The sequence below is a fragment of the Agarivorans sp. MS3-6 genome (assembly GCF_054112545.1).
In genome coordinates, this window is sequence record NZ_CM134202.1 from 4,114,750 (window position 1) to 4,172,420 (window position 57,671).

The following is a 57,671-nucleotide window of genomic DNA, read 5'->3' on the forward strand; positions in this document are numbered from 1 at the left end:
TTGGGTTATTGAAGGCTGCTATAGCGATTTATTGGAGCTGGTGGCTGCGTATTCCAATGAAATTATATTTATGAATTTACCCATTGAAGACTGCATTGCAAACGCTAAAGCGAGGCCTTGGGAGCCGCATAAATATGAATCTAAAGAGGCGCAAGACAATAATCTGGATATGCTGATTAGCTGGATAGCGCAATATTCAGAAAGAACCGACACCTTCTCTAAATCGTCTCATCAGGCTTTTTATGATCATTACCGAGGCAAAAAAACCGTCATTATAGCAAATCAAACACAGTGCTAATTGCTGCTAGCAATTTTGCTAGCACCATGTTCTGTATAGTACAGATAGTAACGCGCCAGACTGCGTTATTTGTTGCTAAGTGCTGCTTGGCTAAAGGTAATTCCATCCCAGCCTGATAACATAAACTGACGAATGTTTTGGTGATCTTCAGCGTCGGGAGTGGCAACTACATCGCGGTAATACTGACCAAATAAGTGTAAAGTTTGTTGCTGGTTTAAACCCTGTATTTGAGCAAAAGAAAACACTTTGCAAGAGCCTGAGTTTTCACCGGCGGCATTGCTTTGTTGGCCGTTCGTAAAGGCGCTTGGCGTAAACTCGAAGTTTGCGTCGATAATTGCCATGCTATCTTCAAAACGCAGCTGTTGAGCGTTTTGGTTTAATTGGTCGATAAAGCGGGCAATATTGGCCTGTGTCATGATGTTACTTCCTGTAAGGTCTGATAAATAGTTGCTTACCTTAGTGATATGGGTCGATAGGGTCAAGTGAACAGCGAAATTGTACGACTTAGCAAACAGAGCAGTGAATGATTTGGTCAGGTTAATTATTCAATAGCTTGATGCTTGAAGCGAGGAGTTGAGCAAGCTAATCTTTTGTATAAATCCTTGTTGAGTAAAGTCTCCCAATGTGGAAGCCAAATAGAAAGCCCCCGCTCTAGAGCGGGGGCTTTGTTTACAAACAGAAGTGATAACTAGAGCTTATTTCTCAGCGTAACTATCATGAGATGCTTCAAGTTTGTAGAAGGTTGCTTGAGAGTAGTCATCTAAGTCACCAGAGATGTTTTGGTTGTAAACACCCGCTTTGAAGTACATGTACTTACCACCCACATCGTAGCCACTGTCGCTCATGTCAACAACCTGAACTGCGTCTTCTTTGCCTTCTCGAGAAACGGTAACAGTCATGGTGTTGCCAACAACTTCGATACGGTAGCTAAATACTTCGCCTAGCGCGATACCATCTTCACCAACCTCAGCCGTTAAATCACCGACTAGCGGATAGAAATCCTCTTTGGTGGCGTCTTGGCTTTCATGTGCAAAGTAAACAGCACCTGTTGCTTGGTTTGGTAGCTTACGGTAGTACAAACGAATTGGCTCATCGTTTTGGTCGTGGATTTGACCAATAATAAAGCGACCTACTTCGTTAGCCGCACCAGTAGTGGTGGCGTGGTCAATTTTAAGGGTAGCTTCTAGAACGCCATCAATACCGCCGGCAGCGTTTAAGTCTGCTTCTGGAGCGCTTGAGAATACCCAGTTGTTTTTGTTCACACCTTTAGTTTTGTGAGACATGTTACCGCGACGTAGCATTTCACGAAGCTCTGTACGCGCATACTTGGTGTTTTTAGAGGTACGAACCCCTTTCACATAAGACTTAAATACTAGACCACCATCGTCTGCTGTATAGAAAATCTCAGGGTGCTGATAACCGTTTGCAAGGTTCCATTCAGACACGTCATCTGGACGTTCATTTTTGTCGTGGTCGAAAGGTTGCGATAAGTACCAGTAAGACAAGTCAAAGTTTTCGCTTGGCGCGTTACCTGCTAGTGGCGTTTCTGGTAAAGCCGGAGTTGGAGGAAGCTCAGAACGCAAACATGTTACAGTGGTTTCACAAGGGTATACCGCTGGCGCACCGAAATCACCTGAACGAAGGTCTTTACGCGCTTCTTTACGTGCTTTCTCTGCTGCTTTCATTTCTGCAATCATTGAAGCTTCAGCTGCAACTACTGCACTAGTAATGATATGGCTTGATGGACAAGCGTTAATGCTACAGTTAACGGCTGCGAGTTCGGTTACACTGTTCCAACCATTTTTGGTGTTGCCGTGTCCTACGTAGCGTACGTAGCGAGCATTTACCGCAGGCTCAAACTGAAAACGCTCTAAACCAAGGGCTCTACCAGAGCTCTCTTGGCCTTCTAAAACAGTGGTCCAATTTTCACCATCAACACTCATTTGGATATCAAATTTAGACTGACGCTGATTGCCTTTACTAAAGGCGGCTTGAACGGCATCAAACTCTTGAGCTGAACCGTAGTCTAGCATTGCCCATTCGCCATCACCGGCTGCAGACCAACGCGTTGTAATGTCTTGATCGATTAAACGGTCAGGGCCGTTACCATCGTGGCTGCTTGCTGTAATGGCTACTGGAGTTAATAGCGCTTCACCCGTTTCTTTATTATTGGCAAACTTTTCAACAGAATCAGGAGCAGAAGTTGACGTACAGCCTACTGTTAAGAAAACTGAAGTTGCTAACAAGCTTTTAAGATAGATATGTTTCATTTACCCATTCACCTATTGTTGTATAAATTAACCCTATATTTTGTAATATAAAATCAATTTAATGCTGTGTATTGATATGGAAATAACAGCTGTCTCCGTTTCCACATCATCTGAAACGCTATATGATAGTGTTTTCAAATCTAATGAATTCTAAATATACATAATTTAATAATACAAATGTAACTGAGTGTTAATAAATGCGATCAATGTCTAATACCGTTGCTCTAACAGTGATCCATGTTCAAAGAACTGACGCTCGATTTAATGCAGATAAAGCGTTTGGCCACTGTCTTTGTGTTACGTAACGCAAGCCAAGGTTATGTAAAGCCATAGCTTGATTTGGTTTTATACTTAAGATCTCTTGTAACAGTACTTGGGCTTTGCTTAGCAGATTAGTTTCACGGCATATACTGCCCAAATAAATGCCAGGTTTGTTGCTGGTCTAATCCTTGTATTTGAGCAAAGGCAAACAGTTTACAAGAACCCGAGTTTTCTCCAGTTGTATTGCTTTGTTGTCCATTGATTAAGGCGCTTGGCGTAAACTCGAAGTTTGCGTCGATAATTGCCATGCTATCTTCAAAACGCCGCTGTTGAGCATCTTGGCTTAATTGGTTGATAAAGTAATTTTGGCCTGTGTCATTGTATGACGTCCTGTAAGGTCTGATAAATATTTGCTTACCATGGCGATATGCCCTTTCAGGGTAAAGTGAACACCTGAATCGACAGACTTAGAGAGCGGGGTAGGCGCAGCCTAAATGGAAAAAGGCCCTAATCAGCAAAAATAAACCCACCATAAAGAAGTGGGTTTTTTTTCAATCACTCAGCTGTTGTCAACTTAGTGAGTGCTTACATGGCTTGCTTATGCATGAGCGGCGGCTATTTCAGTTTCAAAATACTCTAGTAGCGGAACGGCCGAGAAATCTTCTTCAACTGAGAAAGAAAACGTTTTAAATGTAGTTTCAATCTGCAGTGATTTCAAATAAGGGTAGTGAGGGTGAGGCTGCAAGCTAATAGCGCTTATTTTCGGCCAAGCAATAAACAAATGCTCTACATGATAATCGGTATCTTTTTCACGGATAATATCGGTCCCCCAATTTGAGATTATCAAATCGTAAGCATCGGTCATGAATAGCACATCTTGCATTTTGTATTTTAAGATCCGCGCTAAAAACTGATGAAAACCCTTAATTGGCGCATCATCTAAAGTGCGAGAGGCTTGAAAACCCAATATTGATACCGGCTCCTTAATCGCTTCGCGTTGCAAAAAGTATTCATAGATCTGTTTTTTTGATTGCTTCGGCGGTAACTGTTCTGGCAAAGAAAATGGCTTACCCGTACTTTTCATCGCTTCACGAATGATGTGTACCGCCTTGGCTGCAATGTCTATAGATACGAGGCTGTAGTTAATGCTGATTTGGCTTTGGCCATAAAAAAGCTGAATGTGGCATAACAGCAAATCACCACTATGGGCGATGTAGTCGATGTCACTGTAATCTACTTTTTGTATGCGCAGCTCACCTTTGTCCATGCTTAGTAAGGTGAGTGTTGATTGCTCCAAAATAACCAGTTGGTCATAAAGCAGCATACCGGGTTTTAAATCGCGTCGAGTACCGTGAATTGGCACCTTAAAACAATAGCTAGCGGCAAGTATCTGATCTTGATAGCTTTCAAATTGTGGAGGGATGTCTAAAGGTTCTTTCACCTCCATCATCCACGGACCATATTTGATATATTCGTGACTTAGTTTGTCCATTGCTATTCCCCCAAGCCGTTTACGGCAAGTTAAATGAATCTAGCAAGCTCATTTAAGTTTAGTTCAAGTAGCGCAATATTCATCTGTCTGTTCAATATATAACCATTAATTTTGTTCTAAGATCGGCGATTATGATGGTAACGCTAGGCAGCAGATAATGGCTTTATAGCGTTATAATGGTTTGCTTGAGATTTTTTTATTCAAGGCTATTACCAAAAATAGTTTGGATTAGCCCGCCTGGTTTACTTTAAGCGAGCTCGAATTTCAGATAGAGCTGGGTCGCCAGGGGTCATTAATTCTAGTTTATCAAGTTGTCGTTTGGCTGCGGTTATATCGCCACTCGCTTCTAAGGCAAGCAAGTAAACATAGGCAAAACGGCGATTATCATTTTCAAGCTCTGAAGCCATATTTAGTGCAGATAATGCATTTGGCCATTGCCTTTGTACAACGTAAATTAGGCCAAGGTTATGTAAAGCCATAGCATGCTTGGGCTCTATGGTTAAGATCTCTTGTAACAACACTTGGGCTTTTGTTAGTTGACTAGTTTCACGGTAAATACTGGCCAAATTTAGCTTAGCCGGCAAAAAGCTGGGCTGGATTTTTAGGGCGTTGATGTATTGGATGGTGGCCTGTTCAGTGTCACCGACTTTATAAGCTAAGTCGGCTAGGGCGAGTTGCGCCGATAACAAATCTTGTTGTTGTTGGTAGGTGACTACCGCTTCCATTAAGGCATCTTGCATGGGTTGCTGTGCTTTTTCTGGTAATGATTGCCTAAATGCTGGTGCTAATAAGCGAATCGCTTGTAAGCGAACATTTTTATCTTCGTCATAAAGTAAACCAAAACCGATTTGAAGCTGGAGGTTATAGGGGGCTGACTCTAGCGCATGTAATACACCTAGTTTCACTAAACTTTGGGGGCTATTGGCCGCAGAGTTTAATACCGCCATGTTATTCGGTTGGCTAACATCGAGGTGGCTAAGTAATACCGCGCGGCGCATGGCGGGTAAACTTTCATCAAGCACCAGGGTAGCAATATTTTCTTGCCCCCGCTGAGGGGCTAATTGGCTGAGTAAAAGAGCCGGGCCTATATCGCTATAGTCAGCGAATACTTTGGCTTTTTTGTGTTCCAATTGTTGCTGAGACCACTGAGTATCTTTATCTTGGTGGCAATTAAGGCAAACATCTGGCGAAGCTAAGGCCTCGCTTACCCATGGGTTAGGAACGCGATAAGCATGATCTCGTCTATCATCCACCCCCATATAACGTTGTGAAGGCATATGGCAATCTATACATACCGCACCTTCAGAGCCTGCTTGATGTAAAGTGTGTTCTTGAGTATCAAAATTGCTGGGTGAATGGCATTGAGTACAAAGACTATTGTCTTGGCTTATCACTTTACCACTGTGTGGTTCATGGCAATTTGTGCAAACCACCCCTGCTGCCGCCATTTTACTTTGGCTAAATGAGCCATATACATACACCTCATCCAAAATTTGACCGTCATTATGATACAAATCAGGCACAGCGAGTCTTGGTATGTAATGCTCGGTAAAATTATGGGGGCCTGCACCATCGGTGAGGGCTACCCGCCGACTATGGCATGCAGCGCATTGGTCTGGTTGACCATGATCTAAGGAAATGGGAGAGCGTTCATAACGCTCGGCGCTGGTTTTCCCTTCTTTGAATAACCAGTGGCTGCGCTTATGTAAAGGCTGGTTAAAGCCTGAGTTGGCGATGAGGCTGGTGGAGTCACCCGTGTCTTCGGCCTTCTTGAGTGTGACATGCCTTGATGCTGGGCCATGGCAAGCTTCACAACTAACATTGATTTCACTCCATGTTGTGTTGTAATCATCAGTGGCGGCATTGTAACCGCGTTTTAACTCTGTAGAGTGGCATTCAGCACAGCGTGCATTCCAATTGTTAAACTGGCTTTTCCAGTAAAACGGTGTATCTGGTGTATGGGCCTGCTGATATAGGTTATACCAACGTTGACCCCCTTGTTCTTTGGTTCTGGAGTCCCAAGCAACGGTATAAGCTTGTAGCCTACCAGTGCCAATGTCGACTAAAATTTGTTGAAGTGGTGTGTAGCCGAACACATAAGGCACAGGATAACGAATGCCAGCTTTTCCAGTGGGGCCTGTTTCGATGTAAAAGCCATTTTCGTCGTAATTGAAAACTGTCCAACCATCTTCCGATTCAAAACGGCTATTACTAAAGTTGCCGAGTACGTTTGCTTCGGTGGCGGGCTGCATTGCTTTGGCATGATGGGATGGCTGCCAATTTTCTACTTCTGTTTCATGGCATTCAGCGCAGCTTTCATTGCCGATGTATTCTTGGGCTAAAACAACTGAACTGATAAAGAGTAAGGAAAGCGTAACGAGTTGTTTTAAAAGATACATAAAGAGCTCAATAGGAAACATCACTGATGACGACTAGAAGTGTTTAAGTGTAACGATGTAAACCATTAATAACAAAGGGCGCAGTGCGCCCTTTGTTAATGTTAGTACGACTTAATGCGACCCTGGCTGTTGCAGTTTCTCCATTACTTGAGACAAGTTGAAGCTAGCTGCTTTTTGACGTGGAGGGAATTCTTCGAAGCTTGCTAAATACTTGGCTACATAAGTTTGCGCAGGAACAAGTAAGAACACTCTATCTATTACCCAATCCCAGTAGGTATTTGAGGTGCGATCAGCGGTTTCGTATGGGTCCATTCTTAAGTTAAAGATCTTGGGTACGCGTAACTCAACAAACGGTTCTGCCCAAATTTGCAAGGTACCTTGAGCGCGCTGCTCCATGAATACCATTTTCCAGTTGTTATAGCGTAATCCAGTAAGGTCACCGTCATCTGAAAAATAGAATATTTCCTGACGCGGGCCAGCCTCTTCTGCACCCGTAAGGTAAGGCAGGAAGTTATAGCCATCTAAGTGATTCTTGAATTCTTTGCCGTTGGCTTTGTGGCCTTTAAGCAATTTTTCTTTCACTTTGTCATCACCAGCAATAGCGGCAAATGTTGGCAGCCAATCCATATGGTGCATGATTTCGTTAGAAACTTCGCCTGCCTTAATCTTACCTGGCCAGCGTACCATTGCCGGAACTCGGTATGCGCCTTCCCAGTTGGTATTTTTCTCACCACGGAACGGTGTTAAGCCTGCATCAGGCCAACTGTTCATATGAGGGCCATTATCTGTAGAGTAAAAGACGATGGTATTATCTTTAATTCCTAAGTCATCTACTTTTTTCAGTAGTAAGCCTACATGCCTATCATGTTCAAGCATGCCGTCGGCGTAGTTACTTATACCTGAACTACCTTGTAAATCAGGCTTGATATGGGTACGAAAATGCATCCGGGTGCCGTTCCACCAAACAAAAAAAGGTTTGTCGGCTTTAACGGTTTTTTCCATAAAGGCCATGGCTGCTTCAACGGTTTCATCGTCGATGGTTTCCATGCGCTTCTTGGTTAAGGGCCCGGTATCTTCAATTTTCCCATCGGCGGAAGACTTAATGACGCCACGAGGACCAAATTTTTTGCGGAACTCAGGATCTTTTGGGTAATCTATATTTTCAGGTTCTTCTTCGGCGTTTAGGTGGTATAAATTCCCAAGAAACTCATCAAAACCATGGGCTGAGGGTAAAAATTCATCCTTATCGCCTAAATGGTTTTTGCCAAATTGGCCTGTTGCATACCCCATGGGTTTCAAGGCTTCAGCAATAGTGATATCTTCGGCTCGTAAGCCTAGATCTGCCCCAGGGAAACCCACTTTACTTAGACCTGTGCGTAATACACTTTGACCGGTAATAAAGGTTGAGCGTCCCGCTGTACAAGACTGCTCGGCATAGTAGTCGGTAAACATCATGCCTTCTTTCGCTATGCTGTCGATATTGGCGGTTTTATAACCCATAAGCCCAAAGGTATAAGCACTGATGTTGGATTGGCCGATATCATCGCCCCATATCACCAAAATATTGGGTTTTTCAGCAGCCATTAGGCTGGCAGATGCCAAACCCAAAGCCCCAATAGATAATATGGTAAAGCCACTTCTTAAGGTTTTTAGCATTTGTGACACACTCCCTGTATTAAAAGCACACAAAAAGCGTAGCAGTAAACGGGGGACTTTCTAGTGATAAATAATTAATTTAATAATTAGATTGGTTTTTCGCCACTTTCAAACCCTCCATTATAGTCCGTGATAAGCGCTGCTGTTTTCGCCAATACTGGTTTGTTAATGCGAACGATGTTAAAAAATATGGCGGGGGGAGCAGTATGACAACCAAAAGAAAACAGGCCGCAGTGACTATTTAGCCAAATATGTGGCAGGTTTTCGGTTTAGCTTCCATAGTTGTGAGGGGTAATTTTACTGATATATTTATTTTCATGGAAGGGACACAATGAAAACGATTCAAACAATGACATTGTTGTTTATTTTAGTGTTGGCTTTTATCGGTCAAACGATGGCGGATACGACCGAGCCGCTTAGCTCATGGAACCAAGGGAAAACTAAGCAACAAATTATCGAGTTTGTAAACAAGGTTGTAATGGCCGATTCGCCGGATTTTGTGCCAGCGGCTGAACGGATTGCTGTATTTGATAATGACGGGACGCTATGGGCAGAGCAACCCATGTACTTTCAACTATTTTTCGCCCTTGATCGTATCAAGCAACTTGCTCCAGAACATCCAGAGTGGAATACCACCGAGCCCTTTGCTTCTGTGCTTAAAGGCGACATGAAAGGCATTATAGCGGGGGGCGAGCAGGCGATTCTCGACATCGTCATGGCTAGCCATGCAGGTATGACCACCGAAGAATTCGAAGTGATTGTTAAAGACTGGCTTGCGACCGCCAAGCATCCTGATACTCAACGCTTATTCACAGACATGGTTTATCAGCCCATGCTTGAATTGTTGAGTTACCTTAGAGCTAATGATTTTAAAACTTTTATTGTATCTGGCGGGGGCATCGAATTTATGCGCCCTTGGTCTGAACAGGTTTATGGTATCCCTCCTGAGCAGGTCATCGGTAGCAGTATAAAAGTGGCCTTTGAGATGCGAGAAGGAGCGCCGGTGCTTGTGCGTCAACCAGCGCTGGACTTCTATGATGATAAAGAAGGCAAAGTGGTCGCTATTCACCAGCAAATTGGCAGACGCCCAATTGCCGCGTTTGGTAACTCTGACGGTGATTTACAAATGCTACAATGGACTACCGCTGGACAGGGAGCGCGGTTTGCACTGTATGTTCACCATACTGATGAAAAGCGAGAGTGGGCTTATGACAGAGAATCTAGTATTGGTAAATTTGACAAAGGCCTAGATCAAGCGCTAGCTAAATCGTGGACCATTGTGGATATGAAACAAGATTGGAAGCGCATTTTCTCGGCAGATAAATAGCCGAGCAATCACCGACAGCCGGCACGCAGACAAACTTGGTTATTGTATCCTTAGCATGCAAAAAGGCCTCCTAAATTAGGAGGCTTCATTTTAATTAGTGACGGTCAGTCAGTAACGCTTAGCTAGTTTTATTCGTACTCAGAAGAATAAGTTTCAGAGTATGTATGTGAATAAAGCTCAAAAAGGTTACCAAAGGGGTCTTCTAAATACACCATTTTGTAAGGGCGGCTATCATCTTCAGGGTGATATCTCATAATATCCATTCTCACTTTTCCGCCGTATTGTTCCACTTTCTCAATCACACCTTCAAAATCAGTGGTTTCTAATGAGTAATGGAAGATACCGATTTTAGTGAAATCAACATTGTGCTTTTCTTCACGGTCTTTCATTTCGAACAATTCAAAACCAATACCATCTTGAGTAACAAGGTGGGCGATATTAAAGCCTTTAAAACCGTCGCCAAATACAGCGATACACATTCTGCCAATGGCTGTTTCTTTCTCTTCGATGACTTCAGACTTGCCCATCACAATCTCAAGACCTAATGCGTTGGTATAAAACTCAACCGCTTTGTCCATGTCGCCAACCATAATACCTACATGACTCATTTTCATAATATTCTCGCTTTCGTTAATTCGTTGCTTGTTTGTTTTGATGGGAGAAGTATAGGGAGACCTTTGGATTAAATGAAATTATCAAACATTATACATTTGATAAATAATTGGAATGATTGAGTCGGCAGTGCGGAAGTAGGCAGCTCGTAAGTTTTAAACCCTAAACAATCCTTAAGTAAACCTTGAGTGGTTAACGCTGAACACTCAGCTTAGGGTTTCTCAGAGTATGATCTATTAACGATAGATCGTTACTCGTTTAACTGAAAATGGCATAAAACGGCGCTTAACCTTAATATGCGCCGTTTTATCACAAAATGTTCAGCTTGTGGGGTGCTAGTTCGCCAATAGGGAGCAGGCGAGTGCGCGCGTTTTCTACACCGTGTTTACTGCCGCCTATTCTTGGTTAAAAGTTAGGCCGAGTTTGTCCCTCATCTCGGTAAGGAGCTGTTGTTGGCTTACCTTTGCTCTGGGTAATTGCAAGGGTTCAATACTTTGCCAGTTAGCCAGAGTTTGTTGCTGTTCTGCTTGCTCTGCAATCACAAAGGTAAATGGGTGGTAACCGGCAACACCTAGGCGTAAATCAGTAATTTGAAGTTGCCCGTCACGTTCATCAAAACGTAGCCATCCGTGACTAAACCACTCTAAACGAGGCAAGTAGTCGGGTTGCGAGTCTTTCACTAAATAGCGGTTATTGGCGTAGCGATGCCACTGCAATGGCGCCTTGTCACCAAGGTGGGTGAATGCTTCGTAATAATTATCTTCTTGGTAACTCATCACTCGCCAATAAATAGTGTTAAAGGGGGTTGGCATCACCAGTAGCGGGCTATTTAGTACCAGCGGGTCTTGCTTTACTCTATCAGTAATTATCGTTTGCGATAGCTGACCCCAGGCTAAGTATGCACAGCTCACCACTAAGGCGACCTTATTAATGCTTAACCAGCGTTGTGTATTGGCGCTAAACCATAAAAAAATCACGCTGATTAACAGTGGTAAGGTGTAGAGGGGATCGATGATAAAGATGCTATGCCAAGCTATGGGCGGCGAACTTATAGGCCATAATAACTGGGTGCCGTAGGTGGTAAAGGTATCTAATAGTGGGTGGGTGATTAGCGGTAACAAAATCACTAACAATAGCGCCAGTTTATGCTGACGCAAAGGGGGCTTTAGTTTCAGCATAATAAAATAGAGCAACACCGACAGAGCGGTAAGCACAAACAGCGAATGGCTAAATCCACGATGCTGCGTGTAGTTATCAATGGCATTGCCGTAATCAATAAAAACATCTAGGTCGGGCAGAGTGCCTAACAACGCGCCTACCAGTAATACTTTACGGCCAAAAGGCTTTAATCCCACAGCGGCGGCAATGCTGGCACCAAGGGCAATTTGTGTTACAGAATCCATGTTTTCCCAATATTGTGGTTCTATTCTCTTTGTTTGTTATACGGGGAAACCGCGTAGTTGATCAAATCTTTGTTACAGTCTTTTTTAAATAGTGATGCTAGTTGACAAAAGATCAGCGGGCTTAGGCGAGGGAAATGGCTAAAGCCCTAGGTGATTGTGCCGGCGTTAAAGCTCGAATAGATATAGCCGCTAAATTAGTAGGCGCTGGTTGACTAAACCAGCTCTCCCTTAGCGTATTTTCCTCGGTATTTATTGGTGACCCTCTGATAATAAAGCCTCGTTCACATTGACTCTCCTTCAAAACACAACTGGCCAGTATTCAGGTTTAACCAGCCAATAAGCCTGCGGTTGGCATTGTTCACCGGGTGTTGGTGGAACACCAGTCCGAGGAGTAACACTGCCATTTGATGCAGGCGTTATTTCGCTACAGGCAAATGTTGTGCATGACATAACTATAGTCAGGCTTAGTTTTAGTCATACCTTCATCGATAGCCTCGGGCTGTTTGGCAATATTGGGTGATTTAAAAGTACACATTACCTTGTAACCAAACGACGGTATCAGCTTGTAATCTTAGGTTTTTGTTTTCGGCGGTATACTCAACTTTTGCCCCAACAGAGGCATAGTCTGTCACCATTATTCCACCGCCCATTTCAATCTGATTGATAAATTCGTTATGACGAACATGGTAAGTTGATTTTGGATTGGCATAGAGCCAGTTGCCGTTATCAAAGGCATACATGGCATAAATACCTAACTGACCTAAGGTGGAGCCTTCTTGTTGTTGCTTGTCATTACTCGCTAACTCAATATCAGGTACATTTGATTTGTTTCCAGAGGTATAACCCAGAGACGCCATCGGGAATATGGAGATGTTGTCGTTGAGTTGCATTTTGTAAATGGCTCCAGCTAATGCGGTGGTGCTATCTTTATCACCAAGTACATCTACTGAGTAACCTAAGCCGTCGGTCACATGAAAATAGCGACCACGATAATTTAAATCGCCACTTTTATTGTCACGGGCTAAGTCCAATGAAAAAATGTTTTTGCCAAACCCTGCCATGCCGTTTAACTGAGTGGTATTTTCACTGGCGCTAAGGCCAACAGTTGAAAAGCTTGCTGTAGGGTCACCATAGTTAATCTCTTCTTCTATTTTATCGTTAGCAAACGCTGCGTTGGCGCTTAAGGTTAATAAGGTAACAATCATTGCTTTGTTCATAATTTTCTTCTCTTGATAATTAGTGATTGACGTTGCCATTATCATCAATCTATTCTTATAGGACGAGTTGGCTATTATTCGAAAATCGAATAGTAAAAGCAGGGGCAGCCACTATGCTTAATCTTGAACAACTATCAGCCTTTATTGCCGCAGCAGAAAAAGGATCTTTTTCTGCTGCAGCGCGCCATACTGGTAAAAGCCAAAGTTCGGTGAGCATTGCTGTTAATAATTTGGAGCTTGATTTAGGTATTACTTTGTTTGACCGCAGCAGTAAGTACCCTAGTTTGACCCATCAAGGAGAGCGTTTGTATGAACAAGCCAAAGTGTTAATGCGACAAGCTGAACGCCTACAAAGTTATGCGCAAGCCGCAGTGAACGAAGTTGAAGACATCGTTAAAATTGCAATTGACCCTATCGTTCCATTAACCGTAATTGATATTGCCTTGGAAAAAATGTCCAGAAAATTTCCTCATACTCAAGTGCAACTATTAAAACTGTCGGGGCAACATTTGAACGACGCTGTATTAAATGAAGAGGTGCAACTGGGAGTACATTTGGCTTCTAAAGCGGTGCCCGATAACTTAGATTTCGTGTCTATAGCGCAAATTGAATGGGTCTGCGTGTGCAGCCCTGATTCAGCATTGGCTGATATGCAAGAGGTAGACAACGAAACGCTGATTGCACAGCGTCAAATTGTTTGCTCTAGTATGTTAGAAAACGCCGCCCTGAAAAATTCGGGTAAAGTATCGCAAGATACTTGGCAGGCTTTTGATCAAGACGATTTAGTGCGGTTAGTGGAACAAGGCCTAGGTTGGGCCTTTTTACCTAAACAGATGGCGGTAGAAAAACAAGCGTCGGGCACACTCATTGAGTTTGCCCCCGAGTTCCAGCGTACAGCTATGTATTACCCGGCTGACTTAGTCTGGAAAGCTAACTTGAAGCAAGGCCCCGTTATGCGTTTCTTAATCGAGCTGTTACCGCAATTGTGTTAATCACTACAAACGTTTAGTTGTGTTTTTTGGGCAAGGCTTTAGTCACTCATACAGGTTAGCTTTTACCATGAGCTTCCTAACTGAAAGTATAGGGCCCATTCTTCTGGCCCTTTGGCGACATCGACACCAGCTCTTAAGCCTAACTGGCGAGATAATAGATAACGAACCCCACCTCCTTGCGCACCTTGAAAGTTAGTATTGGTAACAGCTACGTTATGATCAAATGCTTTTCCGGTACCCGCAAAAGCTAACAAGGTCCAACGAGAGTCAATATCATAAGTCACTTCTAACTCGGCTACCGCAGTATTGTCTGCTTGGTAACGCATTGCTGCGATGCCTCGCATATCAATGAACGGTTTGGCATAAAATGGTGCGCCTTTCGAGACACTCTTCATATCGGCGCGAACATTTAGCCCCCATTTTGACGACAAGCGATGATAACCATGGGCGTAAGCCGAGTAGTTATCGTAATTAAAGTCACCGCCAAACTGTTGGTCGAATCGTTTGGCTTTGAAGGCTGTTTTTAGGCCTTGCCGGGGAGCAAAAGGATTGTCGGTACTGTCGTAGGATAGCTTCAAGGCCATTCCTGCATCTTTGCTATTAAAGCCCATCGGTTTAATGTCTGGTATTAGATTAGGCATGCCGATGGTGGCTTCAGAAGCCATATAGGTATATTCAGCGCCGGCAAAAAAGTTGCTGTCGCCAAGACGAAAATCAATCTCTTGGAAAAAATAATGCCCCTTCATTGATAGGTCAGTACCTAGCGCGTTGGAGCTTGCATAATACTTTAGGTTGATATCAGCAGTAAACAACCCACCTAAATAGCGCACATTGTCATTATCCCAGTTACCGGAGTGAAACAGCCCCGCTATTTTTGTTCCATTCGATGTGCCTGCTCCAACCACGCCAGTTACACTGGGGGGAATACTATTGACCAACTCTGGGTTGTTTAATCGTCTGTTCACCCGACTCAGACCTCGCTGATTTAGAATCGATAACATTGGAAGTGTTAATGACTTATCGGCAAATCACCTCTGAGTATTTTGATGAAATGCAACTGTCTGAGTTATTTGGTTATGTTAGTTTTGAAACCTGGCAAGTCTCTGCGCTTCAAGACATAGCCCGTATGGTAGAAGAAGACATGGGATTTGCGTTATTACCCAAAGCGCTGGTGGCAGAACGAGAAAACTTTGGTACATTAAAAGTGTTTGAACCTACTTTTCGCCCTGCTAAAAACCCTATCTACACACCATTAGAAGCCTGTTATTTGCCTCGTAGTGAATTTGGTCCCGCGCAAGCGTATTTTCTTTCATTGCTGGTATTTAGCCAAACATAAAACTAAACGGTTATTAACATCAGCTATACTCATCTGCTGCCTTATTAGTGCTGTTCTGCTTGCTCACATTGTTTTATTTACTCGGATTACTTTCAAAGGTTTTCAAGTTCATCACCTCTTGCATAAAAACATCACCGGCAAGGCTGGGCTCTTTTGCGCTAAGGTGAACAATTTCCGCAAACCAATATACCGGTGTGCCACCTTCAATAGAAAACTCAACTATTTTACCCGCATCTATCCAGGGCTGAGCAATAGTTCGAGGTAAAAATGCCCAGCCGACCCCTTCAGATACCATATTCAGCATCTCTTGCAGGTTATTTACATAACAAATGCGGTGGCCAATTTGATAGCGTTTATCTAAATTGAATTGGGCTAGATGTTTAAATTGAAGCTGCAGTAATTCCCGCATTGTAGTATTAGACACGACCTCCCCACGAGTAAACTGTTGAGAAGATGCCACCTCAACTAATTCGAAATTGAAAGCGGTAAATTGGGTGATATTTTCAAACTCAGATAGGGCTGAGGCGACAAGTCCAATCTCAGCCTTATTCGTGGTTATCCAGTCAACTACCTGCAAGGTATCACCCACCAAAACTTCTAGCTCAATATTAGGAAACTGCTGCAAAATAACTTGATAGCTTCGGCTAATCGCGGGATGACTCAACATGCTATCAATAGCCACTGAAAATGTGGTGGGCACCGCTTGGTGTAGGTTGTCTACCACCGCGGAGAAACACGAAGCCTCCCTTACGGTGGCCTTTGCTACCGGCAATAAATGCTTACCAGATTCTGTTAACACGAGCTTTCTAGTTTGGCGCTCAAACAACTGAGTATTACTTTCATCTTCTAGGGTACTGACTAACTCTGCAACGGTAGACGCGCGCTTATTTAACGCAATAGCCGCCAGCTTAAAGCTGCCTTGTTCGCAAGTAGCCACAAAGGCTTGTAGTTGCCGTAACGAATACATAGAACGGGAATCCCTTTCTCATGAAACTAAAATAAACCAGTATTTCCTACATAATACATCACATAAAGCAGCAAGCAACCAAGCTAACCACTAAAACCTAAGGTGATGAACATGAAAAAAACAATTTTAAACTTAGCAACCGCCGCCGTATTAGCGGGATCTTTAGCAAGCGTTGCTTACGGTAATCCAGCCAACTATGTTGATGCGATTGCAAACTAGTTAACTCATTTATCCCTAAGTCGCTTTTATTACACCTCGGTACCTCCATTACATGGGTACCTAGGTGACACGCATTACACAAACACGAAGTATAAAATTTAACTCATTGAGGCCATTATTATGAAAAAATCAATCATTACGTTAGCAATTATTGCCAGTACATCACTAGGTTTAGTGGGTACATCTAACGCATGCTCTCGTTTAATCGCCGACACACCTTCGCACGGTATCACGGTTGCTCGTTCTTACGACTGGGGCGGTTCTGAGTTGCAATCTATCGCTGAAGTACAACCAGTGGGCACAAGCCGTACGACTAAAGCTGTACCTGAATATAAGAATCCCGCTAGCTGGACAGTAAAGTATCAAACCATGTCATTTACTGAAGTTGAAACCTTCCATAATACAACGGGCGAAGCGATAAACACTGAAGGCCTCTCTGCTTCACTATTATACCAAAACCCGTCTAAGGCGTTTATTAAAGATGTAAAAGACGATGGTAGCGCGGCGGTACATATGTCAGATATCGTTCCTTTCTTAGTTGAGCAGTTTGCAACAGTAGAAGAAGTGGTTGAGTTTTTTGAAGCAGGCAACTTTCAAACAGCTTGGACCACTGGTATTGGCGGACACCAACATGGTTTTCACTTTTCAGTACAAGATAAATCAGGTGACATTGCATTATTCCAATTAAACGCAGGCGGGAAAATGGTGATGCATCGTGGCGATGTAAACAGCGACTTACGGGTAATGGCCAATGCACCGTTGCAGCAAGATCACCGAACTTATATGAAAGATTTCGATATGAATGACTCAACCACACTCCCTAGTTCTATTAGCTCTGCAGACCGAAATGTACGAGGTATGTACGCTACGGCAAACACTAAGTTTGTAGATGCGAATGCCGAATGGGTAGATGTACGCGGTAAAATGAAAGCTATGTTCGATTTTGGAAACAAAGTACCGCAAGATTTAGTCGACCCTACCAATGACGAGTCATATACAACCTGGGAAACTTACGTTTATAACTTAAATAGCGGTGACGTAACTTATTACAACGAAGGGAACGCAAGCCAAGTATCATTAAGCATGAGCGATGTTGCTGAGTTTACCCAGCCAATGTGTGCAGATATCTACACCCAAGCTAAAACAAACGGCGAAGTGGTATTTACCCCGTGTTCATAGGGTAATATTGACCAATAACGTAGCGATAAAAACGTGTTTAATTAGCCTCCGTAAGGAGGCTTTGTTGTATCTGGAATCCATTAAAATCATACAATGTATCGACAGAAGATCATGTTAGGTGATTCTGCTTAGAGATGATTTAAAGGCCTACTCCGAGTATTTCCCTATCAATAAATAACTGGAATTCTCAGAATCTAGGCACAACATGGGTCTATTTAAATGGGTTCATGGTGAAGGGGCCAATACAGAATGTTTTATTCCAATTTGGGGGGGAAGGAATGTAGCTATCATTGCGAAGCGCATCGTCTGCATCGGGGCCTGGTTTTAATATGTAATATTGCGCCTCAATCCCCCAACGTACAGGCATAGCGCCAATCTTAAGCAACCCAAAGTCACCAAGGCCAATGGGTACGGTGAATCGCTCTTTACCTTCAGGTTCCCCTTCAATACTTACCATTAGTATCGAACTGTATCTGGCTGGGGAAACCATGGTTGGGCAGTTAAGTGGCTTTACTGATGTAGCTGTACAGGGTTGGTTTTGGGGGGCAGTCCTCAATATCTGCAACACTGTGTTACTTTTTGAGGTTTGCATTACCAATGTAAATATTGGCATGGCTTGTCAACAGTTTGAGCCTATCACTCTCGCTTGCAATTGCAAAAGTACATATGGCCTTGCTTAGACTGTTTTAGTTTGATTTTATATTAACAACTATTTGAATATTGGCGTGTTTAGTTTGTGGTGGGTCGTTTGTGGTGGGTCGTTTGAAGCGTCAGTGGGAATAAATCTATCATTGAAGATAAAGCTCCCGTTACGACAGGAGGTTTATCTTTGGCTGAAACGTTTATCTGTTATTTACGTTGATACATTGGACTTGGATGAATACCTAATGCTTGTCGCTCTGCTTTGTTGGTATCAAACATAGTAAAGTCATATTTCTCAGCGCCCCAAGTATCATAACGGTCTAATACCCATTCACCGTTGTTACGGTCGGTATACATGGTCCACAATGTTGGGAAAACATCACCTACGGTATTATCTACTTGGTCGTAACCTGCAAAGGCCGTTGCCGCTGCTGCTTTTATGGAGTTCTTGGCCGCCGTTAAATCAATAACATTACGTTTGTACATGTCTTCTACTACAATTTTGGCGCGCATCCGGCGATCGGCGGGACGAATAGTTGCATCTGGTTGTATTTGCTCAGCATCTTGTACTAAGTGATAGCTGAACTCAGGATCATTAGACATAAACGCCGATCCTTCTGATTGATATATTTTCAGTTCGCCAGCGACAAACTCAATGACAGCGGTATTGCCTTGTTTATCGGCAAATTGAAAGTGGCCTGGTGTTACTGGAGCGCAATGTTCCATATCGTTCGCAGGAGGCATACCACACAAACCACTATCAATAATATTAATTGCTTTAATGGCTGTGACTAATTCAGGCACGGTTTCATAATTATCGACAGCCCAATCTAGCACCGACAATACATTCACATTTTCCTTGCCTGCGGCAGGCTTAGGGTAGGATGTGTAGGTAGCACCTAAATACAATAAGCGACCTTCAAGTCCCGCTTCGTTCATGGCTTCAGAGGTGATTTTAGGTAAGAAGCTTTCAACTTTTAATGCTGCGTATTGGCTCGTCGCTGTTACGGCATTTTTATCCTGAGCGTAACGACGTTCAATGCCGGCACCGTCACCGACTACTTTAGCGTCATCGTGGCCAAACCAATCCATGGTACGCATGGAAATGGCGACTTCTTGATTGTTATAAACAGCGGTTGTACAAGCATTCGCCACACTGGATACTGCGCCAGACATCAATGCCGATGCCGCTAGTGCTAATATTGTTTTTTTCATAATAACCTCGATATTGGTAATTTAAGATGACCAGGCTGAGTTTGTGATTACTGCTTGCTGGTTGACGCTGGTAATATTAATGGGGATATGGCATAAACAATAATTGCTGAGAGAGGGGGTTCCCCTTTATAGTGACGCTAAGTTTCAAATTTAACAGCAAATAGCATCAATCAGAGGTAACCATGGCTTTTACACTAGACCAGTTAAGCGCTTTTGTTGAGACGGTCGAACAGGGGAGTTTTCGTGGTGCAGCCATCAATATTGGCAAACATTCTTCTACGATTAGTGAGTTAGTGGCGAATCTAGAGATTGATTTGGGTTTTCAACTATTTGAGCGCAGTAAACGCAGTATTATTCTCACTGGTCGCGGTAAAGATATGTATGACTTTGCCAAGCCGGTGCTCGTTGAGGCAGGGCAGTTTCAGAATAAAGCAGATAGCGTTTTAGCCGAGCACCCTAGCCACTTTACAGTGGCCATAGATGACACTTTACGCTGCCCCGAAGTAGTCGCCTGCTATCAGGCAGTGCTTGAGCGGTTTCCTAGTATTAATCTAAAAGTGCTTAATGGCGATGTTATGCAAATACGCTCTTGGTTGCGTTCAGGGGTGGCAGATGTCGGCATGGTCGCAACTAGCATGAATACTTCAGCCGACTTTACTTTGAGCCGCAGTTTTGCCTTCGAACTGATTAATATCATCTCGGCAAAGATAAAGATAATGAACCGTTCGCTCGACATCACAACCGTCAGAGCAACACCACAAATTTTGCATAACTTTATGTTAGAAGCTGGTTTAGAAGGTACTCATAAAATCAGCAATCGCGTATTGGTTGCCAATAATGCCAATGAAATTGTTGAGATGGTGGCTGCCGGTTTGGGCTGGTCCATGATGCCTAGTTACCTAGCGCAGCGCTATATCGAATCAGGTCAAGTGCAAGAGTTTAATATTGATGATGCCAGAACAGAGCTTTGGTTTAGCGAAATAATACATTTGAGCAGTAAAACCATAAACCCAGCCATGCAATGTTTCATTGATGCTGCCAAACAAGTCACTGATAAGCTTTAATGAACGACGGTTTTCTTTGGATATAAAAAAGCATCGCCATAATACGATGCTTTTTTTATTGTGGTGATTACTTAGCTTTTAGCGTCTATTTCCTTATCTAACATCGCTAAGGGTTCACTCTTAACGTGTCTGATTTCGCGTAAACGTTGTAAGGCAATATAAAAAACCGGTACAAATATACAACCAATCAGGGTTGCTGCTAACATGCCACCAAAGCTGGTTAAGCCCAGCGCATTGCGACTGGCTGCGCCGGCGCCAGAGGCTACCACCAGCGGTAATACCCCTAAGATAAATGAAAAGGCGGTCATCAATACCGCTCGAATACGCAGAGCAATGGCTTTTTTGGCAGACTCAATAATCGATAAACCCTGTTCTTCTCTTAGGCTTTTAGCGAATTCTACAATTAAAATTGCATTTCGACTTGCCATACCTATAAGTAAAATTAGGCCAACTTGGGTATACAGGTTAATGGTTCCACCGCTGGCATAAACTAAAGAAAATGCACCAATCAAGCCTGTGGGTACACACAAAATGATAGCGACAGGAATTAACCAGCTTTCATATTGGGCAACCAAAAAGAGGTAAGTAAACAGCAGCGCTAAACCAAATAAAAACAGAGTCGCATCACCAGCGGCAAGCTCTTGGTAAGTCATGCCTGTCCATTCGTAGGCATAGCCTGAAGGCAGTATTTCGCCAGCGATCTTCTCCATTTCTGTAATGGCGTCACCAGAACTATAACCATGAGCGGGTATCGCGAGAATTTGCGCTGTGTTGTACAAGTTATAACGCGCGGTGTTGTCTGAGCCAACCAGTGGTTGGTAGCTGGCGAAGGTGGCCAGCTTAACCATACTGCCACTTTCAGACTTTACATACAGGCGACTCAGATCGCTTTCTTCATTACGGAACTCTTGCTCTGACAGTAAATTCACTTGATAATTTTTACCAAACTTTGTGAAATCATTGACATATAAGTTACCCATCATTGCCGATAAGGTCGTATTGACCTCATTTAGATCTACACCCAATGCCATGGCTTTTTGTCTATCGATATCAAGGTAAAGCTGCGGCACATTGGCGCTATAGGTTGAAAAGGCCATTGCTATCGTATCGGATTGATTCAGCGCTGCTAAATAGCTATCGAGTGCTGGTGCCATCTTTTCTACAGGTTGACCATTAAGATCTTCCACTTGCATTGTCAGACCTCCTGCATTGCCAAGGCCGGGGATTGCGGGCATCGAAAAGGCCATACCTGAGACATCGGTATCAGCATCGATGATGGCTTGCGCCTTGGCTAATAAAGCAAATTCACTTTGTTGCGGCTCGTTTCTTTCACTCCAATCGTTTAGTACCACAATCATCATGCCTGAATTTGGTGATGACGCACCTTTGAGCAAGGAGTAGCCTTTTGCCGCAATCACATGTTTGACACCGTCAAGATCAGAAATCTGTGTGACTAGATTGTCTACCATTAACTCGGTTCTATCGAGTGCTGACGCTTCTGATAAGTTCACATCGATCATAAATGAACCTTGGTCTTCAGCCGGGATGAAGTCGGTCGGAGTATTATTAGCCAATATCACTATACCTGCCAAAATCAACGCAAATAGCATGCCTGACATCGCGAGGCGACGGCCAAGGAAATTGACCGAATTAACATAGCCATGAGTGACTTGATCAACCGAGCGGTTAAAAGCAGCAAAAAAGCCAGTTTGTTTTTTTTCTTGATGCTTTAACATCACCGCACATAAGGCGGGGGTTAGTGTTAGAGCGACTATGGTCGAAATAATGGTAGACACTGAGATGGTGACACCAAATTGCTGATACATTTGCCCCACCATACCTGGTGCGATGGACACTGGACCGAATACTGCCAACAACACCAGCGCTGAGGCAACTAAAGGACCGGTGACTTCTTTCATGGCTTTGGAGGTGGCTTCTGATGGCTCTAGGTGCTCTTCCTCCATTAAACGCTCTACGTTTTCGATGACTACAATAGCGGCATCTACCACCACCCCAATAGCCAAAATTAAGCCAAACATAGAGACGGTATTGATATCAATCCCCATCGCTGCCATTACCACAAAAGTGCCGATAAGCGAGACTGGAATGGCTATGGCCGGAATGATGGTTGCACGCCAGCTTTGTAAAAATATGAACGTGACTAACACCACTAATGCGACTGCGATGTACAGAGTCTCAAATACTTCATCCATAGATACTTTGATGAAGGTTGTTGAGTCGAAAGACACTTCGTAGTCGAGCCCATCAGGAAAACGTTCGCTTAGGCTTTGCATTTGATTACGAACATCTTCTGCTACTTGTAAGGCATTAGCCCCCGGCGCTTGGTAGATAGCTAAAATAGGGCTTTCATTGCCAGCAAAAGTGGCGATGGCAGAATACTGCTCGGCGCCAAGTTCAACGCGTGCCACATCACTTAAATATACAAAGCTGCCATCATTGTTAGATGCGAGTACAATTTTCTCAAACTGTTCTGCATTGAGTAAACGACCTTGGGTTTGTATTGTGTATTGAAAAACCTGATTGCCCGCACTGGGCCTTTCTCCAATTTTACCCGCTGAGACCGTGGTGTTTTGCGCTGAAATTGCGCTAGCCACCTGTGAAGCGTTAATGCCTCTTGCGGCCATTTTTTCAGGATTTAACCAAACGCGCATAGCGTAGTTTTGCTCGCCGATAACTTGCACTTTACCAACACCCTTCACGCGTAATAAGGCATCTTTAATATTCAACGAGGCGTAGTTAGATAAGAATAGGTTATCGAACTCACCGTTTTTGGAATAAGGGCTAACGGTCATTAAGATGGAGTTAGCGACTTTCTCTACGGTAACGCCTTGTCTTTTTACCTCTTCGGGTAATTTCGACATCGCTTTGTTGACCCGGTTTTGAACGAGCACTTGCGCTTTATCTGGATCTGAGCCTATTTCGAAGGTGACGTAAGCCAGGTATGAGTTATCGTTATTGGACTTTGACTCCAAATAGATCATCCCTTCAACACCATTGATTTCTTGTTCAATCACGGTGGCCACAGTATCTCTAATAGTATTGTGGTCAGCGCCTGGGTATACCGCAAACACTTCGATGGATGGTGGAACAATGTTGGGGAATTGAGACACTGGCATTTTGACCAAGGTCAGTAGGCCAGCAATTGTCATGACGATAGACAGTACTATCGCAAATTTAGGGCGTTTGATAAAAAATTCGGCCATGGGTCTATCCTCGTTTTTCTATTTCAACAATACTGCCAGGCCTGACCGATTGCAGGCCTTTGACGATGACTTGCTCACCAAGTTGTAGGCCCGATTCAACTAGCCATTGTTGCTCAACTCGTTGGCCAACCCGCAGATACTTTTCTTTTACTTGGTGTTTGTCATTGACTACCAGTACATAGCGGCCTTGTTGGTTTTCTTGAACTGCCATTTGAGGAATGAGGATGGATGAAGACGGTTGGCTATCGACACTGGTTACGGTAACAAATTGACCGGGTACTAGTAGATTTTCTGGGTTAGGAAATTTAACTCTAAAGGTTATCGCACCATTAGTACTGTCCATTTCGTTATCGATGAAGTTAGCTTCACCAGAATGGCCATAATCAGCCCCATTGGCGAGCTGCAAATTGAAGGTAGGTTTAGCCACCTGCTTACCTTGAATCAACTGTTCTTGGAGATTATTTACGTGGCGCTTTTCATCTAACTGAATATTAACGTAAACCGATTCAAGGCTATTAATTCGAGTTAGGGGCTCAGAATCTGGCCCTACTAAAGCTCCCGTGCTCACTCTACTTTCGCCTATAATGCCATCAAAAGGCGCTGAAACTTTTGTATAAGATAGCTCTAGTTTAGCGCGTTCTAATATCGCTTTAGCCGCCTGTATTTGGGCTTGGGCCATCTGTCGTTCGGCTGCTAATTGTTCAAATTCAAGTGAAGATAAGGCTGATTTGGCGACAAGGGATTTTGCTTTAGTATGCTTTTTATCGATGATATGAAAATTGGCTGTTATCTCGCTTAATGCCGCATCAAGGCGTTGCACTTCAAGTTGAAAAGCTGTCGCATCTATTTCGTAAAGCAAGTCGCCCTTTTTTACTTCTTCACCTTCCACAAAGTGGCGTTTTTTCAGATAGCCAGAAACCCGTGGAATGATGTCAACTTTAGCAATAGCATCGGTTTTCCCGATAAACTGTTCGTTTAGATAGTAAGGTTGCTGTTGAACTGAAATGACTGAAACAAGGGGAATAGCAGTGTCCTCGATTTGGGGTTCAGATTGACAAGCAACAAGGGCGATAGGTAGTAAACCTGTTAATAATTTGGTTGAAGTGCGCATAAGTAATCTCAAATAGTAGGAACATGCCGTTCATACTAATAGCTTGTCTGGAATAGGAGAAACCAGTTACCATTAATAAAACGAATAGGTCAGGGTGTTGGGTACTGTGTCCAATGCAAGGGTTAGATCTAATGCCTCCAATGGCTCAGATAGGTGCGGGGTCAATGAGGCAAATCGTTGCGACTTAAGTAACGGCTATGTTTTTGAGCACAGGCAATACTGATGAAGTATTAAGAAAAGGTTGGTTTAAATCTATTCGATTAATGAATGGAATCTGGTTCGTTCTTGCCTGTTTCAGCGCGTATTATTCTCTCCACACAGCCAGTGCCACCTTAAAACCTAAGGGAACATCTATGAAAATAAAATTATTAGTTTTGCTCTCCACACTTACTATTTCAACGGCTGCTTTGGCAGGATTTGTGGGATCTGAAATAACATCAAACATTACTTCTGTTCAGTCTGTTCAATCGATGAGTGATGACAGCAGAGTGACACTTGAAGGTTATATTGTTAAATACATGGGGTCAGAACATTACTTATTCAAAGACGATACCGGGAACATTGAAGTTGACATCGACAATGAAGACTTTAACGGACTGGACATTACCCAAAATGACAAAATAAGGATTATTGGTGAAGTCGACAGCGGTCGATTTACCACGATTGACGTTGATCGTGTTGAGCTGGTTAACTAATAGCATTTCCGTTAAGTGTCTAAGTAAGCCTAGCGCTCAAAATAGACGGCTACTGTGTTATGAGGTTTTTAGTAGGATAAGCAGTGACGGATAGCCACGCATTATCCCATCGATTACCTCGACGGTGGTGGGTTAATAGAGTGAAACCAAAAGCATCGCAATAATGCGATGCTTTTTAGACTGCCCGTGTTCGTGCTTATTGCGCGCTCAGCACTTGCTTAAGTGTTTGCCGTTCGGCCTCGGTGATCTTGGTTTTGTTTAAAAACGGCATGTCTTTGGTGTCGGTGGCGCGGGTAACGATCCGTTCTTTCCAACGCTCTACATCTTGCCACGTATCTAACATTACCCCGCCCTGAGCGGCGGTAAACATATCATCGGTGGTCGTGCGACTGTGGCAACTGGCGCAACGCTCACTGATGATTGCCATTGCTTGCTGTTGCGTTGCATTTAGGTCACCGAGTAACTCGTTGGCCTGCGGCACGGGCTTGGCTTGGCTGCCACCCCAGCTTAGAAATAACGCAAGAACAAATAAACCAATGGCGCCACTAACGATAATGCTCGGTTTGTGAATCCCCTGATGTTTGAGGTTAAAGAAATGGCGGATCCAAGCACTTAAACCAATAATTGCACACAAAATCAACCAGCTATGGGGATGCTGATAAATCATTGGGTAATGATTACTGATCATTAAAAAAATCACCGGTAGGGTAAGGTAGTTATTGTGCACCGAACGTTTTTTGGCTTCTAAACCTGGCGCTGGATCTACCGCTTCGCCTGCTGTTACCTGCGCCACCATCTGACGCTGGCCAGGAATAATCTTAACCCATACATTGGCAACCATAATGGTACCGATTAATGCGCCCATATGAATAAACGCGCCACGGCCGCTAAATACTTGGGTAAAGCCATAGCAAAACAGTGCGCCCAATACCACGAGCACTAGGCTCAGTAGCAAAGGTTTGTTAGCAATAGGCGAACGCAACAGCCCTTCATAGAGTAACCAACCACCAGCAATACCACCAACACCTAAGGCGACGGCTTGGCTAGCACTTAAGGCCATTATTTGCGGGTCAATTAAGTAGGCGTCGGCGCGTAGATAGTAAATCCAAAACAGCAATAAGGTGCCGCTTATCCAAGTGCTGTAGGCCTCCCATTTAAACCAGTGCAGTTTATTAGGCATTTTCTCTGGGCCTACCTGATACTTGGCTACTTCATAAAATCCTCCGCCATGCACGGCCCATAAATCACCTTTAATGCCTTTTTTAAGCTTCCAGTCTGGTGGTGTTCTTAGGTTGTTATCTAACCATACAAAGTAAAAGCTAGCACCGATCCACGCGATCCCGGCTATTACATGAAACCATTTAATAAATAGGGCTAACCATTCGTAAAGCTGTGGCCACATAACTCAATTCCTTTTTGATAAACTTGCTGTCCTGCAACATAGGTTTTGGCAATGACGCGGTCGTCACCCAACATATTGATGGCAAATAATTGTTCGCTTAAATTTGTGCTGCGTTGAATGCGTTGCGCTAGCATCGGGGTTGCGGCTAGATCTAACTCGATAAAGTCGGCCTCGGTGCCAATGTTTAGGTTGCCCACTTGATGGTCGATGCCCATGGTGTGGGCTGCCCCTTGGGTACATAAATATAAAGACTCAAACGGGCTCAAGCTGGTTTGCTGCATCTGGCAAACTTTATAGGCGTCGGCTTGGTTGGCAAACATGCTTAAACTCGTACCGCCGCCTACGTCACTGGCCAATGCGATGGGCACGCCATTGGCTTGTGCGCGTTGATAATTGAATAAGCCACTGCCTAAGAACAGGTTTGACGAAGGGCAAAAGCTGATGGCTGCGCCGGATTCACTTAAGGCAATATATTCACGATCGGTAAGGTGAATACCATGACCAAATAGTGCTTTATCTCGGACTAAGTCATGGGCTTCATAGACCGCTAAGTAATCAGAATGCTCAGGGAACAATTCATTAATCCACTGCACCTCACTGGGGTTTTCTGACAGGTGAGTTTGAATATAGGTATCGGGATGTTCGTTGGCCAATTGACCCGCTTTAGCCAGTTGTTGTTCACTGCTAGTTGGGGCAAAACGTGGTGTTATTGCGTAAAGTTGGCGGCCTTGTTTGTGCCAACGTTCGATTAATTTTTTACTGTCTCGGTAGCCGCTCTCGGGGGTGTCCCGCAATGCTTCAGGGCAGTTTCTGTCCATTAATACCTTGCCGCAAATCATTCGGGCGTTATAGGCTTCGGCAACGTCAAAGAAACTGTTTACCGATTGCGGGTGAACGGTTGCGTATACGCTGGCGGTGGTGGTGCCATGGGCAAACAGCTGATTCATGAAAAATTCTGCCTGGCCGCGCGCATAAGCCGCATTCACAAACTGTTGTTCGGCGGGAAAAGTATAGGTATTTAGCCAATCTAACAGCTGTTTACCAAAACTGGCGATAATCTCTACTTGAGGGTAGTGCACGTGGCTGTCAATTAAGCCCGGAATAATCAGCCCGCTGTGTTGCTCAATGCTAATATGCTCAGAATCAATATATTGCTGGTTTTGTTGTAGGTAATCGTTGGCTTCCCCAAAATACTCAATTATCCCATTACTGGTGACTAAAATAGCATCTTCAATATAGCTATAGTGTTCACTGGGATTAAGGGTTGTTTTAGCAAAATGCAGCATTTTTCCGCGATGGATTTGTAGTGCGTTCCCTGCTTTTTTCATTTTAACTGCCTCGGTACGTTGAGTAGCTAAAGCCACTTAACAACAAAGGAATGTGGTAGTGAGGCTGGGTCGACTCAGTATTAAATACCACATCAGCCAAGGGAAAAAAGCATTGCTGAAAATGGGCAAGGCAATAGGCCTCGGTAATAAAGCGTAAGCAGTAGCAATCGGGCGCTAGCTCCAACTGGTCAAACTTAACGCGGCCGTCTTGGTTAGTTTCACCCGTGGCTAAAGCTTGGTTTTCGCCAAAGCGAAACAGTTCTACCGGGATCCCTGTGGCGGGTTGTCCGCGGCTGGTGTCTAAAACGTGGCAACTTAAAGTACTCAAAATAAGTTCTCCATTCTTAATAGGCTAATCAGTTGTTGCTGCTGCGCAGCTATAGTCAGTTCTTGTTCGCGAGATTGACCAAGACGTTGGCGTAACATTACTAGCATTTGTTCGGCTGATTTACCGCTAGCACAAACAATAAAAATAAAGCCATAGCGGCTTAAGTACTGCTGGTTTAGCGTTAACAAATCTTGCAAAGTTTGTGCTTGAGCCTCACTCACTTGAGATTGCTCTGCTTGGCTTAAATGCTTGCCTTGGCTGTATTTTTTTTGTAGTGATGCAAGGTCACCAATCATCGGGTGGCCAGCAAATGCTTCCAACCAGTCACTTTCGTTGAGTGGAGCAAAGGCTTGCTTCGTCATCTCCAAAAGATGCTGTTTAGAATGAAACGGGCGTAACTCAGCCAAACCTTGTTGCCAGTGTTTACTGGTACAAATACTGGCCATTTCACTGACAAACTGGCTTGAGGGTAAGTTGTTTAAGGTTTCTAGTGCGGGTTCTAGTGCCTCTTTAGTCATCTGTCATTTCTCCAGCCAATTGTTTGCGTAATTGGTTACCTACCTGCCATTGTTGCTTTTTCTGCTTATTTGATGGTGCCTGCTGGTGACTTTGCAGCAAACTGATCAGCTGAGCCGAGATAGACACTGCTACCTGCATGGGCAGTTTCCCGCTCACTTCGCTTAAGCCAATTGGGCAGATCAGCTGATCAGCCCAACTGGGGTTGGTGAGCTGTTCCCGCAGGCGAAGGTCAAAGCGCTGGGCTTTGGTTTGTGAGCCAATTAAACCGACAAAGGCTAAGTCTTGACGCTGCAGCGCCGCTAGACTTAATTTGAAATCTAAGCCATGGTCTTGAGTTAAAATTACCACATAGCTATTGCTAGCAACGGCCTCTATTTGTTCTTCAGGCTGTGGGTGATAGTGGGTATTCACTCCCAAATCGGCGATAGAATCGAGCCATTGCTGTCGATTGTCTACCACCGTTACATGATAGGGCAGTTGGGCGAGTATTTGGCACAGTGCGTGGCTCACATGACCCGCCCCAAAAAGGGTGATATGTGGCTGATCAACCATGAAAAATTCAAACATCACTTGTACCGCGCCACCGCAACATTGAGCCAGATCAGCGGCCAAGGAAAACCGTTCTATTTGGCTTTGCTGGTTAGCATTATTTAGTTGCTCACGGGCATGTTTGATCACGCTAAGTTCTAAGTTTCCACCACCCAAGGTATCAAATTGTTGTTGCTTAGATATCACCATTTTAGCTCCGCCAGCACGGGGTACTGACCCCGCTTCAGCGATAATGGTGGCAATACAAAATGCTTGTTGCTGCTGCTTTAAGTATTGGCAGGCATCTAACCAGTTATTGGGCAGTAGGCTATTTGACCAATTCGGCATCTTGTTGCCCCTCCAAATAGTTAAATTGTTGCTGGCAAGCCATTAAAATTCGCTCGCCAGTCGCGGGAGCGTCTAATTGAGGGACTAGCTGATGTTGGCTAATCGCGGCGATGGCATCTCGAATGGCACACCAACTGCTAATGGCTAACATAAAGGGCGGCTCGCCGACTGCTTTAGAGCGATAGATGCTATGTTCGGGATTGGCTTGGTCGAACAGGGTAATGTTCATCTGTTTCGGGTAATCGCCAATGGTCGGGATCTTATAGTTCGCTGGGCTTTGGCTTAACAAACGGCCTTGTTCATTCCAGACTAATTCTTCTGTGGTTAACCAACCTAAGCCTTGGATAAAGGCGCCTTCAATTTGGCCAATATCAATCGCAGGGTTTAGGCTGGTGCCTACATCGTGCAAAATATCGACTCTGTCTAAGCTCATTTCTCCGGTTAGGGTGTCTATAGTGACTTCACTGACCGACGCACCTAGCGAGAAGTAATAAAACGGACGGCCTTGCGCTTGCTCTCGGTCGTACCAAATTTTTGGGGTTTTATAAAAACCGGTGGTAGACAGAGAAACGCGCTCCATGTAGGCAGCTTGAACAAGCTCTCCCCAGCTTAGCGAATCATCACCTAGCTGGACTTGTCCGTTTTTAAAGCTAATTTGTTCGGCACCTAGCTGGTATTGCTGTTGGGCAAAATCGATTAGGCGTTGTTTTAATTCAGTGGCGGCAATATGCGCTGCCATCCCATTAAGATCTGAACCTGAAGACGCGGCCGTGGGTGAAGTATTAGGCACTTTGTCGGTGCGGGTTGACGTGACTAATACATAGTCAACCGGAACTCCCAAGGTTTGAGCGACAATTTGTTGTACTTTAGTGTGTAAACCTTGGCCCATTTCGGTGCCGCCGTGATTTACCTGTATGCTGCCATCGGTGTAAATGTGCAGTAATGCGCCAGCTTGGTTAAGGTGTTTGGCTGTAAATGAAATACCAAACTTTACCGGGCAAAGTGCCAAGCCTTTTTTAAAGGTGGGGTTGCTGCTATTCCACTGATTTATTTGTTGGCGGCGCTGGCGATAGTTGGCGTTGCTTTCCAATTGTTGCATTAGCTCAAGCATTGCTTGATGTTGCTCCACCTCCATGCCGTAGTGAGTCGTGTGGTGTTGCTGGTTGTATAAGTTTTTATAACGAACATCTAAGGCATCTTGCTGAGTAGCTATGCTGATATCTTGCATGGCTTGTTCAATGAGTATCATCCCTTGTGGTCCACCAAAACCACGAAACGCAGTATGGGACACCGTGTCGGTTTTTAGACGATGGCCAACCACTTCTGCTTTGTTAAGGCTATAGGCGTTGTCACTATGAAACATCGCTCGGTCTACAATGGCGTCAGACAAATCAGGTGAATGGCCACAAAGCCCGTTTACTTCTAACTTGGCGCTTTCAATGAGACCGTCAGTACTTAAGCCTAATTGATAGCGGTTGTAGAAGGGGTGGCGTTTACCGGTGACAGCCATGTCTATACTGCGAGGCAGTCTCATTTTTACCGGCTTGCCTGTATGCCAACAACCTAAACTGGCTAAGCAGGCCCACTGAGCGGCTTGAGTCTCTTTGCCGCCAAAGCCTCCCCCCATGCGGCGCATGTCTACGGTGACTAGGTGAAAAGGAATTGCTAACACTTCAGCAATAAGTTTTTGTACTTCGCTGGGGTGCTGTGAAGAGGTATATAAGGTGATGCCTCTGTCTTCGGTAGGCACAGCAAGGCTCACTTGCCCCTCTAGATAAAAGTGCTCTTGGCCGCCGATGTTTTGCTCACCGCTCAGTTGTAATGGGCTAGTGGCGATATCAGCATCACTCACTGTTGTGCCCATTGTATGGCTTGGTCTTACCGTAGGACTTGGGTTGGCTGTTTTTTTGGCTTGTTCGGCGTTTAAGCAAATACTATCTGGCTCAGCATACTCGACAAGTTGTTGACTGGCGTCTTGGGCAATTTTCCACGCGAGTTGATGGCTGTTTGCCAACACTAAAGCGAGTGGTTGTTGGTGATAAGAAATATCAGTGTCACTAAGCAGTGGATCGCCTGGGAAAATAGGCCCTATATCTTGATGCCCAGGAATGTCGCTACAGCGCAATACGGCGACTACCTCGGGGTGTTGTTTTAGCTGGTCTAATTGTTGTTGGCTAATCTTACCTTTGGCAATACTGCTGGTTATTACCGCGCCGTGCAAACAACCCGCAGGGGTGATTTGGTCATCAACAAATAAGGCTTCACCAGCCACTTGTTTGGCTGCGCTTTCATGTTTAACTGATTGCCCAACCACTTGGCTTTGCCCTTGTTGGTGCAATTGCTGAGTTGTGAGTTTACGCATAAGCGGGCAACCTCGTTGGTAATTGATTGCAATATAAGTGGAAACGTTTCAGCAGGTTTTGTACCAATAATACTCGGTAAGCGGCGCTGGCTCGTACATCGTCAATCGGTTTTATATACAGTGGTACTTGCTGCTGCAGCTGTTTGAGCTTTTCGCTGGTGAACACATGGCCAACGAGGTGTTGCTCTAACTCACTTAATCGTACTGATTTTGCTGCTACGCCGCCCGCGGAGATAATGCACTGGCTGACCCGTTGCTGCTCATCAAGCTGCAGTGATACGGCTAATACTACGGTGGCAATATCATCTTCAAAGCGTTTACTTACTTTGTAAATTTGGTGTTTGGTTTCTGGTGCCAAATCGGGTAGGTGAACGGCACTGATCCATTGCTGTGGTTTTAATACCGTTTCTCGATAACCGGTGATGTAATCTTCAGGTGCGTGTACTTCGATATTACAGCCGTCGTCGACTTCAATTTTCCCGCTAAGGCTAATTAAGAGTGGGGCAATATCACCGATTGGTGAGGCATTGCCTAAACTGCCGCCTAAGGTGGCGCGGTGGCGAATAGTGATACTGCCTAGTCGTGCAAAAATCTCATCGGTGCTTGGGTAGTGTTGTTTCATGAATTGATGAACTTGATCAAGCGGTACGGCTGCACCTATTCGCCATCCACCATCAATCCGCTCTATGCTGCTAAGTTCAGGCATGGCGGTAAGATCGATGATCTTCTCGATGCTTTTCAGTTGCTGAGTCACTTCTAAGGCTAAGTCGGTGCCACCGCCTATCCATTTAGCATCGGGGTGGTTTTGTCGTATTTGTGCCAGTTCTGCTCGAGAATGGGGTTGCCAGTATTGTTCACTTTCAAGCTTAGGGCACTCGGCCATCCAATGTTGCACAACCGATTCTTGTTGCTGAATATGATCGTGCTGTGAGTGACTATTGGCCGACACTTGTTTAGCTGCTTCTATAAGCGGCCCGTAACCGGTGCAGCGGCATAGGTTGCCAGCTAAAAACTCTTCAGGGTGTTCAGGTTGCTTGTGTTGACGAGATAAGGCGTACAGCGACATGACAAAACCGGGAGTACAAAAACCACATTGGCTACCGTGGTGGTCAACGATGGCTTGTTGAACAGGATGCAGGTTTTGTCCCTGTTTTAGATATTCAACGGTGATAATTTGTTTGCCATGCAAGGAATGCAGAGGGGTAATGCAACTGTTGATTTGTTTATAGCTGAGCTCAGCTGATGCGGTGTTACTCACCATGACAACGGTGCAGGCGCCGCAATCACCGCTGGCGCAGCCTTCTTTCGTGCCGACTAAACCACTATGCTCACGCAGAAAGGTGAGTAGCATGGTATCTGCTGCTTGTTGGCTTAAGCTAACTACCTGATTATTAATCATTAGCTGTAACATATTTTCTCCTGCCTGCCTTATTAAGTTGTCCGTTCGGTCAGCTTTTTGGCCAAATTTTTTATTCTATTTAGTCGACGGTTTGATCTTCACTGCGATAAGCATAGGTATCGGCAAAGCGCGACAATATCCAATCACCCGCCGTGACGTCTTGGTACTGAGCCTGTTCACCTTCAGCTAAACAAGAGGCGAGGGTCGCCACCTTGGTATCAAAGTCAGGCTCTACAAAAAACGGCATAGAAAAACGCGTCGTTTGCTGAGTTGGGCTAGTGACACGGTGAGGCGTCGATTTATAACAATCGTTAGTCCAACGCTGCATTAAATCGCCAATATTTACCACAAAACTGTTTTCAACTGGGCTTGCGTCTAACCACTCGCCGTTGCGATCTTGTACTTGCAAGCCACCAATTTGATCTTGATACAGCAAGGTAATACAACCGTAATCGGTGTGTGCCCCTGCGCCGTTTTGTTGGCCTTGCTGTGGTGGGTAGTGAATCAGTCTTAATACACTTACCGGGCAGCCAAAGCTTTGACTGAAGAAATCTACAGGCAGTTGCAATGCGAGTGCCATTGCTTTTAGTATTTTGAGTGCAACTTGCATACTCAGTTCATATTGTTGCTGCATCAGTTGAATAAAGCCGTCAAGATTTGGGTACTGATTTGGCCCATATAATTGGCTACAACGTGCAACTTGCGGATGATAGGGGCTTAAATCTAAGGCCATATCAAAGGTTTCTTTGTAATCACTTGGTCCATTTGGGTCTAGCTTTTCAGCGCTGACTTGTCCCCAACCGCGGTGGTTACTTGAATGCTGTATATTAATGGTTTGTTTAATTGATTCAGGTAGCGCAAAAAACTGCTCGGCCATCGCTTTTACTTGGCTAAACTGTTCAGCAGGAATGCCATGACCGGTAACGTAGAAAAAGCCCGTATCTCGACAAGCCTTATCAATAGCATTGATCACACTTGTCCATTGGCTTTGGTCATCGTTATGTAAGGCACTAATATCGATGATAGGTAACGCTAAGGTCATATTGTTCCATCCTGGATGATTATACGGGTACTCGTTTAGTGAGTTTTTAGCGCTCTCACGCTAGGCTTAGAGAGCGCTATATAAGTCAAAAAAGTCAATTTACTTAGGAATGGTGGCGTCGATACCTTCTACGTACCACATGACTCCGGCTAACTCTTCATCGTTAAGGGTTTTGCCAGCAGGAATAACTTCTTCACCTTGGTTGTTATTCATAGGGCCTGTGAAGGGGTGGAATTCACCCGATTTTATCTTCGCTTCTGTTTCGCTAATCGCTACTTTAATATCATCGCTAAGCGCAGGATTGACCGACACTATTTGTAGGATATCTTCAGCAAAACCGCCCCAGTAATCTTCAGGCTTCCAAGAACCATCCATCACTTCTTGAACGGTACGAATATAATGAGGTGCCCACACATCACGTACTGAGAACATATGTGCAGTAGGGGCGAAGTGGCTCATGTCTGATGCTTGACCAATACCCATTTTACCGCGTTTTTCTGCAGCGATAAGTGGAGCTGGGCTGTCGGTATGCTGCAAGATAATATCTACACCTTGATCCATTAACGCATTGGCCGCGTCTGCTTCTTTACCTGGATCGTACCAAGTATTTACCCAAACAATTTTAATCTCTACGTCTGGGTTTACACTTTTAGCTGCTAAGTAAACAGAGTTAATATCACGAATCACTTCAGGGATTGGGAAAGAGGCTATGTAACCAATCACGTTAGTTTTGGTGGCCATGCCTGCAGCAATACCCGACACATAACGACCTTCATAGGTCCGCAATACGTAAGTTGATACGTTTTTAGAGCGTTTGTAGCCAGTGGCGTGCTCAAAACGCACTTTAGGGAATCTCTTCGCTGCTTTAATCGTTGGGTTCATGAAACCAAATGAGGTCGTGAAAATCACATCGTGGCCTGATTTGGCTAGTTGAGTAATCACGCGCTCGGCGTCAGCACCTTCAGGCACGTTTTCTACAAAGGTTGTTGATACTTTACCCGCGAAATGTTTTTCCATTTCAATGCGACCTTGGTCATGCTCATAACTCCAGCCGTGGTCTCCTACAGGGCCTACATACACAAAGCCCACTTTTAGTGGTTCATCAGCGGCCATGGTGGTTGGGGCGATTAATAAGCTAGTTACAGCAAAGGCGGCTGCGCTTATCCATTTATTTAGTTTCATTAAGAACTCCGTTTCTCTATATCGGCGTTTAGGGTTGTGATAGTGGTAGCAAAAAGCTGGCCACTTGGTCATGTTTTTTGATTTAAGTCAAAAAACCACGTTAACACAAGCTTTGTTGTAATTAGATATCCTAATTGTAAGCAAAGCCACGATTTGAGTTTGTTACTTAATGGTGCAAGATGTTAAGTGCTCGCACCAAGGCTAAGCATTATAGCTCGCTTTTGACGTCAATTAATCATAGTTGATGTAAGCGATATGTTGATGATTTGTTGTTTGTAAGCCGCTGCTTGTGGTGTTTTGTGGTTATGTTCCCAATAGCGATTAACTTGGTTGGCAGGCAATTTGCCTAATTAAGCTGACTTTGTGGTCAGGTTTTTCTGGTTGCATAACGGATATATAGACAGGGAGCGAGTATGAGTAGCGATAATGAGACCGCAGTATCAAAGGATTTGATCTATCAATTGCATGACCGCCCGCCAGCCGCACAGGCCTTTTTTGCAGGCTTACAACATGTACTGGCGTGTTTTGTGGGTATTATTACGCCAACGTTAATTATTGGTGGAGTATTAGGCTTAGGTGAGCATATTCCATACTTAATTAGCATGGCGTTAATCGTGTCGGGAGTAGGCACTTTTATTCAGGCAAAAAAAATCGGCCCGGTAGGGGCTGGGATGATTTGTGTGCAGGGGACTAGCTTTGCATTTTTAGGTTCAGTATTGGCTGCAGGGTTTATTGCTAAAGGCCAAGGTGGAGGCCCTGAAGAAATTTTATCACTGATATTTGGCGTTTGTTTTTTAGGTGCCTTTATAGAGATATTTTTGTCACAAGTACTGATAAAAATGAAGAGAATCATCACTCCATTGGTTACCGGCATCGTGATAACTATTATCGGTATTTCACTGATAAAGATCGGTATGACTGACTTGGCCGGTGGTTTTAAAGCGTCTGATTTTGGCAGTATGCAGAACCTAAGTTTAGGCGCCATTGTATTACTGACCATTATCGTATTGAATCGCTCTACTAATCCTTGGTTACGCTTATCTGCGATTGTGATTGGCCTAATTGTAGGGATGGTTATTGCAATATTTATGGGTAAAGTCGACTTCTCTTCAGTACTGTCTCAGCCTTTAATTAGTGTTCCGATGCCGTTTAAGTATGGCTTCTCATTTGATTGGGTGGCATTTTTGCCAGTAGCGATTATTTACTTCATTACCGCGATTGAATCTGCGGGTGATATCACCGCCAACTGCGCCGTATCGCAACAGCCAATTAAGGGCGATTCTTATTTAAAACGCGTTCGCTCAGGGGTACTTGCTGATGGGGTAAACTCATTGATTGCCGCGACCTTTAATACTTTCCCAAACACCACCTTTAGCCAAAATAATGGGGTTATTCAGCTTACCGGTGTTGCCAGCCGCTATATTGGTTTTTATATTGCCGCCATTTTGGTAGTACTTGGTTTATTCCCTATTTTGGGCGCAGTACTGCAGCAGATCCCAAAGCCTGTATTGGGTGGCGCGACCTTGGTTATGTTCGGTACTGTTGCCGCAGCAGGCATAAAAATCTTAGCCAGCGATGAGCTAAATCGACGAAAACTGTTGATCATGGCGGTGTCGTTTGGTGTTGGGCTAGGCGTTACCATGGTGCCTGATCTCCTGCAGCATGCGCCAAAGTTAGTACAAAACATCTTTGGTTCGGCGGTTACCTCGGGTGGTTTAACGGCAATTTTACTTAGCTTACTGTTACCAGAAGAACGCAGTGAGACAGTGGCTAAAGTCGACAAAGCTGCGCAACATTCCGCAGCGTAAAGGCCGGGTTGGCTTTTTAAACGTTGCTTAATGTTTAGGCTTTTGGCAAAATTGCGGCAGGTGCTAAGGGGCGCCTGCCCGCCAAGAGGAACTCACCCTTAACTTTTATTATTACTTCATTAAGACACTGTATGTCATTCTGAATATTGTTTTGCGGGGAACAGACTATTATTTAGGAACATAGAGATGTTATCCCCAGTTGAAGAACTTAAGATCCGCAGTAAAATTTTGCTTAAACAGCAACCCACTGCTAACTCGCCTTTACTTGCACTAAGTAAAGGCAAAATACCACAGCTTAAACACGCCTTATTATTTGTGGCTCGCCAAAGCGGATTTAATGATTGGCAACACGCCTTAACCATATTGTCTTGTGAGCAATCGTTAACTGAGCAACAAGATAGTGGTAAGTTTTGGTATGCCCAAGCGAGCATGACACTGCTTAACCATTGGTGTGCTAATTACCAAGAAGCGTTAACATTACAAGCTCAAAAAGGGGGCGTAGTCTTACCTTATAAAAAGCAATTTGTAGTGGCTGATAGTCGTTTTTTGCAAAGCTTAGGTTTAGCCGCCAACGACCCATTGTGGGAATCGCTTAAATACAATTGGTGCCAAGGCCCGCAAGCGATTCGCCAACAGCTAGCTTATAAGCGCTTGTTAGCGATGCAATTAGCCCCTTATAAAGCCTGTTAATTGGATACTAAACGTTTAAACTCTTCACTAAGTAAGCGTTCTTCTTGGTGTTCAGGCTAAATCGCCACTGCATTTGATCTACTTTGCCTATGCAGTGGTTTGAATGCCTTAGTATGGACCTTAATTGGCGAGCGATGCTCGCCAAACTTCTCTGTTAAGGAACTTACATGTCAAAGAAAATTTATTGTATCGCTATGTTTAAACCCAAAGCGGGCAAACTCAACCAGCTGTTTGAAGTGCTGCAAGGGCTAGAGCCAAACACACTCCGTGAAGACGGTTGCATCCAATACACGCTAACACGCCAAATTGATAACCCTTTTGCTACTGGTACTGGTTACCCGATTGCTTTTCAAGAAATTTGGGCCGATAAAGATAGCTTCGAAGCGCACTGTCAGCGCCAAGAAATTAAAGACTTTTTTCAAGCCCAATGCGTTGCAGAAAGCGGTTTTGTTGAAGATGCCAATGTATGCGTATATAGCGATGAGCCAGAGAACTACGATGCGCCAGTGTTGGTGAAGTAGTTCAAACCTCAATTAACCTTATTTAAAATCGGTTATTGGCTCGGGCTTGTGAATAGCATGTTTACAGCACTCATCTTGTTCTTAGTATCAATGTGTTTAGCATGGCGTTATATTAGCTAACACTATATGGGCTAAACAGCTGTTGTGTAACCGCTATCACTAAGGAGAGAGCGCAATGTCTATAACCTTAGCTTTTGATGTTTACGGCACACTCATCGACACGCATGGCATTGACTGCTTGCTGGAAAAGCTTGCGGTAAAAAATGTCACTGAGTTTTCTCAAACGTGGCGAAATAAGCAGTTAGAGTATTCGTTTCGCCGCGGCTTAATGCAACATTATCAAAGCTTTGCTGTATGTACTAAAGATGCCCTCGATTACACTTGCCGCTTTTATAAGGCGGCATTAACCACAGCCCAAAAACAGCAACTTTTAGATGCTTACAAAACCCTACCTGCATTTGACGATGTGCCAGCGGCGTTAAGCCAATTGAAAGACAGTGATATCAAAATGTATGCGTTTTCTAATGGTAGCTTAGCAGCAGTTGAACAATTGCTTGAGAGTGCCGGCATTAAGCATTTATTTGATGGCGTGGTAAGCTGCGAATCGCTTCAATCATTTAAACCTAACCCTGCGGTTTATCGCCATTTCTTGCAACAAGCCAAAGCCTTAGCGAGCGATACATGGTTAATTTCGAGTAACCCCTTTGATGTTATCGGTGCTATTTCTTTTGGGATGCATTCAGCTTGGGTGCAGCGCAGTGAACAGGCCATCTTTGACCCTTGGGGAATAGAGCCAACAACAGTGGTAAAAAGCCTTAGTGAGCTAAACGTCAATGTATTTAGTATCAACCAGCAATGTTGAAAAACGGACTAAATCATTGGCTAATCGCACTATGGGATCACTCGTGACGTTGGCTGTTTGCGAGACTCATGTGATGAGTTAATTGTTACTCAAGGTGCCAACGGTTGATTGCTTTAGGTGCTGTTCTTGTAATTCTTCGAGCCAATGTCGATGGTAAGTCCTAAACTGATTAGACATAAAATACTTAGTTAACCAAGTTAAACCATTTCGTTGAGTAGATTCGGTAATAACTCGACAACCTTTGCTTGTGGGCTCAATTAACCAAGCATGATACATATCTACAGCACCCATTTTTCCTTTCCAGGCAAGTTGTTTATGAGGCGTAAATTCAACCACAGTACATTTGAATGCTGCTCTTTTGGTTTTCCAATAAAATTGAGCATTTTTAGCCAATTCAATGCCATCGCCATTGATGATTTGAACTGAGGTTGAGCTATGTTTCCATGTTGGCCAGCAGGGCGCATGAACTAAACAATGCCAAACCTCTTCAGCGCTGGCTGATATATCTAGCTGATTTTTAATATGTATTTGAGAGTTTTTAGGGTGATAGTAATCAGGCCAGATAATTCCTTTCTTATTGAGCATGCTGTTTCTCTCGATAGACTAAACATTTCAATATTAGTACTTATGGTGACATTTAACGAACTGTTCAAGATCTCGTTGTTGTGTGAGCTTGACTAGGCTAGCGCGTTGAGTGTAGAAGCATATTCAACAAAACTGTCACTCATGCTGGTGGCCAGATCTTGGTGGTCCCAAGAATTAAGCAAGGCGTGGTAGCCTTCTTTGCCTGCAAGCGTGTAGGCCGATGATACACCGCGATAGGCGTGTTGTTCTTTTACCGCTATCCACTCGCCTTGCTGACATATCTTAATATTTTTGACTCGCTGACCTTGAGGTTGCTCGCCATTGTATTGATAGCGTAGCCGATAGAAATAAGGAAAACTGCCATCGCCAGTCCCTACTATGCCATTGTTGTAGGCGTTATCTATGGCACCTTCAATCACACTGGCTAAATCTTCACCTTTGATTAAATAGCTGACTAAGGCTATCTCGAAGGGCAGTAAACGACCACAAATTTCTGCTTTTGTCAGTGGCCCTGCCTTGAGTGATACACGAACACCACCGGCATTGTGTAAGGCAAAATCTGTAGGACTATGTTTGTTGGCGATTTGGTAAAAGCCTTTACATACCAAGGGAGACACTTCACTGCCTAAGGGGTAATCATGATTAGGTAGTCGAGTATGCAGCAGTGGTGTGGGCAAAGTGGTAATGATTTGCTCGCGCATTTGTTCAACCACAGGGCGATAATCTCGGTCAATTATTTGCTTAATTTGCGGGTCTTCGGGGAAATGACTAAATAAATGGCTGCGGCTGACATAGTCATTAATCTGTTGGCGCAGCTCGTTGCTTACAACTTGCTCATTGGCAAAGGCTTGCCAATCGTCTGCGAGTAGAAATGACACCCCGCCAGTCAAGCCAGTTACTTTACCTTGATGGTCAAACGTCAGTTTTTCTAGGCCTATTGATTCGGCATGTTTTCCGGCTTGCAAGATTAAACAATCATTAACCCATTGAGGCGCTTGTTCAGTAGAACTGATGCCAAGCTCGCTGAAATCTCCGGTAAGGGTATGCGAATGTCCGCCGACAATCACGCTTATGCCATCAACAGCCTTAGCCAGTTCTACATCACCGTGGTATCCCAGGTGGCTCAGTACCAGGATATGATTAATCCCTTGTTGGTGGAGGTGCTCGATGGTGGCTCGGGTGGTTTGTATGGCATTGAGAAAATGGCAATCGGCGTCTGGGCAGCCAATATTATGCATTTGGTCATGGGTAATACCGACAATGGCTAACTGTTTGTCTGCTAGGGGTTTAAGCAGGTATTGAGCAATTTGGCGCTGATTGTCAAAACGATAGAGGTTGTTATGGGGGGCGAGAGGATGGGCTTTGTTTTGATCCTCTTGGCTTAGGTCCATGTTGCCTGCCAGTAAGGCAAAGTTAGCTTGCTCGATAAACTGCGCAACGGGGGCATTACCTAAATCAAATTCATGGTTACCAATCGTTAAGGCATCAGGGGCCAATAGATTAAGTAAACGAGCATTGGCCAAACCCTTAAATTGACTGAAATATAAACTGCCTTGAAAACTGTCGCCAGCATGCAGTAGCAATGAATCTGCACCTTGTTGCTTGGCTAATTGGCGCTGAGCCTTAACTGCGGAAGCTATTCGTGCATAACCGCCACAATGGGCATCTATTTGATACTCGGTGTCAGCAAGCTTGAGCTTGAAGTGCAATAGTGACGATTCAAAGTGTGAATGGGTGTCATTGATATGAGCCAAGTACAACGAGTAGGACATAAGGTAGGGGGCCTCCTAACATGGGGAGCTCATGATACGCGAAAAAGTCACGGTGTAAGCCACTTGATTAAGTAAAAAACCAAGCCGATGGTGAATCAGCTTGGTTTACGTGTCACTAAAATGAGGGTTTAGTGGATCCTTGAATCAAAGGGTTTAGCCAAGCTCATCGGTGCAGCGAGTTTTTGACGCAATGGGTTAGAGCTAATAATCACCATTACTACAATGGTGGCTACATAAGGCAGCATAGCTAATAGGTTGGGTGATATAGTAAAACCAATACCTTGCATCACTAAATGCAAAATAGACGCTACACCAAATAAGTACGCGCCCACCATTAAGTAACCCACTCGCCATGAGGCGAATACGACGAGCGATAGTGCAATCCAACCACGGCCCGCGGTCATGTTTTCCATCCACATTGGGGTGTATGACAATGACATATAGGCGCCCGCAAGGCCGGCAAAAGCACCGCCAACTAATACCGCAATATAGCGAACTTTAATTACTTTTATACCCAGGGCATTCGCTGAGTAGGGGTTTTCACCTACCGCGCGTAAGGTTAGCCCGGCGCGGGTTTTATTGACAACCCACCAGCAAATACCCACTAAAGCAAAGCTGCCGTAGACTAAAATGTCATGATTGAAAAATAGCGGACCAATAAAGGGAATATCGCTAAGCAAAGGGATCGCAATCGCTTTAAATCCAACCACGGTAGAGCCCACTAAGTTAACGCCTAAGAAGGCACTTAAACCGGCTCCAAATATGGTTAAGGCTAAGCCTGTAGCCACTTGGTTGGTATTGAGGTTGAGGGATAACAGACCAAAAATGGCTGCCATGGTCATTCCGGCGATGATCGCTAACAATAAACCCAAGGCTAAACTGCCACTAAAATACGCGCCAGCAAAACCTGCCATTGCGCCCATTAACATCATGCCTTCTTGACCTAGGTTGAGTACCCCTGATTTTTCGCAGATTAATTCGCCTAAGGCGACCAGTAATAGTGGCGTGCCGGTTTTAATCGCAGCCACTAAGATTTGTTGAAAAAGTTCCATATCCATTAGGCTGTTCCTTGCTTAGTTTCGGTGGCCGTTGGTTTACTGCTTTGTGCCACGCGGGTGGTGGGTTTCCAAATGATTTTGTAATTAATCAGGAAGTCACAAGCGAGCAAGAAAAAGAGCAATATCCCTTGGAAAAGCCCGGTAATCGCGGTGGGCATACCTAGCTCTATTTGTGCTAAATCACTACCCATGTATAAGGTACCCATGAAGAAGGCGGCGAAAATAATTCCAAAGGGATTTAGCCTGCCAAGGTAAGCCACAATAATGGCCGCATAACCATAACCAGGAGAAATTTGCGGGATAAGCTGACCAATTGGGCCGGTCACTTCGGCAACCCCTGCAAATCCAGCCAAAGCGCCGGCACTTAACATGACACTCCAGATAATAAATTTGCTGCTGTAGCCTGCGTAACGTGCCGCTGGTTGGTCAGAGCCAAACACTCTTAATTGAAACCCCGGTAGAGTGCGGTACAAAATTATCCCGGAGCCAATGGCAAAGATAACCGCCAAAATAATGCTGATTGAGGCTCGGCCATCTTCCATAATGGTAGGTAGCAATACAGAATCAGCAAAAATAGCCGATTCGGGGAAGCCAAAGCCATCAGGGTCGACTAATGGACCGTGTACACCCCAAAGCAGCAAGTACAAGCCGATATAGTTGAGCATAATGGTAGTAAGAATAAGGTTGGTGTGAAATAACTGATGTAACAAGGTAGGGATAGCCGCCCACAACATGCCGGCTATAGCTCCGGCAATAAGGGTAATGGCTAACCAACCATAGCCACTATCGTCGCCAGCTTGCAGCGCAAAGTAACTGCCCACTAAGGCACCTACTAACAGCTGCCCCTCTGCGCCAATGTTCCAAATATTGGCTTTATAACAAAGGGCCAAACCGGTTGCGCATAATAGTAGGGGAGTGGTTTTCACCATTAACTCACCCAAGTTATAACTATCGCTAAGCGGATCAAGAATGAATACTCTAAATGCTGTGGCGGGATTAATATCTAACGACAGAAACATCACGCTGGAGACGAGCATGGTTAACACAATCGCAATTACTGGCGACATCCAAGACATTAATTTAGATGACTCTAAACGTGGTTGAGTTCTAAGCATGTTGCTGCTCCTCCTCTGGGGTGTCGTGATCGATAAAGCCACCCGCTATCCACTTACCTATTTGTTCTATATTGGTTTGTTCGGTGCGTACCGCCTGCGATATTTTCCCTTCGTAAAGCGCCGCTATTCTGTCTGAGATCATAAATAACTCGTCGATATCTTCTGAGACCACTAATATTGCTGCGCCGCGATCGCGCAGTTCAATTAATTGGCGATGAATTGAGCTTGCTGCACCAATGTCTACTCCCCATGTTGGGTGAGCACAAATCAGGATTTGTGGGTCTTGGTCGACCTCTCGACCAATAATGAATTTTTGTAAATTTCCCCCTGATAAGCTTTTAGCTTGGGAGTGAGCGTTATGACATTTAACATCATTGTGGTGAATAATTGACTTGGCAAGTTCCAGTACCTTGTGAGGCAAAATCAGGCCTTTTTTAACCAAACCTTTGCGCGCGCTGGTTAACAGGGTATTGTCGGCCAAGCTCATATCTGGCACCGCACCTTGGCCTAATCTGTCTGCCGGCACATAACTCATGCCTAGCAAGCGTCGCTCACCGGCGTTTAATTTACCTACTTTACGGCCGTTCATGATAATGCTGGCAGCGTCGGCTCGAGTATCTTCTCCGCTTAGTGCTTCCAGCAAATCTTCTTGGCCGTTGCCTGCAACTCCTGCTATGCCTAAGATTTCACCGCTGTGTAGGCTAAGATTTACCTTGTTGAGTCCAGTACCAAAAGGATTGGTCGGTTCAACAGATAAATTAGTTGTCACTAACAGTTCATCAGAACCAATGGTTTTCTCGTAGCGCTCTGATAACACCGCATCACTGCCTACCATCATGCGAGCGATAGAATCAGGCGTTTCATTGGCGGGGACACATTCACCGCTTACTTTACCGCCGCGTAAAATAACCGCTCGGTCGCACAGAGAGGTCACTTCTTTTAGCTTATGACTAATAAACAAAATGCTACAGCCTTCGCTGGCTAAGGTACGTAATACTTTAAATAAACCGGCTACTTCTTGTGGTGTAAGCACCGATGTTGGTTCGTCAAGGATCAGTAGTTTTACGTTTTGGATTAAGCAGCGCAGGATTTCTAAGCGTTGACGTTCGCCAATACTGAGGTTATGTACGTAACGGTCAGGGTCTACTTTTAGCTCATAGGCGGCACTTAATTCAACAATTTTTGCGCGTAAGGCCGCTTTGTCTTTCACGACCCCAGCGTCTAGGCTCAATTCAATGTTTTCTTGCACAGTGAGGGTTTCAAACACTGAGAAATGTTGAAAGACCATACCAATGCCCATGGCACGAGCCATATTGGGCGAGCTTATTTTAACTTCCTTGCCATGCCATAATAATCCGCCTTCGTCGGCTTGTACTACGCCATAAATCATTTTTACTAAGGTCGACTTACCAGCGCCATTTTCACCCAGCAGGGCAAGAATTTCACCTTTTTCTAAGCTAAGGCTTACCTTGTCGTTGGCTAATACACCGGGGTATCTTTTAGATACCTGCCATAGCGCTAACAATGGTTCGTGTTGTTTCATTATGAGTCCATTCGATATCTGTATGGTTTTCTTTAAGTCAATATCATTGCCATGTTCAATCGTTTGATTGAGCACTGGGTAATATGCAATCCTAAAAAACAATGCATAAATCTGACCACTTGTTCAACTTTATAGGTGTAGCGTAAAAGTTGCATTTGTTGAATATTTGTTGTGCTCGATTGGTGCGTAGTATGGCAAGTTTTGTGACATATTGGTGCAAAATATTGCTTTATATTAAACAAACATAGTACTAGTGATTTACCAATTAATACTTAATAATAACTTTATATACGGACTATATAACAGATACACCGCAACAAGGAGAGTGAATAAGCATGGCAAAAGCGACGACAGCTCAAAGCGGCACCATTAGAAAAAAGAACGAGAAGCTCATTTTAAAGGCGGCCACAAACGAGTTTGTGAAACACGGTTATCAAGGCACATCGTTGCAAGCCATTGCAGACAGGGCGGAGTTACCCAAAGCCAATATTCTTTACTATTTCAAATCTAAGCAGGGCTTATATACGGTATTGCTCGAAGATATCCTGGCAATGTGGAACGATGCTTTTGAAAACACCACCGCTGACGATGACCCCGCGATTGCCATTAGCGCATATATTCGCTCAAAAATGCGTTATAGCCGCAGCCACCCTAAAAGCTCGCGTATCTTCGCGATGGAAATTATCCAAGGCGCACCAAACCTAAAAGACCAACTGCAAGCGCCAGTTGTCGTATGGGCAAAACAAAAATCTACGCTTATTCAAGCATGGATTGACCAAGGTAAAATACAAGCCGTAGAACCGTTAAATCTACTGTTTCTGATTTGGGGGGCTACCCAGTTCTACGCTGATTTTGATACCGAGATCCGGCTGATTCATGGCAAGGCCTTAAGTAATAAAGAGTTTGCTAGCGCAGAGCAAAACTTGATTGATATTGTGGTTCGAGGTCTAGGGCTTAAGGTTTAGCGTTAGAAAGTGAGTGTTATTAATACTGATTTAACTTGATTAGTTGGTCAAGAAATTGCTTGTTGGTTAAAGCATATTTATAACGACAAGTTATTAAAGGAAATAGACAAACGCAATGCCTTCTAATAAACCAAGCACTAACCAAGCTCTTTGGATAAAAAACCCATTAGCGGTATTTAGTGGTGCTATTTCAGGGGCCGACGCAGAGCGAGATTTACGCGGTGGGGTCGTGGTTAAAGGTACCACCATCGTTGAATGTGTCGCAGCAGGGCAACAACCGATTACCCCCATCGACCAGCAACTCGATGCTAGTGACATGGTGCTGCTCCCCGGCTTAATTAATACCCACCACCATTTTTACCAAACGTTGACGCGCTGTTTACCGGCGGCAATTAATCAGCCTTTGTTTCCTTGGTTAAAAACGTTGTACCCCATTTGGAGCGGACTGACACCCAAGCATATTGAGTTGGCGACAGAAATTGCCTGTTGGGAATTAATGCTAAGTGGTGCCACCACGGTGGCCGATCACCATTACGTGTTTAACCATGCCTTAAGCGAGGCGATAGACATTCAAGCTGAAGTTGTTGGGCGTTTAGGTGTTCGCGCCACCTTAACCCGGGGTAGCATGAGCTTGTCACAAAAAGATGGCGGTTTGCCGCCTGATTCAGTGGTGCAAACTGAACAGCAAATTTTAGATGATAGCTTAAGGCTCACCAAGGCTTATCACGATGCCAGCGAAGGAAGTATGCTGCAATTGGCATTAGCGCCTTGCTCGCCTTTTTCAGTGACCGAATCCCTAATGAAAGAAACGGCTTTGTTGGCTAAGCAGCAAGGGGTTCGGCTGCATACCCATTTAGGTGAAACCATCGATGAAAATGATTTTTGTCTGCAAAAACTCGGTATGCGCCCGGTAGATTACCTTGAGCATTGTGGTTGGATGGGGCCGCAAACGTGGTTGGCTCATGGCATCCATTTTGATCAAGCAGAAATACAACGCTTAGGTGCTGCACAGATTGGTATCGCCCATTGCCCCACCTCTAACATGGTGTTGGCATCGGGCATTTGTCCCACCTTAGATTTAGCGGCTGCGGGTTGTCATGTTGGTATGGCAGTGGATGGTTCAGCCTCTAATGACAGCTCTAATATGATTCAAGAATTACGTCATTCATTAATGCAGCAACGATTGCGTTATCGCGCCGATCAAATTACCCACCATCAAGTACTCAACTGGGGGACTCAAGGCAGTGCCGCAGTGCTGGGGCGTGAAGATATTGGCGTGTTGGCTCCTGGCAAGCAAGCAGACCTAGGGCTGTATAAGCTGGATGGGCTCAATTTTTCCGGTGCTCATGACCCATTGGCAGCCCTGATTTTGTGTGGCGCTAGCCAAGTGAACAAACTGATGGTGGCGGGTAAATGGATTATTGAAAATGGCGATGACACCCGCGCGCAACTAAACCAACTTAAAGCAAAACACCACCAATTAGCCAAGCAATTGGTGGCGTAAGGATAACTATGAGCGATAAAAAACAGCCTAACAACCCATACCCGCGTGACTTAGTCGGATATGGACAACACCCGCCCCACGCTAATTGGCCAAATAACGCCAAGATTGCCTTACAATTTGTGATTAACTTCGAAGAGGGCGGTGAAAATTGCGTATTGCATGGTGATACTCATTCAGAGCAGTTTTTGTCAGAAATTGTGGGGGCTACCGCCTACCCAGACCGCCACCTCAGTATGGAATCGATTTATGAGTATGGCAGCCGAGCAGGATTTTGGCGTTTACATCGATTATTTACTCAACTCAATATTCCGGTGACGGTGTTCGCTGTAGCCATGGCCTTGCAACGCCATCCGCAGGCGCTTGCTGCCATGCTAGACGCCAACTGGGAAATCGCCAGTCATGGCTTACGTTGGATCCATTACCAAGATTTCACTGAACAGCAAGAGCTAGAACATATGGAGCAAGCTATTGCTATTCATCAGCAACTCACGGGTGCTAAGCCTAAAGGCTGGTATACCGGCCGTACTAGCCCTCATACCCTGAAGTTACTGGCAGAACGAAACGACATTTTGTATTGCGCTGATAGTTATGCCGATGACCTACCTTATTGGGATAAGAACTACAGTAAACCACTGTTAATGGTGCCCTATACGCTAGATACCAATGACATGCGTTTTGCTACGCCACAAGGCTTTAACAGTGGCGAACAATTTTATCAGTACCTAAAGGATGCTTTTGACGTTCTTTACTTTGAAGGGGAAACCGCGCCCAAAATGCTCAGTATTGGCTTGCATTGCCGAATTATTGGCCGCCCAGCGAGATTGGCCGCTCTGCAACGTTTTATTCAGTATACCCAGCAGTTTGAAGAAGTGTGGTACGCCACGCGAGAGCAAATTGCCGAGCATTGGTTAGCCGAGCAGGGCACGAAGTAAGCGATGTCGACCCCATTAATCTCTTTACAGGGCAGCCCAATAAAAAACAGCACTCAAATAGTGCTGTTTTAGTGTTGTTATGGTGCACTGAAGGGCTCAGCCCCCGAGTAATTCATGATCTTTAGGTAATTGATGGGCTAACCAAAGTACTAACTTGTGGCGCATCTCAGGACCGGTGATTTTGTCTTTAGGCAGTGGAGTTAAGCGTTTATCTTCGGCTAGCAGCATATACAGCGCCTCTACCTTGTCTTTCTCTGAAATACCAGGAGGGAACTTAGCAAAACCGCGTTGTAAGGCGTATACCTCACCAATTTGTATGGCCTTCTTTAAAAGCTGTGCTTCGTGTTTATACTTTTTCACTAAAGGTCTCGCTGTATCTAAAATATGCTATCAAACATACGGTAAAGCGTAGCCTAATAACAGTGCTTTCATCACTAAATGTAAGCTATGGCACTCGCATTTTTTTAGTTGCTGAAAAAATCAACAGCGAGTGTTTGAGGATACTGACTTTGCCTAAACCAGCCATTAGCCATATTAAAAATAACCAGGCCTTGGGAGGCGTCAACGGCTTCGCCCGGAACGCAGGTTTCAGCTCGCCAACCCCAATTAAGGTTGGTTAACTGTAGCATTAATGTTCTGTAGCCGTTAAAATCGCGCGCTATTCTGGCCAGTCAAGTTAGCCCAAGTATTTAAGTGAGTGTAGTCGTATGAGCAGAAAGATAGAGTTATTAGCCCCCGGTGGTGATGTAGAAGCCATCAAAGCGGCGGTAATCGCGGGCGCTAATGCAGTGTATTGTGGTCTAGATACCTTTAATGCCCGCAACCGAGCATCTAATCTTTCTTTCGACGACTTATTGGGTATTTTACGCTTAGCACATAAGTACGACTGCGAAGTGTTTTTAACTCTCAATGTGGTGATTCTTGAACACGAAATACCACAAATGGTTAAGTTGTTGAATAAGCTTGTTAACTCGGGCATCGATGGCATCATTGTTCAAGACTTGGGAATGTTCAATTTAGTTAAAAAGTATTTCCCCACTTTGGATATACATGCTTCTACTCAGCTTACTTCGCACAATGAAGGCCAAATTGAATTCTTGGCCAAGATTGGTGCTTCGCGGGTTAATTTGTCGCGCGAGTTAAACCTTGGCGAAATAAAAACGCTTACCGCATTAGCGCACCAGCACGAGGTTTTAACCGAAGTGTTCGTGCATGGCTCATTGTGTATTGCCTTCTCTGGTCAGTGTTACTCAAGCTCTGTGAGCGTAGGTAACTCTGGGAACCGCGGCCGCTGCAGTCAAGCGTGTCGAGATGAGTACGAAATTACCAACGCTGGTAACCGCTTCCCGCTTAACTTAAAAGATAACTCTGCTTATTTTGATTTGCCGCAGTTAGTGGACGCGCAAGTGGACTCGCTAAAAATTGAAGGCCGAATTAAAGGTGCTCATTACGTTTACACTGTCGTCGACAGCTGGCGTAAACAAATCGATAAATTTGTAGCAACCGGCCAGTTATTAGCGGACGACTCAAACTTGCATCGAGTATTTAACCGTGATTTCACCAACTCTTTTTTACACGGTCATCTTACCAAAGACATGTTTATCGACAATCCGCGTGACCACAGCCCGCAATATGCAGTAGATAAATACAATGCTATTTCGGTAGTGCAAATTCAAGAAGCGAAAAAAGAGCTACATGCCGAGCGCAACGAAATCGGTGAAGAGTTAGCCGAGAAAATAAAATACTTAAGTATTGCGAAGCAACCCTTGGTAATGGCTTTTTCTGGCAGTTTAAATCAGCCCTTACGTTTAACCATGACCATTGGCGATAACGATAAAGTACATCAGCTAGAAACGCCTTCACCATTAGCCGTTGCAGGCAAACAAACGCTTGACCAAGCGCTGTTAGAAAAACGCTTCAAAAACTTCGCTAGTAACGACTTTAGTCTTGAAGAATTTGATTGTCGTGAACTAGGCGAGAATTTAAGCCTACCATTTAGAGAGTTAACCGAGTTAAAGAATCAAGCTGCATTTTTGTTGAATAACTCAGTGGCGGTGGTGCCTGCAGTTGAAGTTCCCCCCCTAGAACAGCACCCAAGAAATACTGGCAAGCCTAGTATGTCGATATTGATTGCTGATGAGAAAGACTTACATTTATGTGAGCTAACCTCGTCTGATGTGTACTTCAAGTTGCCTGAAAGCTTTAAGAAAGGCTGTAATAAATTCATTGATATTTTCTTACGAAACCCACGTTTAATACCGTGGTTTCCTGCAGTACTTATTGGTAAAGATTACCTAGAAGCGGTGCGCTTGTTGGAGCAAGTTCGCCCAGCGAGGATTGTGAGCAACAATACCGGCGTAGCATTTAAAGCCTATGAAATGGGGATTGAGTGGATTGCGGGTCCGTTTTTAAATACCACTAACTCTTATGCTTTGCTTACATTAAAAGAAGAACTAAATTGTGCGGGCGCGTTTATTTCTAACGAAATTAATCGTATGCAAATTAGAAATATTACTCGCCCCGATAACTTCAAAATGCTCTATAGCATTTATCACCCCATCTTAATGATGACTAGCCGGCAATGTTTCTTCCAGCAAACCGTAGGGTGTAAAAAACCAAGTATTGAAGACGGCTGTATGCTTAAGTGCGAAAAAGCCACTACTATCACTAACGTTAAAGGTGTGTCGTTTGCGGTTGATAAACAAAAGGGCGGTTACCCAAGTATTTACAACCACGAGCAGTTTTTAAACGTTGATATTGTGAGTGATTTGGCTGGGCAGTTTGACGAGTTCTTTATAGACCTTACTAACATTGGGGCTGGCTCCAAAGCCGAGCTAGATAAAGCCTTTCTAGTGACCCAGTTTGACGCGTTCTTGAAGGGTGACCAACAAGCCCAGCAACAGCTTAGCGAAATAGTGAGCATTTCTACCAATGCTCAGTATAGCCAAGGTTTGTAAGCTCGCTTATATACTTCCTCGCAGAACCCCCTCGCTGAAATGACCGCCAGCGGGGGACTCGGTTCCAATGATTTGGTAGTGACGCTCAGCATTTACCGATACTTTTGCCCACTTTGAAGCCTTGACTCTGGTTTGATGACGCTCAAATGCGACTTTATCGGTAAACACTTCATACACCTCAAATCGCAGCGGATTAATTTCACATTGGCTAACTTCAAATGTGACGCAGCCTACTTCAGCTTGGGTTAAGCGCAGGTGATTGATGGGCTCAGCGTTCACCGCATCAAGATCCGCTGATGGAACAAGGATAACCCCCCTCAATATAAGTTGGGTCATGGTGTTTCAGTTGGCTGTTTGGTGGGGCGAGTTAGCCGCTGATTTTAGTTGATTAAAGTATTCATCCCAAGTGATATGCGGCCGACCGGCAGCTTGCTCAAACTGGCTTGGGTTATCTGATTTACCTTCACTAATTCCTTGGTAAATACCTGCGATAACGCTACCGATAAAGTCCCCCAATTCCTCGATGCGCTCTTGGCGATATTGGTCAACGCTCATTGGACGATAAGTCAGGTGGCTAGCAAAGGCTAAATTCATATAATCAGCAAGTTGATACTGAGTGATTGAATCGCCATGCAAGTTATAAGTATGTCCGTTGTGCTTATCTTGGGTCAGCATTCGCGCGTAAGCGTAAGCCAACTCGGTGCGAGTGGTGTAACCGCATTTTCCATCGCCAGCACTATTAAAAATGCCCCCAACTTTTTTGTAGTTATCGATATATTCAATGTCTGGTTCGATATAGATACCGTTGCGACCTATCACCCATTCTAAGCCGCTGTCGCGAACATCCTGCTCGGTTTGACGATTACTTTGAATTACAGGAGAAAAGGCGGTATTTTCTTCAGCGCCTTGAACGCTGGTATAAACGATCTTTTTAAGTCCTGCATTTTTTGCCGCTTGGATAACGTTTCTATGTTGAGCAATTCGTTTTTCAGGCGCGTCCATCCCTGAGACTAATAACAATACATCCACAGCTTGTAACGATTGCTCAAGTTGTTCGGGATTATTGTAATCGCCAGCACGCACCTCTACCCCAAGGTGTTTAGCGTTATCAGGAGTGCGTGCTAGAGCAATGACGTTTTCCTTAGACATTAATGCTACGCTGGCTTTTACAATTGCCGCCCCTAACTGACCACTTGCTGCAGTGATGGCTATTTTCATGTTGTTTTCCTCTTGTTCCTGACTTGAGTGTGGCAGTGAAGGCTTACTTTATAAATATATTAGGATAAAAATCGACCAGCGGCGACCAATGGCCTGCCAGTGCGAGTGGTCGTTAATCATCACCTGAACTATTTCTCTTTCACCGCACTTTTTACCGTGCTTTTTAGATTGTGCATAAAGTTTTTGAAGTGAGGCATAAAATCAATAAACAACGGGTGTTTACGGTTTTGCATCATTACTGGGCCTAGCAAACGCAAGGCTACACCGACTTTAGTCGCCAGTGACGGTTCTAATCCGCTGCCTTGCTTTAGGTTTTCCACCACATCAAATAAGTTTTCTCTGTCTTGAAGGTCGAACTGCAGCGTTTTTCCTGTTTTTTGGTCTGCATTAACTTCTTCAATGGTGAAACGGTAGCATCGGTCTTTTTTATTTTTAGCGATCATGTGTAGTACCTTGTTAGTAATAAAAAATAGGTGAATAGATGTCGGCTGAGTTAGCTTTTTAAAAAGTTCTCTATTTTGGGTTTTACTGTCATCGAAACAACCAACATAAGGCTTAAGGCTACTGGTAATGCGGCTAAAAGGCCGTTCCACCAGGCTTCGATAAACATCAACATGTCAGCAACACCCACATTGTTTAAAGTGGTTGAAAAGGCCATTGCAGACTCCATTATTAAAGCCATCGATATGCCAATTACAAGATTGCGGGTTTGCTCTTTTGTATCGGGTAGTAGGCTCTGAATGAGTTTTGTTAGTAAGGCCATAATTAGAAAACCTGCTGGCATTACCGTTACCGCTGCAAGCAGAAATGAGCTCAGCCAATCATTAAAGAACGTGTCGGTATAACCAAGGTTTATGTAGGTCATGACACCGGTTAACGTGCCCCCCATTAAGGACATCATTACTAACACCACCATAATTTTGTAAATCAGTGGTGTTGTCTTTTGGGAAGACTCCGGGGTGGATACTGTTAGTGGTGTATTCATTGTTATGCTCCAAACTTTAAACCAGTTCAACTTAGTTGATAAAGTCTACTTTAATTTATATGGTTGACTATGTCAACCATATGTTGAGCGCAGATCGACCTAAGTGAGATTGCCCAACACGGGTTTAATTTCTTCGCTATGCGAATACATTGGATTTAGTAAGGAGAAAATCATGGTCGAGGAATAGTGCCGCCTGATATGGCTATTCGCATATCGACGTTGCCCTGATAAACAAAGAGAGATTGCATCTGAAAAGCCATTTCAAACAGCGAACACCGAACACCGAGTAACTATACTGGCTTCGAATATTAGAAAGGGGCGTGTAAAAGCATCAGGTGGATTGGGTACATAGCATAAAGCATTGCGATAGTGCCGAAAATAGCCATTAACAGTGGTGGAAATAGGTGCATATATGATGATTTTTGCCAATAGGTGTATATCGCCATCATTGCGCAGGCTATTGCGCTTAAGTACCACCACCTACCTAACGAAAATGCCGTTTCTGTCCATGGCGGTATTTCACTGTATATTGAATCTATAAACTGACGGAATTGATCTGCAGCATTGTCTTCTGCTCTAGTCCACAGATAACATAGCAATGCTTGAATAGCTGAAAATGCCATTGAAAGAATAAGCAGGGTGATTTTCACGTTAGGGTTTGCCTCCTTGTCGTTTAAAACAATGGCTGGTTAACACCACTGTTATGTGGGTCGAGTTAGTAATCAAATGCGTTAACAACTACCAACTCGCAGGAGTCATATTCAGCGTTTGATGCGCTAGCATCGCCAGACACCATGCCTGAAAAGCTAAATTGTGGGTAAATAGTTACTTGAGGTTCAGAGTAAAGAACATCAATGACTTTCCCTTCAGCATTTTTAAATTCTGCTTGTAGTGAAAAGTCATCCCACCTTTTAAGTGTAGGATTTTTGATTTCTCCAATACAGCGTATATTCAGGCCCCCCTCAGACTCTGTTAACAGAAATTCTGCTGAACTTATCTCAAATGTTGGCTTTGTAGGCTCTTTTATAGACATTGAAATGATGTAATAAAAAATCCAGACGATGAAGGCGCCAAGCATAGCTATAACTAAGTAGTTAAAAGCGGGCTTATTTTGTAAATTTGCCGCTTTAGTCTGAATTTGTTGGCAGTGTTTACACTTAAGCGCTTCCGCTAAAATGTCTTCTTTGCAGGCCATACATTGCTTGGTGTTCAATATTGTCTCCTTGACGATTCACTTGCACTCCCTCGCAGCCAGCATTTGATGATACTTTGCCAGACGAAACTGACTGAGTTAAAGCGGCTAAGCGTACTTTGTGTTGGCCTACATGGCCATGAACTATTGAGATGTAAGTCTTTACTGTGAAGCTCACGGTTAAATAACAGCTTGATGATTAAACGCCAATGAGTCAGCAATGACAACAGCCATATTGCTTAACATCGAGGCGTATTAGCGCTTGCGATGAGATTGACCAGGTTTAAGTATCAACATTAGATCCCTGCGACTTGTCGTTAAATCAATCTGCCACTAATCAGACGCTGACAGCTTTTGTTTCAATAACACGGCAAAACCAGCAATTAACAAGACAAAGAATGCCATCGTAAAACTGCTTTTAAGCAGAGTAAATGCACTGGCAATTTTTACTGATGAGACCTGTAAATCAGGGAAAGAGCTTATCATTTTTATAATGAATATGTTCTCGAGGTAATCGAATACACCCGCCATAAAAGGCACCAATGCAAAGTAGCGGATTTTTGAATTTTCTGCCTGTGTTTTGCCAATTATCCAAACAAGCAACAATGAGTATGTAATAGAGAATAAGCCTGGATAAATAAAATCTAATGGTAGCTGAACCGACAGATAAAGGTGGCGTCCTTCTTCTCCTAACGAGCTTAACAAATCATTTGCGTAAGTATATGAGTAGCCGGAAGGGGATAAATCAAAGAGTGCCATGCCTGGAGAGTATGCCGACACAGCAGGTATCGAATAAACCAGCATTGAAATATAAACGGACATAGTTAATACAAACAACCCGCTTATGATCTTTCCTGTTGCGTATTTTTGCAGTAAACGAAATAGCGCTTCCATGTATAACATAACTCCTAATAAGCAATGAGCTAAGGGTAAAGCACCGAACGGGTAAGCGAGGTGTTTTTAAACAAGACAATGACAGACTTACTAAACTCGATATCTTGGCTAGCTTACCTGCTAGCTACACTTACCCGCAAGTTTCATTTGTAATGTGGGTAAACTTTGACTGCCTAAGACGTCGTCAAAGGTATGGATACCTAGCACTATAATTGCCACCGCTAAAATGGGAAATAACAAGGCGACTAAAGCTCGTAGTTTAGCGGTCCACCCCGTCTGGACTTTTATGCCCAGAGAAGGAACGTTGGTGGGCGGATAGATCCCTTGCTTAAGGGAGTAGCAACCAGCATAGAAGCTGTAGGCGGAGCCAACCGCTAGCAATAATGGAAAACCGAAGCAAAACATTATTAGCGACCATATTGAAGCGCTATACCCAAAAAAAACGTTGCAATTAGGCTCATCGATACTCCCCAAATAGCTACTTAATGCGGCCAAGATAATTGCGAAAGACAACAAGGGCCAATAGAACGTTAACGATCTAAGCACAATTCCTCCCTGAATGAGTAACACCTAGTATTTATCGCCTTGCCTATATCATATCCAAAAACCATAAGTCATTGTGTCTTTTATAAGTAAACATTTAGTGTATGCGTGGGGTAAGGTTTATCCATGTAGACAGAGACTCGCTTAAGCGGTTTTTCAAAATGTATTGTTCATTCGAGCCACAATTTTTGTTGAGATGTCTATTAACTCGTTTCTAAACCACTTATGGCTTGGTTCGTGATTTAGCTTTTTTAACCAAATGAGGTAGTTAGAGACCTTTTTATACTCAAAAGGTGGTTTGAATACTTGCAGTTGCAGGTGATTTTCAAACTGTAGGGCCATCGATAAAGGCACTACTGTTATGTAATCAGATTGACTACATAACACGAGGTTATTGAATAGTGAGCGCCCATGATAAGCGACCTTTCGTTGACTCACATCTATCGTAGTATAGTGACCTAAGCTACGTACTTTGTTTCGGGTTCTTTCTAAAAGAATATGCGTCTCTTC

At 44.1% G+C, this 57,671-nt stretch carries 54 protein-coding genes (2 of these 54 only partly in view); 15 read left to right on the top strand and 39 right to left on the bottom strand.

Going from position 1 to position 57,671, the window contains the following annotated elements:
- Window positions 1–298, top strand: partial view of a shikimate kinase gene (locus tag ACVFI8_RS19010; RefSeq protein WP_457872327.1) — the 3' portion only. 191 nt of this gene lie to the left of the window's left edge; 298 of the gene's 489 nt are visible here — the last part of the coding sequence; the start codon falls outside the window, past its left edge; its stop codon occupies window positions 296–298.
- A gap of 65 nt (window positions 299–363) precedes the next feature.
- On the opposite strand, the gene ACVFI8_RS19015 is transcribed toward ACVFI8_RS19010, so the two are convergent.
- The 6 genes from ACVFI8_RS19015 to ACVFI8_RS19040 all read right to left on the bottom strand — a co-directional run bounded on the left by ACVFI8_RS19015 (window position 364) and on the right by ACVFI8_RS19040 (window position 8,376).
- The gene (locus ACVFI8_RS19015; RefSeq protein ID WP_457872328.1) at window positions 364–714 is read right to left on the bottom strand and encodes a HopJ type III effector protein; all 351 of its coding nucleotides are present in this window, start codon (window positions 712–714) and stop codon (window positions 364–366) included.
- Window positions 715–993: 279 nt separating this feature from the next.
- On the bottom strand, window positions 994–2,568 hold the full coding sequence (locus tag ACVFI8_RS19020) for a polysaccharide lyase family 7 protein (RefSeq protein WP_457872329.1): 1,575 nt from the start codon (window positions 2,566–2,568) through the stop codon (window positions 994–996).
- Window positions 2,569–2,966: 398 nt separating this feature from the next.
- Complete coding sequence (locus ACVFI8_RS19025; protein WP_248712024.1) at window positions 2,967–3,137, bottom strand: HopJ type III effector protein; 171 nt, start codon at window positions 3,135–3,137, stop codon at window positions 2,967–2,969.
- A gap of 290 nt (window positions 3,138–3,427) precedes the next feature.
- On the bottom strand, window positions 3,428–4,321 hold the full coding sequence (locus tag ACVFI8_RS19030) for a hypothetical protein (protein ID WP_457872331.1): 894 nt from the start codon (window positions 4,319–4,321) through the stop codon (window positions 3,428–3,430).
- Between the two features lie 242 nt (window positions 4,322–4,563).
- Entirely contained in the window at window positions 4,564–6,720 is a 2,157-nt protein-coding gene (locus ACVFI8_RS19035; protein ID WP_248712022.1) for an ammonia-forming cytochrome c nitrite reductase subunit c552, read from the bottom strand.
- 111 nt (window positions 6,721–6,831) lie between these two features.
- Window positions 6,832–8,376, bottom strand: a complete 1,545-nt coding sequence (locus tag ACVFI8_RS19040) for an arylsulfatase (RefSeq protein ID WP_248712021.1) — start codon at window positions 8,374–8,376, stop codon at window positions 6,832–6,834.
- Between the two features lie 331 nt (window positions 8,377–8,707).
- On the opposite strand from ACVFI8_RS19040, the gene ACVFI8_RS19045 reads away from it, so the two are divergent.
- Entirely contained in the window at window positions 8,708–9,703 is a 996-nt protein-coding gene (locus tag ACVFI8_RS19045; protein ID WP_457872333.1) for an HAD family hydrolase, read from the top strand.
- A gap of 128 nt (window positions 9,704–9,831) precedes the next feature.
- Here the strand turns inward: ACVFI8_RS19045 and ACVFI8_RS19050 are convergent, their stop codons facing one another.
- The 3 genes from ACVFI8_RS19050 to ACVFI8_RS19060 all read right to left on the bottom strand — a co-directional run bounded on the left by ACVFI8_RS19050 (window position 9,832) and on the right by ACVFI8_RS19060 (window position 12,935).
- Window positions 9,832–10,317, bottom strand: a complete 486-nt coding sequence (locus ACVFI8_RS19050) for a VOC family protein (protein ID WP_248712019.1) — start codon at window positions 10,315–10,317, stop codon at window positions 9,832–9,834.
- Window positions 10,318–10,710: 393 nt separating this feature from the next.
- Complete coding sequence (locus ACVFI8_RS19055; RefSeq protein WP_248712018.1) at window positions 10,711–11,718, bottom strand: metal-dependent hydrolase; 1,008 nt, start codon at window positions 11,716–11,718, stop codon at window positions 10,711–10,713.
- Between the two features lie 521 nt (window positions 11,719–12,239).
- Window positions 12,240–12,935 (bottom strand): hypothetical protein, encoded by a 696-nt coding sequence (locus ACVFI8_RS19060; protein ID WP_457872336.1) that lies wholly within the window; start codon window positions 12,933–12,935, stop codon window positions 12,240–12,242.
- 113 nt (window positions 12,936–13,048) lie between these two features.
- Here ACVFI8_RS19060 and ACVFI8_RS19065 point away from each other — a divergent pair, with 113 nt between their 5' ends.
- Window positions 13,049–13,927 carry a LysR family transcriptional regulator gene (locus ACVFI8_RS19065; RefSeq protein ID WP_248712016.1) on the top strand — a complete coding sequence of 293 codons (879 nt, stop codon included), beginning with the start codon at window positions 13,049–13,051 and terminating at the stop codon, window positions 13,925–13,927.
- 62 nt (window positions 13,928–13,989) lie between these two features.
- On the opposite strand, the gene ACVFI8_RS19070 is transcribed toward ACVFI8_RS19065, so the two are convergent.
- Window positions 13,990–14,892, bottom strand: a complete 903-nt coding sequence (locus ACVFI8_RS19070; RefSeq protein WP_248712015.1) for a BamA/TamA family outer membrane protein — start codon at window positions 14,890–14,892, stop codon at window positions 13,990–13,992.
- Window positions 14,893–14,939: 47 nt separating this feature from the next.
- Here ACVFI8_RS19070 and ACVFI8_RS19075 point away from each other — a divergent pair, with 47 nt between their 5' ends.
- The gene (locus ACVFI8_RS19075) at window positions 14,940–15,263 is read left to right on the top strand and encodes a type 2 periplasmic-binding domain-containing protein (RefSeq protein ID WP_248712014.1); all 324 of its coding nucleotides are present in this window, start codon (window positions 14,940–14,942) and stop codon (window positions 15,261–15,263) included.
- A gap of 73 nt (window positions 15,264–15,336) precedes the next feature.
- On the opposite strand, the gene ACVFI8_RS19080 is transcribed toward ACVFI8_RS19075, so the two are convergent.
- Window positions 15,337–16,230 carry a LysR family transcriptional regulator gene (locus ACVFI8_RS19080; protein WP_248712013.1) on the bottom strand — a complete coding sequence of 298 codons (894 nt, stop codon included), beginning with the start codon at window positions 16,228–16,230 and terminating at the stop codon, window positions 15,337–15,339.
- 339 nt (window positions 16,231–16,569) lie between these two features.
- Between ACVFI8_RS19080 and ACVFI8_RS19085 the strand changes: the two genes are divergently transcribed.
- Window positions 16,570–17,628 (top strand): linear amide C-N hydrolase, encoded by a 1,059-nt coding sequence (locus tag ACVFI8_RS19085; RefSeq protein ID WP_457872339.1) that lies wholly within the window; start codon window positions 16,570–16,572, stop codon window positions 17,626–17,628.
- A 211-nt stretch (window positions 17,629–17,839) separates the two neighbouring features.
- Here the strand turns inward: ACVFI8_RS19085 and ACVFI8_RS19090 are convergent, their stop codons facing one another.
- Together ACVFI8_RS19090 and ACVFI8_RS19095 are read right to left on the bottom strand one after the other, a co-directional pair.
- The gene (locus ACVFI8_RS19090) at window positions 17,840–18,085 is read right to left on the bottom strand and encodes a hypothetical protein (RefSeq protein ID WP_248712011.1); all 246 of its coding nucleotides are present in this window, start codon (window positions 18,083–18,085) and stop codon (window positions 17,840–17,842) included.
- 392 nt (window positions 18,086–18,477) lie between these two features.
- The gene (locus tag ACVFI8_RS19095; protein WP_248712010.1) at window positions 18,478–19,485 is read right to left on the bottom strand and encodes a linear amide C-N hydrolase; all 1,008 of its coding nucleotides are present in this window, start codon (window positions 19,483–19,485) and stop codon (window positions 18,478–18,480) included.
- 182 nt (window positions 19,486–19,667) lie between these two features.
- On the opposite strand from ACVFI8_RS19095, the gene ACVFI8_RS19100 reads away from it, so the two are divergent.
- The gene (locus ACVFI8_RS19100; RefSeq protein ID WP_248712009.1) at window positions 19,668–20,549 is read left to right on the top strand and encodes a LysR family transcriptional regulator; all 882 of its coding nucleotides are present in this window, start codon (window positions 19,668–19,670) and stop codon (window positions 20,547–20,549) included.
- A gap of 71 nt (window positions 20,550–20,620) precedes the next feature.
- Here ACVFI8_RS19100 and ACVFI8_RS19105 read toward each other — a convergent pair whose 3' ends face one another.
- Both ACVFI8_RS19105 and ACVFI8_RS19110 read right to left on the bottom strand, forming a co-directional pair.
- Complete coding sequence (locus tag ACVFI8_RS19105; protein ID WP_248712008.1) at window positions 20,621–23,773, bottom strand: efflux RND transporter permease subunit; 3,153 nt, start codon at window positions 23,771–23,773, stop codon at window positions 20,621–20,623.
- A gap of 4 nt (window positions 23,774–23,777) precedes the next feature.
- The gene (locus ACVFI8_RS19110) at window positions 23,778–24,884 is read right to left on the bottom strand and encodes an efflux RND transporter periplasmic adaptor subunit (RefSeq protein ID WP_248712007.1); all 1,107 of its coding nucleotides are present in this window, start codon (window positions 24,882–24,884) and stop codon (window positions 23,778–23,780) included.
- Between the two features lie 197 nt (window positions 24,885–25,081).
- Here ACVFI8_RS19110 and ACVFI8_RS19115 point away from each other — a divergent pair, with 197 nt between their 5' ends.
- On the top strand, window positions 25,082–25,579 hold the full coding sequence (locus ACVFI8_RS19115; protein WP_248712006.1) for a NirD/YgiW/YdeI family stress tolerance protein: 498 nt from the start codon (window positions 25,082–25,084) through the stop codon (window positions 25,577–25,579).
- Window positions 25,580–25,775: 196 nt separating this feature from the next.
- Here the strand turns inward: ACVFI8_RS19115 and ACVFI8_RS19120 are convergent, their stop codons facing one another.
- From ACVFI8_RS19120 to ACVFI8_RS19160, 9 genes are all read right to left on the bottom strand, one after another.
- Window positions 25,776–26,981: a urate hydroxylase PuuD gene (locus ACVFI8_RS19120; protein WP_248712005.1), complete on the bottom strand. Its 1,206-nt coding sequence runs from the start codon at window positions 26,979–26,981 to the stop codon at window positions 25,776–25,778.
- Entirely contained in the window at window positions 26,954–28,309 is a 1,356-nt protein-coding gene (guaD, locus tag ACVFI8_RS19125; protein WP_457872342.1) for a guanine deaminase, read from the bottom strand. Before guaD ends, ACVFI8_RS19120 begins: the two co-directional genes overlap by 28 nt.
- A gap of 1 nt (window position 28,310) precedes the next feature.
- On the bottom strand, window positions 28,311–28,637 hold the full coding sequence (uraH, locus tag ACVFI8_RS19130) for a hydroxyisourate hydrolase (protein ID WP_457872344.1): 327 nt from the start codon (window positions 28,635–28,637) through the stop codon (window positions 28,311–28,313).
- Complete coding sequence (gene uraD, locus ACVFI8_RS19135; protein WP_457872345.1) at window positions 28,634–29,155, bottom strand: 2-oxo-4-hydroxy-4-carboxy-5-ureidoimidazoline decarboxylase; 522 nt, start codon at window positions 29,153–29,155, stop codon at window positions 28,634–28,636. Before uraD ends, uraH begins: the two co-directional genes overlap by 4 nt.
- Window positions 29,148–30,032 (bottom strand): xanthine dehydrogenase accessory protein XdhC, encoded by an 885-nt coding sequence (gene xdhC / locus ACVFI8_RS19140; RefSeq protein ID WP_457872346.1) that lies wholly within the window; start codon window positions 30,030–30,032, stop codon window positions 29,148–29,150. Before xdhC ends, uraD begins: the two co-directional genes overlap by 8 nt.
- A complete protein-coding gene (gene xdhB, locus ACVFI8_RS19145) occupies window positions 30,013–32,394 on the bottom strand; it encodes a xanthine dehydrogenase molybdopterin binding subunit (protein ID WP_457872347.1) in 2,382 nt (793 codons plus the stop codon). Before xdhB ends, xdhC begins: the two co-directional genes overlap by 20 nt.
- On the bottom strand, window positions 32,387–33,805 hold the full coding sequence (gene xdhA / locus ACVFI8_RS19150) for a xanthine dehydrogenase small subunit (protein ID WP_248711999.1): 1,419 nt from the start codon (window positions 33,803–33,805) through the stop codon (window positions 32,387–32,389). The genes xdhB and xdhA overlap by 8 nt, the downstream gene beginning before the upstream one ends.
- A gap of 67 nt (window positions 33,806–33,872) precedes the next feature.
- A complete protein-coding gene (locus ACVFI8_RS19155; RefSeq protein WP_248711998.1) occupies window positions 33,873–34,835 on the bottom strand; it encodes an isopenicillin N synthase family dioxygenase in 963 nt (320 codons plus the stop codon).
- 99 nt (window positions 34,836–34,934) lie between these two features.
- A complete protein-coding gene (locus ACVFI8_RS19160) occupies window positions 34,935–36,017 on the bottom strand; it encodes a BMP family ABC transporter substrate-binding protein (RefSeq protein ID WP_248711997.1) in 1,083 nt (360 codons plus the stop codon).
- Window positions 36,018–36,430: 413 nt separating this feature from the next.
- Here ACVFI8_RS19160 and ACVFI8_RS19165 point away from each other — a divergent pair, with 413 nt between their 5' ends.
- The 4 genes from ACVFI8_RS19165 (at window position 36,431) to ACVFI8_RS19180 (ending at window position 39,898) form a co-directional block, all read left to right on the top strand.
- A complete protein-coding gene (locus ACVFI8_RS19165; RefSeq protein WP_457872349.1) occupies window positions 36,431–37,825 on the top strand; it encodes a nucleobase:cation symporter-2 family protein in 1,395 nt (464 codons plus the stop codon).
- 186 nt (window positions 37,826–38,011) lie between these two features.
- Window positions 38,012–38,515 (top strand): hypothetical protein, encoded by a 504-nt coding sequence (locus ACVFI8_RS19170; protein WP_457872350.1) that lies wholly within the window; start codon window positions 38,012–38,014, stop codon window positions 38,513–38,515.
- A gap of 167 nt (window positions 38,516–38,682) precedes the next feature.
- The gene (locus tag ACVFI8_RS19175; RefSeq protein WP_248711994.1) at window positions 38,683–39,036 is read left to right on the top strand and encodes a putative quinol monooxygenase; all 354 of its coding nucleotides are present in this window, start codon (window positions 38,683–38,685) and stop codon (window positions 39,034–39,036) included.
- A gap of 175 nt (window positions 39,037–39,211) precedes the next feature.
- Complete coding sequence (locus ACVFI8_RS19180; protein ID WP_248711993.1) at window positions 39,212–39,898, top strand: haloacid dehalogenase type II; 687 nt, start codon at window positions 39,212–39,214, stop codon at window positions 39,896–39,898.
- 78 nt (window positions 39,899–39,976) lie between these two features.
- Here ACVFI8_RS19180 and ACVFI8_RS19185 read toward each other — a convergent pair whose 3' ends face one another.
- The 5 genes from ACVFI8_RS19185 to ACVFI8_RS19205 all read right to left on the bottom strand — a co-directional run bounded on the left by ACVFI8_RS19185 (window position 39,977) and on the right by ACVFI8_RS19205 (window position 45,971).
- On the bottom strand, window positions 39,977–40,483 hold the full coding sequence (locus ACVFI8_RS19185; RefSeq protein WP_457872351.1) for an SRPBCC domain-containing protein: 507 nt from the start codon (window positions 40,481–40,483) through the stop codon (window positions 39,977–39,979).
- 92 nt (window positions 40,484–40,575) lie between these two features.
- On the bottom strand, window positions 40,576–42,255 hold the full coding sequence (locus tag ACVFI8_RS19190) for a bifunctional metallophosphatase/5'-nucleotidase (protein WP_248711991.1): 1,680 nt from the start codon (window positions 42,253–42,255) through the stop codon (window positions 40,576–40,578).
- A 128-nt stretch (window positions 42,256–42,383) separates the two neighbouring features.
- The gene (locus ACVFI8_RS19195) at window positions 42,384–43,313 is read right to left on the bottom strand and encodes an ABC transporter permease (RefSeq protein ID WP_248711990.1); all 930 of its coding nucleotides are present in this window, start codon (window positions 43,311–43,313) and stop codon (window positions 42,384–42,386) included.
- Window positions 43,313–44,428 (bottom strand): ABC transporter permease, encoded by a 1,116-nt coding sequence (locus ACVFI8_RS19200; RefSeq protein WP_248711989.1) that lies wholly within the window; start codon window positions 44,426–44,428, stop codon window positions 43,313–43,315. The genes ACVFI8_RS19195 and ACVFI8_RS19200 overlap by 1 nt, the downstream gene beginning before the upstream one ends.
- Window positions 44,421–45,971, bottom strand: a complete 1,551-nt coding sequence (locus tag ACVFI8_RS19205) for an ABC transporter ATP-binding protein (RefSeq protein WP_248711988.1) — start codon at window positions 45,969–45,971, stop codon at window positions 44,421–44,423. The genes ACVFI8_RS19200 and ACVFI8_RS19205 overlap by 8 nt, the downstream gene beginning before the upstream one ends.
- Before the next feature lie 335 nt (window positions 45,972–46,306).
- Here ACVFI8_RS19205 and ACVFI8_RS19210 point away from each other — a divergent pair, with 335 nt between their 5' ends.
- From ACVFI8_RS19210 to puuE, 3 genes are all read left to right on the top strand, one after another.
- Window positions 46,307–46,936: a TetR family transcriptional regulator C-terminal domain-containing protein gene (locus tag ACVFI8_RS19210; protein WP_457872353.1), complete on the top strand. Its 630-nt coding sequence runs from the start codon at window positions 46,307–46,309 to the stop codon at window positions 46,934–46,936.
- A 115-nt stretch (window positions 46,937–47,051) separates the two neighbouring features.
- Complete coding sequence (locus tag ACVFI8_RS19215; protein WP_457872354.1) at window positions 47,052–48,440, top strand: 8-oxoguanine deaminase; 1,389 nt, start codon at window positions 47,052–47,054, stop codon at window positions 48,438–48,440.
- Window positions 48,441–48,448: 8 nt separating this feature from the next.
- Window positions 48,449–49,372, top strand: coding sequence for an allantoinase PuuE (gene puuE, locus ACVFI8_RS19220; protein ID WP_457872355.1), 924 nt, complete (start codon window positions 48,449–48,451; stop codon window positions 49,370–49,372).
- Between the two features lie 96 nt (window positions 49,373–49,468).
- Here the strand turns inward: puuE and ACVFI8_RS19225 are convergent, their stop codons facing one another.
- A complete protein-coding gene (locus ACVFI8_RS19225) occupies window positions 49,469–49,732 on the bottom strand; it encodes a DUF5062 family protein (protein WP_457872356.1) in 264 nt (87 codons plus the stop codon).
- A gap of 347 nt (window positions 49,733–50,079) precedes the next feature.
- On the opposite strand from ACVFI8_RS19225, the gene ACVFI8_RS19230 reads away from it, so the two are divergent.
- Entirely contained in the window at window positions 50,080–52,329 is a 2,250-nt protein-coding gene (locus tag ACVFI8_RS19230) for a peptidase U32 family protein (RefSeq protein ID WP_457872357.1), read from the top strand.
- Between the two features lie 6 nt (window positions 52,330–52,335).
- On the opposite strand, the gene ACVFI8_RS19235 is transcribed toward ACVFI8_RS19230, so the two are convergent.
- From ACVFI8_RS19235 to ACVFI8_RS19275, 9 genes are all read right to left on the bottom strand, one after another.
- Window positions 52,336–52,665: a putative quinol monooxygenase gene (locus ACVFI8_RS19235; protein WP_457872358.1), complete on the bottom strand. Its 330-nt coding sequence runs from the start codon at window positions 52,663–52,665 to the stop codon at window positions 52,336–52,338.
- Between the two features lie 6 nt (window positions 52,666–52,671).
- Window positions 52,672–53,547 (bottom strand): SDR family oxidoreductase, encoded by an 876-nt coding sequence (locus tag ACVFI8_RS19240; protein WP_457872359.1) that lies wholly within the window; start codon window positions 53,545–53,547, stop codon window positions 52,672–52,674.
- A gap of 128 nt (window positions 53,548–53,675) precedes the next feature.
- Entirely contained in the window at window positions 53,676–53,990 is a 315-nt protein-coding gene (locus ACVFI8_RS19245) for a DUF3861 domain-containing protein (protein WP_457872360.1), read from the bottom strand.
- A gap of 50 nt (window positions 53,991–54,040) precedes the next feature.
- On the bottom strand, window positions 54,041–54,532 hold the full coding sequence (locus tag ACVFI8_RS19250; protein WP_457872361.1) for a DUF2798 domain-containing protein: 492 nt from the start codon (window positions 54,530–54,532) through the stop codon (window positions 54,041–54,043).
- A gap of 308 nt (window positions 54,533–54,840) precedes the next feature.
- Window positions 54,841–55,182: a hypothetical protein gene (locus ACVFI8_RS19255; protein ID WP_248711978.1), complete on the bottom strand. Its 342-nt coding sequence runs from the start codon at window positions 55,180–55,182 to the stop codon at window positions 54,841–54,843.
- Between the two features lie 65 nt (window positions 55,183–55,247).
- Window positions 55,248–55,745 (bottom strand): hypothetical protein, encoded by a 498-nt coding sequence (locus ACVFI8_RS19260; RefSeq protein WP_457872362.1) that lies wholly within the window; start codon window positions 55,743–55,745, stop codon window positions 55,248–55,250.
- A gap of 312 nt (window positions 55,746–56,057) precedes the next feature.
- Window positions 56,058–56,618 (bottom strand): hypothetical protein, encoded by a 561-nt coding sequence (locus ACVFI8_RS19265; protein WP_457872364.1) that lies wholly within the window; start codon window positions 56,616–56,618, stop codon window positions 56,058–56,060.
- Window positions 56,619–56,738: 120 nt separating this feature from the next.
- Complete coding sequence (locus ACVFI8_RS19270; RefSeq protein WP_457872365.1) at window positions 56,739–57,164, bottom strand: hypothetical protein; 426 nt, start codon at window positions 57,162–57,164, stop codon at window positions 56,739–56,741.
- A gap of 153 nt (window positions 57,165–57,317) precedes the next feature.
- Window positions 57,318–57,671: the 3' end of a LysR family transcriptional regulator gene (locus tag ACVFI8_RS19275; RefSeq protein WP_248711974.1), read on the bottom strand. It continues 573 nt past the right edge of the window; the window shows 354 of its 927 coding nt (coding positions 574–927); the start codon falls outside the window, past its right edge; it ends in the stop codon at window positions 57,318–57,320.

Coding starts and splice junctions, on each gene's coding strand:
- ACVFI8_RS19110 (WP_248712007.1), bottom strand. CDS start 24,884: ATGCGCACTTCAACCAAATTATTAACAGGTTTACTACCTATCGCCCTT.
- ACVFI8_RS19265 (WP_457872364.1), bottom strand. CDS start 56,618: ATGGAAGCGCTATTTCGTTTACTGCAAAAATACGCAACAGGAAAGATC.
- ACVFI8_RS19090 (WP_248712011.1), bottom strand. CDS start 18,085: ATGGTAAGTATTGAAGGGGAACCTGAAGGTAAAGAGCGATTCACCGTA.
- ACVFI8_RS19195 (WP_248711990.1), bottom strand. CDS start 43,313: ATGGATATGGAACTTTTTCAACAAATCTTAGTGGCTGCGATTAAAACC.
- ACVFI8_RS19030 (WP_457872331.1), bottom strand. CDS start 4,321: ATGGACAAACTAAGTCACGAATATATCAAATATGGTCCGTGGATGATG.
- ACVFI8_RS19025 (WP_248712024.1), bottom strand. CDS start 3,137: ATGGCAATTATCGACGCAAACTTCGAGTTTACGCCAAGCGCCTTAATC.
- ACVFI8_RS19060 (WP_457872336.1), bottom strand. CDS start 12,935: ATGAACAAAGCAATGATTGTTACCTTATTAACCTTAAGCGCCAACGCA.
- ACVFI8_RS19160 (WP_248711997.1), bottom strand. CDS start 36,017: ATGAAACTAAATAAATGGATAAGCGCAGCCGCCTTTGCTGTAACTAGC.
- ACVFI8_RS19245 (WP_457872360.1), bottom strand. CDS start 53,990: ATGATCGCTAAAAATAAAAAAGACCGATGCTACCGTTTCACCATTGAA.
- ACVFI8_RS19170 (WP_457872350.1), top strand. CDS start 38,012: ATGTTATCCCCAGTTGAAGAACTTAAGATCCGCAGTAAAATTTTGCTT.
- ACVFI8_RS19040 (WP_248712021.1), bottom strand. CDS start 8,376: ATGCTAAAAACCTTAAGAAGTGGCTTTACCATATTATCTATTGGGGCT.
- uraD (WP_457872345.1), bottom strand. CDS start 29,155: ATGACTAAAGAGGCACTAGAACCCGCACTAGAAACCTTAAACAACTTA.
- guaD (WP_457872342.1), bottom strand. CDS start 28,309: ATGAAAAAAGCAGGGAACGCACTACAAATCCATCGCGGAAAAATGCTG.
- ACVFI8_RS19045 (WP_457872333.1), top strand. CDS start 8,708: ATGAAAACGATTCAAACAATGACATTGTTGTTTATTTTAGTGTTGGCT.
- xdhB (WP_457872347.1), bottom strand. CDS start 32,394: ATGCGTAAACTCACAACTCAGCAATTGCACCAACAAGGGCAAAGCCAA.
- ACVFI8_RS19250 (WP_457872361.1), bottom strand. CDS start 54,532: ATGAATACACCACTAACAGTATCCACCCCGGAGTCTTCCCAAAAGACA.
- ACVFI8_RS19055 (WP_248712018.1), bottom strand. CDS start 11,718: ATGGATTCTGTAACACAAATTGCCCTTGGTGCCAGCATTGCCGCCGCT.
- ACVFI8_RS19230 (WP_457872357.1), top strand. CDS start 50,080: ATGAGCAGAAAGATAGAGTTATTAGCCCCCGGTGGTGATGTAGAAGCC.
- ACVFI8_RS19215 (WP_457872354.1), top strand. CDS start 47,052: ATGCCTTCTAATAAACCAAGCACTAACCAAGCTCTTTGGATAAAAAAC.
- ACVFI8_RS19085 (WP_457872339.1), top strand. CDS start 16,570: ATGAAAAAATCAATCATTACGTTAGCAATTATTGCCAGTACATCACTA.
- ACVFI8_RS19035 (WP_248712022.1), bottom strand. CDS start 6,720: ATGTATCTTTTAAAACAACTCGTTACGCTTTCCTTACTCTTTATCAGT.
- xdhA (WP_248711999.1), bottom strand. CDS start 33,805: ATGTTACAGCTAATGATTAATAATCAGGTAGTTAGCTTAAGCCAACAA.
- ACVFI8_RS19210 (WP_457872353.1), top strand. CDS start 46,307: ATGGCAAAAGCGACGACAGCTCAAAGCGGCACCATTAGAAAAAAGAAC.
- ACVFI8_RS19065 (WP_248712016.1), top strand. CDS start 13,049: ATGCTTAATCTTGAACAACTATCAGCCTTTATTGCCGCAGCAGAAAAA.
- ACVFI8_RS19155 (WP_248711998.1), bottom strand. CDS start 34,835: ATGACCTTAGCGTTACCTATCATCGATATTAGTGCCTTACATAACGAT.
- ACVFI8_RS19100 (WP_248712009.1), top strand. CDS start 19,668: ATGGCTTTTACACTAGACCAGTTAAGCGCTTTTGTTGAGACGGTCGAA.
- ACVFI8_RS19050 (WP_248712019.1), bottom strand. CDS start 10,317: ATGAAAATGAGTCATGTAGGTATTATGGTTGGCGACATGGACAAAGCG.
- xdhC (WP_457872346.1), bottom strand. CDS start 30,032: ATGCCGAATTGGTCAAATAGCCTACTGCCCAATAACTGGTTAGATGCC.
- ACVFI8_RS19185 (WP_457872351.1), bottom strand. CDS start 40,483: ATGCTCAATAAGAAAGGAATTATCTGGCCTGATTACTATCACCCTAAA.
- ACVFI8_RS19235 (WP_457872358.1), bottom strand. CDS start 52,665: ATGACCCAACTTATATTGAGGGGGGTTATCCTTGTTCCATCAGCGGAT.
- ACVFI8_RS19095 (WP_248712010.1), bottom strand. CDS start 19,485: ATGAAAAAAACAATATTAGCACTAGCGGCATCGGCATTGATGTCTGGC.
- ACVFI8_RS19240 (WP_457872359.1), bottom strand. CDS start 53,547: ATGAAAATAGCCATCACTGCAGCAAGTGGTCAGTTAGGGGCGGCAATT.
- ACVFI8_RS19080 (WP_248712013.1), bottom strand. CDS start 16,230: ATGTATTCGTTACGGCAACTACAAGCCTTTGTGGCTACTTGCGAACAA.
- ACVFI8_RS19115 (WP_248712006.1), top strand. CDS start 25,082: ATGTTTTTGAGCACAGGCAATACTGATGAAGTATTAAGAAAAGGTTGG.
- ACVFI8_RS19020 (WP_457872329.1), bottom strand. CDS start 2,568: ATGAAACATATCTATCTTAAAAGCTTGTTAGCAACTTCAGTTTTCTTA.
- ACVFI8_RS19015 (WP_457872328.1), bottom strand. CDS start 714: ATGACACAGGCCAATATTGCCCGCTTTATCGACCAATTAAACCAAAAC.
- ACVFI8_RS19105 (WP_248712008.1), bottom strand. CDS start 23,773: ATGGCCGAATTTTTTATCAAACGCCCTAAATTTGCGATAGTACTGTCT.
- ACVFI8_RS19205 (WP_248711988.1), bottom strand. CDS start 45,971: ATGAAACAACACGAACCATTGTTAGCGCTATGGCAGGTATCTAAAAGA.
- ACVFI8_RS19190 (WP_248711991.1), bottom strand. CDS start 42,255: ATGTCCTACTCGTTGTACTTGGCTCATATCAATGACACCCATTCACAC.
- ACVFI8_RS19075 (WP_248712014.1), top strand. CDS start 14,940: ATGACTTATCGGCAAATCACCTCTGAGTATTTTGATGAAATGCAACTG.
- ACVFI8_RS19180 (WP_248711993.1), top strand. CDS start 39,212: ATGTCTATAACCTTAGCTTTTGATGTTTACGGCACACTCATCGACACG.
- ACVFI8_RS19175 (WP_248711994.1), top strand. CDS start 38,683: ATGTCAAAGAAAATTTATTGTATCGCTATGTTTAAACCCAAAGCGGGC.
- ACVFI8_RS19200 (WP_248711989.1), bottom strand. CDS start 44,428: ATGCTTAGAACTCAACCACGTTTAGAGTCATCTAAATTAATGTCTTGG.
- puuE (WP_457872355.1), top strand. CDS start 48,449: ATGAGCGATAAAAAACAGCCTAACAACCCATACCCGCGTGACTTAGTC.
- ACVFI8_RS19165 (WP_457872349.1), top strand. CDS start 36,431: ATGAGTAGCGATAATGAGACCGCAGTATCAAAGGATTTGATCTATCAA.
- ACVFI8_RS19120 (WP_248712005.1), bottom strand. CDS start 26,981: ATGTGGCCACAGCTTTACGAATGGTTAGCCCTATTTATTAAATGGTTT.